Origin of the sequence: Limnohabitans sp. Hippo4, from assembly GCF_003063605.1 — a bacterium.
Classification (GTDB): Bacteria; Pseudomonadota; Gammaproteobacteria; order Burkholderiales; family Burkholderiaceae_C; genus Limnohabitans_A.
On record NZ_NESE01000005.1, the window covers coordinates 115,344 to 169,620 of the forward strand.

A 54,277-nucleotide genomic window follows, 5' to 3' on the forward strand; every position below is an offset into this window, starting at 1 on the left:
AACCATTCAGCAACACATTTGCCTTGGCCTTTTCCAAAGCAGGCCCCGACGAATCAATCGACGTTACATGGACTGCGCCACCCGCCAAAGCCGCCACACTGAACCCACCCGTGTAGCAATAGCAGTTGAGCACACTTTGAAACTTGCGAAACAGCGTGTGTTGATAAAAGCGGTAACGACTGTCGCGTTGGTCCAAATAAAAACCAGTCTTGTGGCCTTCGGCAATGTTCAGCAACAGCTGCCACTGATGCTCTTGCAGCGTGATCTCTGTGGGCCCCTCCCCGCGCAGCCAACCCGTCACCTCAGGCAAACCTTCGAGTGAACGCACATTGGCGTCTGAGCGTTCGTAAAGCTTGGTCAAGCCTGTGGCTTTGAGCAGCGCATCGGCCATCACATCCTTGAAACGCTCCGTGCCGCAAGAGGTAAATTGCGCCACCAAAGTGTCGTCATAGCGGTCAACCACCAAACCAGGCAGTCCATCAGACTCACCATGCACCAATCGCATCCCATTGCTTTGAATGTCAAACAAACTGCGCGCTTGCACCGATTTGTGAATCAGCCCTTCGATGAAGGCTGCATTAATGCGCTGCGCTTCATCAAAACTCCAAACCCTTGCGCGAATTCGCGAGGTGGGGCTGAAAGCCGCCCACGCCAAAAACTCACCTTCATGTGACTCCACGCGCACGGTTTCACCGGCATCGGCACTGCCCTTGGCAATGGCCGATTCAAAAATCCAGGGGTGTTGGCGTTGCAAAGAGCGCTCTTTGCCAGCTTTGAGTCGAATCGTTTTCATACTGCCATTGTCCCACTCTCGGTGGTTCAAAACAGATGCCGGTGCCGCCGATTATTTTTTCTCTGCTTTGCCAGTACCGCGCTTGGCGCGTGGGTGCGCCGCGTCATAAGCCTTGGCCAAATGCTGAAAGTCCAAACGTGTGTAGACCTGCGTGGTGCTGATGTTGGCATGGCCCAGAAGTTCTTGCACCGCGCGCAAATCGCTGCTCGACTGCAGCACATGGCTGGCAAACGAATGACGCAACATGTGGGGGTGCACAGGGGTGGCCAAGCCCGCCAACAAACTGCGGCGCTTGAGGCGCTGCCAAACCGACTGCGCTGTTAGGCGCGTGCCATGCTTGCCCGGAAACAGCGCCAGCGCTGCGTCCGACAAACCGGGCACCGATTGCGTCATCATGCCCATGGCTTGGCTGCGCAAGGGCAACCAGTTTTCTAACGCCTTGATGGCCGCTTGCCCCAAAGGCACCGTTCTGCGCTTGCCGCCCTTGCCCTGCACCATCACTTCGGCACCTTGCAAGTCAATCCAGCCGCGGCCCTTGTTGGAAGCTTCCGTACTAGCCACCACATCCAAACCCGTGAGCTCGGCCACACGCAAGCCACAGCCGTACAACAGTTCCACCATGGCGGCATCCCGCGCTTCTAACCAAGGATCGTCTGCTTCTTCGGTGTGCTCGGCCAACTGCACGGCTTCGTCCACCCCCAAGGCTTTGGGCAAGGGCTTGGCCACTTTGGGCGCGCGCACGCCTTCAACGGGATTGTGCGAAATAAGACTTTCGCGCGCCAGCCAATGGTAGAAGCCACGCCAGCCCGACAAGATGAGGGCAATGCCGCGGCCCGTGCGGCCGCCGCTGTGCATTTGCGCCACCCACCGGCGCACATGCAGGGTTTGAACTTGTGCCAAATCGACGTTGGCGGCCTGCGCCAAATCAGTCAGTTTTTGCAGGTCTAAGGCATACAGCGTCGTGGTTCGCTCGGCCAGGCGTTTTTCAAAACGCACATGGTCGAGGTAACGAGCAACGCGCTCGTCCATGCTTTAAACCTCAGTCTTTCGTGGGCAACAAAGCCGACAGTGCCGCACTGCACAACTCACCCAAGTGCTCCAGGAAGTCTGTGCCCATGCCACTGTGAAAGCGTTGTGCATCGGGCGAAGCCAACACCAACAAACCAAACGGCGCTTGGTCTTTGCTCAAACGCAAGGGCAACAAAGCCACCGATGCCGCTTGTGCGGGCTCTTGTAACCACTGCACAGCTTCCACACCTGAACTTGCACCGACAAATGGCGCTGTAAAACTGGCGGCAGCTTGCTTGACTTCATCGCTCACACTTTGGCTGTACGCTGCATTCGCAAAGGCTTCTGACACCCCCCACAAACGCACGCCGACTTGCGGCACTTGAAATCGTGCTTCAATGTTTTTCAAAGCAGACGGCACACGCTCAGCCGCAGGCGTCTGCAACAACTCACAAGCCCACTTTTGCAGCTTCTCGGTGATGATCATGTTTTCGTTGCCATGGCGAATCATTTCCATGATGCGCATTTCCAGTGCACGAATTTTGTCGCGCAGCATTTGCGCTTGGCGCTCTTGCAAGCTCACCGAACGGTGGTTGTCGGGGCTGAGCAATTGCACGGAGGCGAGCAACTGCGCATGACGCTCAAAAAAATCAGGCGTGTTGGCCAAAAAATCAGCGATGTCATCTTCGGTGATGGGGTTCATCGGATTGATAGAGGTGGGGGTCATGCCGGTCTTTCAAATCAAGGTAAGTTGGGAACGTCAATCTCGCCTTCAAACACCGATGTGGCAGGGCCTGTCATGAAGACGGCTTGCGACAGATCGTTTTTGGCAAGGCCTTGCCATTCAATGGTGAGGGTGCCGCCATGGGTTTGCACGTCCACTTTGGGGTTGAGCAGGCCCATGCGAATACCGGCCACCACGGCGGCGCAAGCGCCTGTGCCGCAGGCCAAAGTTTCGCCGGCGCCACGTTCGTAAACGCGCAAGCGCACGACATCGCGGCTCACAATTTGCATGAAGCCTGCATTGACGCGATTGGGAAAGGAAGGGTGGTGTTCAATCAAGGGGCCATGGGTGAGAACGGACGCTGTGTCCACGTTGTCGACCACCTGAACGGCATGAGGATTGCCCATCGAGACCACGGCCACATGCGCTTCAGCGTCTGTCTTCGCAGCTTTCAACGGCAATTGCCAAACTTCGCAGCCATTGACCAGCGCGTGCTTCAAACCATCTGCTTTGAACGGCACTTTGAGCAAATCCAGTATGGGCGCACCCATGTTGACGGTGACGCGGCCATCGGCGTTCATTTGCAATTCAATTTCGCCTTGCTGAACTTTCACACGAACGCGGTCTTTGGTGGTGAGGCCTTTGTCGCGCACATAACGCACGAAACAACGCGCGCCATTGCCGCAGTGCTCCACCTCGCCACCATCGGCGTTGTGAATCACATATTCAAAATCCAGCGTGTCGTTGGGCGCGGGGCGCACCGTCAGAATTTGATCGGCGCCCACCCCAAAATGACGGTCGGCCAAGAAACGGTATTGAGCCGTGCTGAGGTTGAAACGCGCACGGGTTTCATCGAGCACCACAAAATCGTTGCCCGCACCCTGCATTTTGGTAAAGCGAATTCGCATGGCCGAATTATCGTCTGTTCGGCGCATTGTTTGAACAATGCCAGCACGCCAATGCGACAAGCCTCGCACTAGGACCGATAATCCATCCATGGTGAGACCTCAACAACTATTGCATCCCCAGCGAGAACCTGCCGCCACAAGGCCGGCTGCCACGGTGCTGTTGCTGCGCGACAGTGCGCAAGGCATCGAAGTGCTCATGACACGGCGCTCGTTGACAGCCAGCTTTGCACCTGGCGCTTATGTCTTTCCAGGTGGCGGCATTGACGCACTGGACGCAGCTTCTCATGCGCAGGCCCTGCGACGACCCACCCAAAGTGACCTGCACCTCACCCAAGCGATTGCCGCCATTCGGGAAAGCTTTGAGGAACTGGGCATTTTGCTGGCTTACCGCGCCGACCACAGCATGGCCACCGCGCAAGACATTGCCTTGCTCGATCGCAGCCAGCCCTTTGCCGCCCAATGCACCGCGCTGGGCTTGCAATTGGCCGCCGATCAGGTCTATGTGTTGGCCCATTGGATCACCGACCGCGATTTGCCCAAACGCTTTGATGTGCCCTTTTTGGTGGCACGCATGCCAGAAGATCAAACGCCCGTGGCCGACGAATCGGAACAATTTGAGCCTGTGTGGGTGAGGCCCTCTGACGCCCTCAAACGCCACGAAGCTGGCGACTTTTTCATCATCTTCCCCACCATTCGCACTTTGCAGCGCCTCACGCCCTTTGCCAATGTGCAAGCCGTGTTGGACGCCTGCGCCGTCAATGACGAACCCTTGTGGACCAGCTGCCCGCGCGCAGGCTGGTTGGCAGGCAAAGAAGAGCGCTACATGGAACACGAATCGCCCTATGGCGAATTGGCCCTCACCAGCCCCGATGGCCAAATCGTGCACCACCTCGATTGGCAGTCCGATCACCCCGTGGCTTTGCTCAAAAATGTGCAACGCCTGACTGCGCCCAACCCCGGCGTGATGACAGGCCCCGGCACCAACACCTATTGGGTGGGCGATCCCCACAGCGGCTACATCGTGATCGATCCAGGCCCAGCCGACCCCGATCACTTGGACAAAATTTGGCGTGCCACCAGCGGCCAAATTCGCATGATTGTGTGCACGCATTCACACCCCGATCACTCACCCGGCGCCAAGCCTCTGCAGGCGCTTTGCCAAGGGGCCTCGCATGGCTTGCCACCTGTGCTGGGCTTGCCTTCTGCCAGCACGGCCAACGCACAAAGCCAATTCACGCCCGATCGTTCATTGGCCCACGGTGAAATTTTGAAAGTGGGCGAGCACAGCCTCAAGGTGCTGCACACCCCCGGCCATGCGGCCAACCACCTTTGTTTGGCCTTGCTCGAAGATGGCCTCTTGTTTTCTGGCGATCACGTGCTCAATGGCAGCACCACGGTGGTCAATCCGCCCGATGGCGGCATGACCGATTACCTCGATTCGCTTGATTTGTTGGCCGCCGAATGCCGCACCCATCAACTCGAATTCATCTTGCCAGCACACGGCTATGTGCTGGGCTTTGCGGAACAAGCCATCGCCCAACTCAAAGCACATCGTTTAAAGCGCGAAGCCAAAGTGATCGCCGCCATGCGCGCCTTGCCACATGGCACACTTGAAGACTGGGTGGCACACGCTTACGACGACGTCCATGAACGTCTGTGGCCCGTGGCTGCACGATCTTTGCAAGCGCATGTGGACCGCATTCAGTCCATGCCACCAGGCAATCCATGACAGACCCTCACGCAACTGCTAGCACCGAAGGCATTCGCCTGTCCAAACGTGTGGCCGATATTTTGAAATGCTCGCGCGCAGAAGCGGAACAAGTGATTGTGGGTGGCTGGGTCAAGGTCAACAACTTGGTGGTGGACGAACCCGCGCACCGCGTCAAAGACGAGCAAATCGACATTCACAGCACTGCGCAACGCGGCAAAGTGCCCTTGCTCACAGTCATCTTGCACAAAACCCCAGGGCAAAGTTGCTTGTCGCAAAGTCACAACAACATCTGGAAATCCCTCACACCCGAAACACGTTCTCACCAAGATCGCTCTGGCATCACCCTGACACCGCGATTGCAAAAATCATTGCAATGTGCGGCCGCTTTAGAAGATGCTGCCACGGGCTTGGTTGTGCTCACCGAAGACCCTGCCATGTTGCGCAAATTACTGGATGAACGCACGCCTTTAGAACATGAAATGCTGGCCGAAGTGCAAGGGCCCGTGAGCCCTGATCAGTTGCACGACATGTGCCCCACAGGGCTCAAAACCAGCATCAGCAGTGCCACCCCCCAAAAAACGGGTTTGCGCATGGCTTTCAAAGGGTACCAACCGGGGTATGCTGCAGGCGTCATTGAAAATACAGGGTTGCGGCTGACAGGTCTCAAACGCGTTCGAATGGGCCGTGTTTTGATGGCCCCCCTTGCCCCCGGTGAGTGGCGAGCCTTGATGCCCTACGAAAGATTTTGAGAAAAAACCCTGTTTTTGCGCATATTTGCCACATCCGGGCCTTGCAAACCCTTGAAATTCATCAGGGCATCCTCATTTAACTTGTAAGTTTGAGAGAATATTCACACGAATGTTCGTAGCTTGAGCTGAAAGGAAAAACTATATGCGTTTGAGCACCAAAAGTCGTTTTGCCGTCACGGCCATGATCGATGTCGCTTTGCGCGAAGATCGCGGTCCCGTCTCGCTCTCGGCCATTAGCGAGCGTCACCAAATTTCACTCTCCTATTTGGAGCAGCTGTTCAGCAAACTGCGTCAGCACCAATTGGTTGAAAGCACGCGCGGTCCTGGCGGTGGTTATTCATTGGCCCGCAGCGCCGAGAAAATCACCATGGCCGACATCGTGAGCGCTGTCGACTTTTCTGTTGAAGCTGAAGATGCCAGCAACTCTGAAGGCAGCACATGGATGAGCAGCGAATTGTGGGCTAGCCTGAACGAGAAAATGTTGGCGCACTTGCAGTCCATCAGCTTGCGCCAACTGGTCTCTGAGCAGCGCGCCAAAGGCGTGACGGTTGAGCCAGCACCCTCCGTGGTCAAGCGTGGCGTGTTTGCCAAGCCCAAGAGCCAGCCCGTCAAGATGAACGTGCCGAACTCGGTGTTTGCATTGGCGGCTAGCTTGGTGCCGACACGCTAATCGAATCAAATTCGATGCAAAAAACGCGCCCTGGGTGACCAGGGGCGCGTTTTTTTTTGGCTTTGAAACAGCCTTGAATAAAGTGTGAAGCCTACCGATAAGCCGGATTCTGTGCATTGAAGTTGCCCTCAATGTGACCGCCATTACTCTGGGCCGAGGGTTGCCCACTCGGCTCGGTGCTACCTACCCGCACACTCTCCGGAACCAGATCAACGTGTGCCTATTTGGTATTGCTGCGCGTAGAGATTGCCCGTTTCACCCGAACTGAATCGGCTCGTCTCTGTTGCTCTAATCCTCACCTTGGTGCCTTGCGGCCTTTCGGTGGAGAGGTGTTACCTCCTACGCTGTCCTGTGCAGTCCGGACGTTCCTCCAGTGCGGCCTTTCGGCCCATGGCCAAAGAAAATCTTTCGCCATGGCTTTGCAGCTTGCACCAGCGACGGTCTGGCAGGCTTCACGACCCCATTATCGCCTCGCGGCATAACCATATGCAGGAATTGGCAGAACAAGTAGGTCAAAATCCGTCTCAGTCATTCGAATCATTCCCCTTTACACCCAAAGGACCGCGATCATGAAAGCTCACAACATCTTACAGACCATTGGCAACACGCCCCACATTCGCATCAACAAACTGTTTGGCGCCAATGCCAATGTGTGGATCAAATCCGAGCGCAGCAACCCCGGTGGTTCCGTGAAAGATCGCATTGCCTTGGCCATGGTGGAAGATGCCGAGAAAACGGGCGCCCTCAAAGCAGGCGGCACCATCATTGAACCCACCTCGGGCAACACCGGCATTGGCTTGGCCATGGTAGCGGCCGTCAAGGGCTACAAATTGATCTTGGTGATGCCAGACAGCATGTCCATTGAGCGCCGCCGTTTGATGTTGGCCTATGGCGCCACCTTTGATCTGACACCCCGCGAAAAAGGCATGAAAGGCGCCATTGCCCGCGCCGAAGAATTGGTGGCCAGCACCCCCGGCGCTTGGATGCCGCAACAATTCAACAATCCCGCCAACATCGATGTCCACGTGCGCACCACGGCGCAAGAAATCTTGGCGGACTTTCCCGAAGGCATCGACGCCATCATCACAGGTGTGGGCACCGGTGGCCACTTGACGGGCACTGCCAAAGTCTTGAAGGCCAAATTCCCCAATCTCAAAGTGTTTGCCGTCGAACCCACCGCATCGCCTGTGATCTCTGGCGGTGCGCCTGCACCCCACCCCATTCAAGGCATTGGCGCTGGCTTCATTCCAAAAAACCTGGACACCAGCTTGCTAGACGGTGTGATTCAAGTGGAGGCCGAAGACGCACGCGAATTCGCACGCCGCTCCGCACGCGAAGAAGGTTTGTTGGTTGGCATTTCTTCAGGCGCCACCTTGGCCGCCATTGCCCAAAAATTGAAAGAGCTGCCCGCCGGCGCCACCGTGCTGGGCTTCAATTACGACACTGGCGAGCGTTACTTGTCGATTGAAGGTTTCTTGCCAAACTGAATATCAACGCCTGCGGATGCCAAGCAGGGTTTCCTTGCTTGGCATCTCGCGCGATAATTGGCGAGTCTGCTTGATAACCACAAGCCCATTGATCGACTGCCATGATTCGAATCTCAGAACTCAAACTGCCTTTGACTGCATTGCCAGTCGAAGTGCGTCGCGCAGCGGATGCCCCGTCAGAAACTGACGAAGATCGAATTCCGCCCCCCCATCCCGAAGAGGCTTTGCGCCAACTGGCTGCAAAAGCGCTGGCCATTGATGCGGTCGCGATTGACCAATTGCATGTTTTCAAACGCAGTTTTGATGCACGCAAAGCCGATTTGTTGGCGGTGTTCATTGTCGACATCACCTTGAAAGACCCCGCAGCTGAGGACTCGCTGCTCAAGCAGTTTTCTGGCAACCCTCACATTCAAGCCACGCCCAACATGACTTGGCAGGCGCCTTGTCATGCGCCCGCCAACTTTGGCTTGGAAGAAGGTGAACGCCCCGTGGTGGTGGGCTTTGGCCCATGCGGTATTTTTGCAGCCTTGAGCTTGGCGCAAATGGGTTTCAAGCCCATCGTCATTGAACGTGGCAGTCCCGTGCGTCAACGCACCAAAGACACCTGGGGCTTGTGGCGCAAACAAACACTCAATCCTGAAAGCAATGTGCAGTTTGGTGAAGGCGGCGCTGGCACTTTTTCTGACGGCAAGCTCTACAGCCAAATCAAAGACCCGCGTCATTTGGGTCGCAAGGTGATGAACGAGTTTGTGCAAGCGGGTGCGCCTAGCGACATTTTGTTTGCGGCGCATCCCCACATCGGCACGTTCAAGTTGGTCAAGGTGGTGGAAAACTTGCGCGAGCAAATCATTGCCATGGGCGGCGAAGTGCGTTTCGAACAACGCGTGGTCGACATCGACATTGAAACCACCGCGCAGGGCCGACAAGTCACCGGCTTGCACATGGAAGACCGCAACACGGGTAAGCGTTCGCACTTGGCCACCCAGCATGTGGTGCTGGCTTTGGGCCACAGCTCGCGCGACACATTCACTTTGTTGTACGAGCGCGGCGTTTACATGGAGGCCAAGGCCTTCTCGATAGGCGTTCGCATTGAACATCCACAAAGTGTGATTGATGCAGCCCGATGGGGCCGTCATGCCGGCCATCCTTTGCTGGGTGCGGCCGATTACAAGCTGGTGCACCATGCGCAAAACGGTCGTGCGGTTTACAGCTTTTGCATGTGCCCCGGCGGCACGGTGGTGGCCGCCACCAGCGAACCTGGCCGTGTCGTCACCAACGGCATGAGCCAATACTCACGCAACGAACGCAACGCCAACGCCGGCATGGTGGTGGCCATCGATCCTGAAGATTACCCACTGGATGTCGCTGCATGGCAAGCCGCCTTTGGTGAAGCCGATGGTTTGAAATGGGCCCTGCAAGCGCAAGCGATGGCCCAGCAAACGCCCAAGGCTTATCACCCGCTGTCGGGCATTGTGTTTCAACGTCTGTTGGAATCTAAAGCCTTTGTGGCAGGCGGCGAAAACTACACCGCACCCGGTCAACTGGTGGGCGACTTTTTGCATGCGCGGGCATCCAAAGATTTTGGTGCGGTGCAGCCGTCCTACAAACCAGGTGTGAGCTTGGGCGATTTGTCACAAGTGCTGCCCGCATTTGCGGTGCAAGCCATACGTGAAGCGCTACCGGTGTTTGGTCGCAAGATCAAAGGCTACGACATGCAAGATGCCGTGTTAACTGGCGTGGAAACACGCACGTCATCGCCCCTCAAAATGACACGGGGTGAGAACTTTCAAAGTTTGAACACCCTGGGCCTGTATCCGGCTGGTGAGGGCGCCAGTTATGCTGGGGGTATTTTGTCGGCAGGTGTGGATGGCATCAAAGTGGCCGAGGCTTTGGCCCAAGCCATAACTGCAAAGACCTGAAGCAAGGCAGCATCACTAAGATGCGAGGGCTGCCTCGAATTACTGGAATGTGTACTTGGTGCCCAAGCTGAACACAGCTTTGCCGCCTTGTTTGCCCCATGTGCCATCCAGCTGCAAACCTGGCAACACATCTCTGCGCAAACCAACACCCACCAAAGGCTTGGACGCACGCTGCGCCACTGACTCAATGTGAGCGGTCCAATCACCCATGGTTTGTTCCCAGGCCACACCCCAAGACGGCACATCTTTTCCTTCAGCATCTCTGGCGCTGACCAAACTTGAATGAAGGGTACCTGCGCCCATGTCGCAGCTTGTATTGCCCGCCACAAAAGATTTTTGACCTTCACCTTTTTGCCATTGCGTCACGCCCAACACCCACGCATAGTGGCAAGATTTTTCTTTGGGTGCCGTCACTTGCATCTTGGCTAGAAAAGTTTGACTGCGAGGACCGCCTGAAAAAGTTTTTACATCTTGTGCAACCAAATCCAGGCCAGGCAAAGGCGAGTAAGTGGGCGCAATGGTCAAGGTGCGCGAGCCATCGGCTGCACGGGACCAAAATGTTTCAACGTGGGCCACGCCCTGATCGTTCACATTGGCGTCGTCCACATTCAAAGGACGGCCTGCCTGTGCAGATACACCCAACAAAGTCAATGCCACCAGGCTGAGGATTTTTTTCATAAACAAAGTCGTTTCAAACTTAAACAAACAAAACAGGAACCATGGACACCACCAACAACAGGGCCATGCTCCAATTGAAAATACGGCGCCATGTATCTTGTTGCAAATAGCGCTCTAACTTAGCGCCCAGCCACACCCACAAACCTACACTGGGGAAATTGATGGCGCTGAACATCATGCAAGTGAGCACCACAAAAGTGAGCGATGCATCGGTGGGCATATAGTTGCTGAAATAGCCAATGGCCATGATCCACGCTTTGGGATTGACCCACTGAAAAGCGGCAGCACCCAAGAAGCTGATGGGTTGCGTGGCCTCTTCGCCGTTGCGCTCTGGCGCACCACTTCGGGCGACGCCCCATGCCAAATACACCAGGTAAGCAAAGCCTATGACCTTCATCACTTGGTACACAAAGGGATAGGCCTTCAGCAAACTTTCGAGGCCCGCGCCGACCAACAGCAGCATCACAAAGTGACCCAAAGAAACGCCCAGCCAATGCGGCAGTGTGCGCTTCACACCAAAGTTAACGCCCGAGGCCAACAACATCATGTTGTTGGGCCCAGGGGTCACCGAGGTCACAAAGGCAAACATGGCCATGGCCGCCACCAACTCCACGTTGAAGTTCATGACTGACTGGCCTTCGGCCATTGGGTGTGAAACTTACCGGGCTTGTCCAAACGTTGATAAGTGTGTGCACCGAAGTAGTCGCGCTGCGCTTGTAACAAGTTGGCGGGCAAGCGCGCAGTGCGGTAAGCGTCGTAGTAGCTCAACGCACTCATGAAGGCGGGCACTGCCACACCATTCATGGCAGCCATGGCCACCACCTCACGCAAATCTTGTTGGCACTCGGCCATCAGGCGTGCAAAGTGATCGTCCACCAGCAAGTTGGTGAGATTGTGTTGGACGGCAAAGGCACGGCGAATGTCTTCCAGCAAATGCGCACGGATGATGCAACCGGCGCGCCAAACCGACGCCACTTTGTCCATGGGCAACTGCCAATCGTGTTCTTTGTCGCCGGCTTTGATCAAAGCAAAACCTTGGGCATAGGCGCAAATTTTGGCAGCCAGCAAAGCCTTTTGAATTTTGGGCAAGACTTCTTGGAGGTTTTGTACAGCTTGAGGCTGAGGGCCTTTCAGTAATTTGGAAGCCACCACGCGCTCGGGCTGCACGGCACTCATGGTGCGCGCAAACACAGCGTCGGCAATGGTGGGCGCACTGACGCCCATGTCCAATGCAATTTGGCTGGTCCATTTGCCTGTGCCTTTTTGCTCTGCTGTGTCGAGAATCATGTCAACCAAAGCATTGCCGGTTTCTGGATCCTCGTGCGACAAGATGTCGGCGGTGATGTCGATCAAGTAGCTGCTCAACTCACCTTGGCCCCATTCACGGAACACCGCGCTCTTTTGCTGCGCGGTCATGCCCAAGCCCTTCATGAGCGCATAGGCTTCGCAAATCATTTGCATGTCGGCGTATTCAATGCCGTTGTGCACCATCTTCACAAAATGGCCTGCACCACCTGGCCCCATCCATTCACAGCAGGGCTGACCGTCGTCGGCTTTGGCAGCGATGGCTTGCAGAAAGGGCCGCACCAAAGGCCAAGCTTGCGAGCTGCCACCGGGCATCAAAGCGGGGCCTTTTAAAGCACCTTCTTCACCGCCACTGACGCCAGAGCCGACGTACAAGATGCCGGTGCCTTCGAGCGATTCCATTCTGCGTTGGGTGTCGCGGTAGAGGGTGTTGCCACCGTCAATGACGACGTCGCCTGCATTCAACAAAGGCGTGAGTTCTTTGAGGACGGCATCGACTGGGGCACCAGCAGGCACCATGAGCCAGACGCGTCGGGGCAGTTGCAAGTTGGCGACCAAGTCTTTCAAGGTATTGGCTGCGCAGGCGTTCAGGCCTTCTGTGCGTTTGGCAAAGCTGTTGCGTTTGTTGTCGTCGAGGTCAAAGCCTGTGACGCTGAAGCCGTTGCGCTCTAAGTTGAGGGCCAGGTTTTCGCCCATGACGCCAAGGCCGATGAGTCCAATGTGTGATGCTTGCATTTGACTGTGTTTGTTTTTCAGAATTTGTGCACGGATTTTCGCATGGGGTTAGAGGAAATGGCGTCACTTCTGTTCAGCGTTTGGAAGGCACTTCAATATGGGTAGAGGTTTGAGCAGACAGGTAGGGGCGTCTTCCTCATACTGGAGTACCAGAAATCGTTCAGACGCCCCTACCTGTCTACTCAAACCTTTGGGTGGCGTGAAGATGTCTAGCCAAATAAATGGGGGCAGATCAACATTAATTTTGTCAATCGGTGTGGGCAGAGGCCAAGGGCGGGCTGACGATTTCTGGTACCCCAGTATGAGGAAGCCCGCCCTTGGCCTCTGCCCACACTGATTGGAAATTAATGTTGATCTGACCCCATTTATTCCACCGTCACACTCTTCGCCAAATTGCGAGGCTTGTCCACATCAGTGCCCCGCGCACAAGCCGTGTGATAGGCCAACAACTGCAAAGGCACCACGTGAAGAATAGGTGACAGCACGCCATAGTTCTCCGGCATGCGAATCACGTTCACACCCTCACTGCTCTCAATCTTCGTATCGCCATCAGCCAACACATACAGCACACCACCGCGCGCGCGCACCTCTTGCATGTTGCTCTTCAGCTTCTCCAGCAATGCATCGTTTGGTGCAACCGTCACCACCGGCATCTCACTCGTCACCAACGCCAAAGGACCATGCTTCAGCTCACCTGCCGCATAGGCTTCGGCGTGAATGTACGTGATCTCTTTCAACTTCAACGCACCTTCCAAGGCAATGGGGTAATGCGTGCCACGGCCCAAGAACAACGCGTTCTCTTTCGATGCAAACTCTTGTGACCAGCTGATGATTTGGGGCTCGAGTGCCAACACCGCTTGCAAAGCTGCGGGCAAGTGGCGCATGGCTTTGAGGTGCATCGCTTCGTCTGCATCACTCAAACGACCTTTGCTTTGCGCCAAGGCCAGCGTCAACAAGAACAAGCCGGCCAATTGGGTGGTGAAGGCCTTGGTAGAGGCCACACCAATTTCAGCGCCTGCGCGCGTCACATAGGCCAACTTGCACTCACGCACCATGGCCGACGTGGCCACGTTGCAGATGGTGAGCGTGTGCTGCATGCCCAAACTTTGCGCGTGACGCAAAGCGGCCAGTGTGTCGGCCGTTTCGCCCGATTGCGTGATGGTGACCACCAAGGTTTTGGGGTCGGGCACAGAATCTCTGTAGCGGTACTCGCTGGCAATTTCGACTTGGCATGGGATCTGCGCCACCGACTCCAACCAGTACTTGGCCACACAACCGCTGTAGTAACTGGTGCCGCAAGCCAAGATCAAAACCTTGTCGATTTCTTTGAACACCTTGAATGCGCTGGCCAATCGCCCACCACCGCTCACGCCGTCAAACAACTCTGGCACGATGTGTTCCACACCTTCCAAGGTGTCGGCAATGGCGCGGGGCTGCTCAAAAATTTCCTTCTGCATGTAGTGTCTGTAGGGGCCTAACTCGGCAGCGCCGCTGTGGGCATGCACGGTTTTGACGGGGCGCTCTACACGCTGATGGTTGCGGTCCTCAATCCAATACTTGCCCAACTGAATGTCGACCAAGTCACCTTCTTCGAGGTACACAATTTGATCGGTCACACCCGCCAGGGCCATGGCATCGCTGGCCAAAAAGTTTTCGTGGTGTGATGTGCCCACACCCAAAATGAGGGGCGATCCGGCACGTGCACCCACCACACGTTGCGGTTCGTCTTTGTGAAATACAGCGATGGCGTAGGCACCTTTGAGTTCGCTCACGGTGCGTTTGACGGCGTCAAACAAATCACCGTCGTACACGCTGTCCACCCAATGCGCGATCACCTCGGTGTCGGTTTGGCTGGTGAACACATAGCCTTTGGCTTGCAGTTGGGCACGCAATTCATCGTGGTTTTCAATGATGCCGTTGTGCACCAAAGCCACGCGACCTGGCTTGTCTTTCAAGCTCTCCAAACTGCCAGGGCCTGAGCTGAAATGTGGGTGCGCGTTGTGGACTGCAGGCGCGCCGTGAGTAGCCCAGCGTGTGTGGGCAATGCCGGTGCCGCTTTCCAAATGGTCAGTTTGAATCTGGTCCATCAACTCGGCCACACGGGAGGTGCTTCGCGCACGTTTCAAGCCGCCTACGCCGCGCTTGAGACTGGCTTCATGAATGGCCACACCGCAAGAGTCGTAGCCACGGTATTCGAGGCGCTGCAAGCCCTGAACCAAGATGGGAACGATGTTTCGATCGGAAACTGCACCAACAATGCCGCACATAGGATCAACCTTTGATTTGAAAGTGCGTGAATCTTAGGCGGCTTGAATAGAAATTACATTAAATAATTATTCAAATTAATGAAATAATATTTCATTAAAATCTACTCGTGGTTTATTATTCCATTTATTTAATTAAATTGAAATAATTCACATGTCTACTTCCTTTGAAGCCAACACCTCATCCGGCAGCTTGGATGCCATTGACCTTCAATTGCTGGCCATTTTGCAAGCCAATGCCAACATCAGCAACATTGCATTGGCCGACAAATTGCACATCTCTGCACCCACCTGCTTGCGCCGCACCAAGCGTTTGCAGCAAGAGGGTTGGATTGAAAAGCAGGTGGCTATTTTGTCGTCCGACAAAATGGGTCGGTTCATGGGCCACAGCGTCACGGCTTTGATTGAAGTGAGCTTAGACAAACAAGGCGAAGAGTTACTTCAGGCCTTTGAAACGCGCGCCGTTCAAGAAGCAGCAGTTCAACAATGCTGGCGTGTGTCGCCAGGCCCAGATTTCATGTTGGTGGTGCAAGTGCCCGACATGCCGGCCTATTTGGCGTTCACCCAAAGGCTGCTGACGCAAGACGCCAATGTGCGAAATGTGAAGGCATTTTTCAGCGTGAAGCGCGCCAAGTTTGGCACTGAGATTCCATTACCAACCGCCACGTCTTGAGGGCTAAGGAAAAGCGCAAGGTCTGCTGAGTTACTGGCCGGGCTTGGGCGTTTTTTGGGGCCGCTTCCAATTGGCAATGCTCACTTGCTTGCCGCGCGCCACACTCAATGCGCCAGGTTCGGTGCTCTTGGAAATGGTCGAACCGCCACCCACAGTGCCCCCTGCGCCAATCGTGACAGGCGCAATCAACACACAGTTGCTGCCCACATGCACATCGGCTTCAATCACAGTGCGGTGTTTGTTGGCACCGTCGTAATTGGCAGTGATGCTGCCCGCGCCATAGTTGACGCGCTCGCCCACGGTGGCATCGCCCAAGTAGGCTAAGTGATTGGCTTTGGCACCTTTGGCCAAGGTGGAATTTTTCACTTCCACAAAATTGCCAATGTGCACTTCGGCGCCCAGTTGCGCACCAGGGCGCAAGCGGGCAAAAGGACCAATCAAAGCGCCCTCGCCCACGGTCACGCCTAATTTTTCACCATCGATGTGCGTGAAAGCATGAATGACCGCACCTGCGGCAATTCGTGCATTGGCAATGACGCAGTTGGGGCCAATGCGCACGCCTTCACCCAAGTACACTTGGCCTTCAAACACGCAGTTCACATCGATTTCTACATCGGCTTCGCAGGTCAATTCACCGCGCACATCCAAACGCGCAGGATCGGCCAAACGCACACCTTGCACCATCAGCGCGTTGGCCTTTTGCAATTGGAAAGCGCGCTCAAGTTGCGCCAGTTGCTGCGGGCTGTTGACGCCCGTCACTTGTAATTCGTCTTGAATGCGATGGGCCACCACCGTCACGCCGTCGGCGACGGCCCACTTCACCACATCGGTAAGGTAGTACTCGCCTTGGGCGTTGTGGTTGTCGAGTTTGGCCAGCCATGTTTTGAGTTGGCGCGCAGGCACCGCCATGATGCCGCTGTAGACCTCTTGAATTTTCAGTTGCTCTGGGGTGGCGTCTTTTTGCTCAATGATGGCTTGCACGGTATCGCCTTGCGCGGTGCGCACGATGCGGCCGTAGCCTGTGGGGTTGGGCATGTCGAGGGTGAGCAAGGCCAAGCGATCTTCGCCCGCACCGTGAACGCATACCATCAAAGCTTTCAGCGTGTCGGCTTGTGTCAAGGGCACGTCGCCCGACAACACCACCACCAAGCCATCATCTGCCAACACAGGCACGGCTTGCTGCACGGCATGGCCAGTGCCCAACTGAGGTTCTTGCCTGACAAACTTCACCGCCAAGCCAGAAGCTTGCTTGGCCACGGCGGCCTCCACCTCTTCAGCACCATGTCCAGTGATGACAACGGCAGATCGGGCTTGAAGCTGCGCAGCAGTTGACAACACGTGGCCCAGCAAGGGCTTGCCCGCCAATCGTTGCAAGACTTTGGGTAAACGGCTTTTCATCCGAGTACCCTTACCCGCCGCCATGACAACCACGTCCAAGGGCCGTTGAGGTGACAATGCTGATTGGTTTGTTGAGGTGTCCGACATGGCGAAAATTTCCTTCTGGTTACGAATTATCGCGGCTTCTGTGGCAGCTGTGGTGGTCAGTGCCAGCTTAAGTGGCTGCAGCGCCATCAAATTGGGCTACAACCAACTGCCCGAGATCAGTTCGTGGTGGCTCGACAACTACATCAACTTCACCGACACCCAAGCAACCCAAGCCAAGCAAGCCCTGAAAAAATTGCATGCTTGGCACCGCAAAGAAGAGCTGCCTTTGGTGGCCGATTTGCTGGTGCAAGCCCAAAACATGGCGCCGCAAAATATTTCAACCCAACAAGCTTGCGAGGTTTGGGGCAAGTTAGAAAAACGCATCGAGTCTGTCGCTCTAGAAAGCTCACGCTTGGCCACGCCCATTGTGTTGCAACTGACACCGCGGCAACTGCGTCATTTGGAAAAGCAGTGGACGGTAAAAAATGAAGAATGGAAAAAAGATTGGCTGCAGCCCAGCGCCGATGACCGTTTGAAAAAACGCTTGGATGCTACGGTCGATCGATTTTCAGATTTTTATGGCGACTTGAGTAACGAGCAAATCAAGCTGCTGCGTCTACAAATTGAACAGTCGCTGTGGTCACCTGAAGTGGCCATCCAAAACCGCATCAAGCGCCAGCAATCGCAATTGCTGGTTTTGCAGAACCTGACTCAAGACGCATCAAAGCCGGGGTTCAATTTGGCGCAAGCCGAAAATATTGTGTTGCAACTCAGCCTGCAATCCGTCCGCCCCCAAGACCCTGCCTTGCTCAACTTGCAACTTCAGCTTGAGCAACAAGCGTGCTTGAACTTCTCCCAGTTCCACAACACCACCACCCCAGCGCAACGCCAAAAGGCGCAACGCCGTTTGCGCGCATACGAAAAAGACATTCGCGACTTGATTTAATTGGGGTCAGATCAACATTAATTTGGTCAATCAGTGAGGGCTAAACCCAAGGGGGGCTTCCTCATACTGGGGTACCAGAAATCGTTCAGCCCCCTTGGGTTTAGCCCTCACTGATTGGAAATTAATGTTGATCTGACCCCAATTATTCTGCTTCAGTCCTGCAAGGCTTTCCACATTTCCATGTCGCGCTCAGCAGTCCAGATGCGTGGGTTTTTGATACCAGAGGCTTCGTCGTAAGCGCGGGTCACATCGAAGGGCAAGCAGTGTTCGTAAATGAACACATGGCCAAACACAGGGTCCATGCTTTTGCGCGTATGGGCCATGGCAGCTTTCAAATCCATCTTGGCAGCCACTGCCTCTTTGCCGGCATTGAACAAAGTTTCCACCCAGCGCTTGGTGTAATCCAAAGCTTTGTTCACATCCGCTTGACCTTTCATGGCTTCACCTCGGCCGGGCACGATGGCTTCTGCTTTCAATGCACGCAAGGCTTCCAAAGTAGCGGGCCACTCGGCCAATTGCGCATCGCCCGTGTATACGCCCGCTTCGTACTCCACCAAATCGCCAGAGAACAAAACTTTTTCTTCTTCCACCCAAGCAATCGTGTCGCCGCGTGTGTGACCGTATCCAGGGCTCCAGATTTGAACCTTCACGCCACCTAAATCAACCACCAATTTGCCGGGCACTTCACCCTTCGTGGCATCGCCGCCGCCAATCACCATGGTGGGCCATGTGAGGCCAGGCACTTCTTCAGCACCGCGGAACAGACGCGGAAAACGCTCCATCTCGCTCTTCATGTCTTGCGCGCCGCGCTCCACGATCAGCTCGTAAGTGCCTTGGCTGGCAATCACTTCAGTAGCGCCCTCGGCCGCATAAGCACTGGCGCCCAACACACGCACCGCGTGATAGTGCGTCAACAGCACGTACTTGATAGGCTTGTCGCTGATCTTGCGAATTTGTTGAATCAAATCGCGCGCCATGCTGGGCGTGGCCGTGGCATCGCTCACCATGATGAACTTCTCACCAATGATCACCCCCGAATTAGGATCACCTTCAGCGGTATAGGCCCAGCAATGCTTGCTGAGCTGCTCAAACTTAATGACTTTGTCGGCCAAGTCAGCTTGTGAAGCAAATGCTTTGGTTGGTTGGTTCATGTTCTCTCTCCGTTGTACAAACAAATTTAATTGGGGTCAGATCAACATTAATTTTGTCAATCGAAGGGGGTCAAGCCTAAGGGGGCTGAACGATTTCTGGTACCCCAGATGAGGAAGCTCCCTTAGGCTTGACCCCCTTCGGTTGGAAATTAATGTTGATCTGACCCCAATTAAATTAATTCAAACCCTTCTCTAACAGGGCAATGACTTCCTCCGCGAAAGCCACATACGAAATGGGGCCGCCAGGGCGAAGCCACGTAAAAGTCCAGTTGATCATACCGAACAACATCATCGTGATGGCCGTTTGGTTCGACGCATTCAATCGACCAGGATAGGCACGCCGCAAAGCACGCGTGACCGCCGCCACCACATCACGTTGACGGTTCAAAATGAGTTCGCGCGGCGAAATGGCGGGCGTGCCCAGATTGGCATCGGGCACATCGCTTAAAAACTGCGTATCGTTCAGCAAAGCCACATGCCGCGTGGCCGAGCTCTCGTACTCCTGCAGAAACGCACGGATCAATTCATGCAAAGCTGCACGGTCGTCCAAATTGCGACGCTGCGCCGTGGCATCTGTCAAAGCAATCAAGGACAGCAAGCGTTGCGTGTAACGGTCCATGAGGTCAAACAGAATGGCCTCTTTGCTGTCGTAGTAGTGGTAAAGCCGCGCTTTAGAAGTGCCACAGGCCGTGGCGATTTCATTCATGCTGGCCGCCGGATAGCTGCGATCAGCAAAGCACTGCGCCGCGATGTCCAAAATGGCGTCGCGTTTGATGTCGTGCGTGGAGGATTTAGGTCTTGCCATAAATTCTCACATCATCAGCCCACAGGCCACACCACGCCGTTGTCGTTCAAGATGGCATCGAGTGGCATGTCGTGCGGCTCGGGTTCAAAGTCATCGACATAGCCCTGGGTAAATCCAAGCCCTACGGTAAAAGGTTTGGGTTGCAAAGTGGCCAAAGTGCGGTCGTAAAAACCACCGCCATAGCCAAGACGATAGCCCCCTGCGCTGTAACCCACGCAAGGCACAAACAACAGCGTTGGCACAATCACTTCCGTGTCCTTGGGTTTGGGAATGCCGTAAGCGTCTTCTTCCATGGGGCAACCGGGGTACCACGCATGAAAGGTCAGGGTTTTGTGAACCTTGTCCACCACCGGCAGCCCAATGCGGCGCAACTGTGACTCACCCGTCAACTCGCCATCTTCTTTCCAGCGGTGCAACGCAGGCAGGGGATCGAACTCGCCTTTGATGGGCCAATAGGCGCCAATCACGGCATCTGAACGGCCAAACAGCCAAATGCGCATCACCCTTTGCAAGGCGTCACTTCGCGCCAGCCTGTCGGGCATGTTGAGGCGCGCCGCCAACAAGTCTTGGCGAATTTGTTTTTTGGCTTCTGATTTGTCCATAATCAACCCATGCAATTGACACAGATTTTGACATCGCTTGGGGCTTCCGTCCTCATTTTCTCCTTCATGAACACGGCCAATGGCCAAATCGTGACCCAAAACAAGTCCGATGACGTCATTTTGGAGATGAACCAGGCCTTTAAAAAGAACGACAAATCCCAGCTTTCACGCCTTTTGCCCAAAGCCAAAGGCCACGCCTTAGAGCCATGGGCGGCGTATTGGGAGCTGCGCGTTCGCTTGGACCAGGCCAGCACCGCTGAAATTCAAGAATTTCTGACCACGTATGCAGGCACCTATGCAGAGGACCGCCTGCGCAACGATTGGTTGCTGCAATTGGGCCGCCAGCGTGATTGGGCCCTCATTGCCCAAGAATACCCACGCTTTCGAATGAACGACGATCGCGAAGTGCGCTGCTATGCCTTGGGCACAGACGCACAGCTGAGCAAACCCGAAACACCGGCAGAGCTGAAAAAACTTTGGTACGCCTTGCGCGAATCGGACGACGGCTGCACCACCGTGGCCGAAAAACTGCACGATGCCAAGAAGCTAGAGAGCCTGGACATCTGGCGCAAAGCCCGCTTGGCCATGGACAACAACCGGCCGCGCACTGCGCAAAGTGCGCTCAACATTGAATCGGCGGAATTGGGCAAGCAAGCCATTTTGATTCACGCCGATCCACAGAAATATTTGGACAAGCGCATTGTGGCCTTCACACGCAAACGCAAAGAACTTTCTGTCTTGGCCCTCATTCGCATCGCCAACACTGACCCCGACAAAGCCGCCCAGTTGCTTGAGAAAAAATGGGGCTTGATGCTCACCAAGGAGGAGCACAACTGGACCTGGGGTGTCATTGGCAAACAGGCCGCACAAAAGCTACAAGACAACGCGCACCAGTACTTCAGCAAGGTCTCACGCAACCAAGATTTGAACGACGACCTGCTGGCCTGGAAAGCCCGCGCAGCCCTGCGCCAAGGCGACTGGAAAGCTGTAGCGACCACGCTGGACGCGATGGAAGATGCCAAAAATGACGCCACGTGGATCTACTGGAAAGCCAGAGCCCAACTCAGCACTGCCACCACCGACGCACAACGCACAGAAGCCACAGCAGCCCTCAAAAGCATTGCAGGTGTGAAAGGCTTCTACGAACAACTGGCGCTTGAAGAATTGGGCCAAGCCATCTCCGTGCCCGTCAAACCTGCGCCACTGACCGCTCAAGAAAAAGCAGCTGCCCAACAAAATGCAGGTTTGCAACGCGCGCTCTATGCATTGAGCCTGGGCCTGCGGCCAGAGGGCAACCGTGAGTGGAACTACAGCACCAACTTGCACACACCCGGCGGCATGAGCGAGCGTGAACTGTTGGCCGCCGCAGACTTGGCTTGCAGCAAACAAGTGTGGGACCGCTGCATCAACACCAGCGACCGCACCAAAACTCAAATCGATTTTGACCAGCGCTTCCCCATGCCCCTCAAAGACACGGTGCTGCGCAAAGCCAAAGAGGTGCAACTCGATCCTGCCTATGTGTACGGCCTGATCCGACAAGAAAGCCGTTTCATCATGGACGCCAAATCGGTGGTGGGCGCTTCTGGCCTGATGCAGGTGATGCCGGCCACTGCCAAATGGACCGCCAAGAAAATTGGTTTGACGAATTTTCAGGTGAATCAACTGAATGAGCACGAGACCAATGTGGCCATCGGCACGGGCTATTTGAAATTGGTCTTAGACGACTTCGATGGCTCGATGCCATTGGCTGCAGCCGCCTACAACGCGGGTCCCAGCCGCTCACGCGCGTGGCGCAAAGGCCCCGTCTTGGAAGCAGCCATTTGGGCTGAGAACATTCCGTTCACTGAAACACGGGACTATGTGAAGAAAGTGTTGTCTAACACGACCAACTATGCGGCCATCATCACTGGCCAGCCGCAGTCCTTGAAGGCACGGTTGGGTACTGTGGGACCTCGCAACGCTCAAGCGCCAGAAGAAAACGCAGACTTGCCGTGAGAGAGCAGTTGGGAGGAGCAGGTAGGGGGCTTCCTCAAATAATTGGGGTCAGATCAACATTAATTTGGTCAATCAGTGAGGGCTCAACCCAAGGGGGGCTTCCTCATACTGGAGTACCAGAAATCGTTCAGCCCCCCTTGGGTTGAGCCCTCACCGATTGGAAATTAATGTTGATCTGACCCCAATTATTTCACCCCAGCAATTTGTCCAAGTTGCTAGAAATTTTCTCTTCAATCTTGTCCTTAAACGAGGCCATCAAAAAGCCCAACTCCAACTTCATGCTGAGTTGAGTGCCCGTGACGCACAAATAGCCAGAAGCCCCAGCGCGCTCAAAATTCAAGCGATCTTGCACCTCGCCTTTGTCGTTGGTTTCGTTGGCCACATAAGTGCAGTCCATGCCCCAATCTTCTTCGGCTTCTTTTTGCCATTGAGCGGCTACCGCACGGACCTTCTCCATGCCCAACGTGTGATCGCGTTGAATGAAAATTTCAGCCATGACTTTCAAGCCTTCTTCAAAAGTGCCACTTCCACCTGGCAATCGTAAAACACTGGCGCACGGCCCAAATCGGTCAGTAATTGACTGGTCACTTCGTTGACGTTAGTGCCGTTCAGGCCCATCTTGCGCCACCAAATGCCCAAGCCATTCACAACGCCAGGACGTGCACGTGTTGTCACGTCGGCTTTGCAGTGGTATTCGCCGCGGTCGTTGAACACCTTCACCGTATCGCCTGAGGCAATGCCACGCGCAGACGCATCTTCAAAACAAATTTCGACCAAGGGTTCTTTCTCAATGGCACGCAAACTCTCAACATTCACAAAGGAGGAATTCAAGAAGTTGCGCGCAGGGGGTGAGATCATGGCCAAGGGATAGGCACTTCCCGCAACAGGTACTTCGTAATTGGGAATGTGATTGGGCAAGGGGTCCAAACCTTGCGCAGACAAACGATCGCTCACAAATTCGCAACGTCCCGACGGCGTTGCAAAACCACCCTTTGCAAACGGCGCCTCAGGCACTGGCATGGACACAAAGCCCACATCCAACAGCGTTTGAAAATCAACATCGGGGCCAACTGCGGTGCGGCACATGCTCAGGTCGTCTTCGCTGAAGCAAGGCTCGGTGTAGCCCATGGCTTTGGCCAGCAAGCGGAAAATTTCGCTGTTGGATTTGGCTTGGCCCACAGGCGCAATGGCGGGTCGGTTCAACAACACATCGGTGTGGCCATAACTGCCTTGCACATCCCAGTGTTCCAACTGCGTGGTGGCGGGCAGCACGTAATCGGCGTAGTCGGCGGTGTCGGTCTGGAAATGTTCCATCACCACCGTGAACAAGTCTTCGCGCGCAAAGCCCTGCACCACTTTGCCCGATTGCGGCGCAATGGCCACGGGGTTGCTGTTGTAAACCAACAAGGCTTTCACTTGAGGGCCCCACACCGCACTGCCAGGGTGGTTCAAATCGTTGCCGATCGTGGCCATGTTGAGCATGCGGGGACGGCGTGTGCCCAGCAAATCAGGGCGATGCAGATCTTGTTTGTTCACCTTGAAATTGCTGGAGCTGCTGAGCAACAAGCCCCCTGCTCTGTCACGCCAGGCGCCGGTCAAGGCGGGCAAGCAAGCAATGGCGCGCACGGCATTGGCGCCACCTTTCACACGCTGCATACCGTAGTTCAATCGAATGGCAGCTTTGGGTGTGGTGCCCCAGTCTTTGGCCAAAGAACGAATCAATTCAGCCTCGATGCCGCACACTTCAGCAGCGCGCTCTAGTGTCCAGGTCATGGCGCGTTCGCGCAATGCATCCCAGCCTAAGGTGTACTTCTCAATGTAGTCGTGGTCTAGCCAATCGTTCACCACCAATTCGCGCATGATGGCAAAGGCCAAAGCTGCGTCGGCGCCTGGTCGAATGGGCAAATGCACGTGGCATTTTTCAGCAGTTTCACTGTGCCTCGGATCAATGCAAATCAGTTTGGCGCCATGGCGTTTGGCATCTTGTGCGCGACGCCAAAAGTGCACGTTGCTGGTGATCGAGTTGCTGCCCCAAATCACAATCAGTTTGGATTCAGAAAAAAACTCGGTCTTCATGCCGAACTTGCCACCCAGTGTGTAGACCAAACCTTCGCCACCGGCCGAAGCGCAGATGGTGCGATCTAACAGCGATGCGCCCATCTTGTTGAAAAAACGCGACGCCATGGCCTCGCTTTGCACCCAGCCCATGGTGCCCGCATAGCTGTAGGGCAACACGGCTTCTGGGTTCTCTGACGCAATGGCCTTGAGTCGCAAAGCGATGTCTTGAATGGCCTCGTCCCAAGTCACCTGCACAAACTGGCCAGAGCCCTTGGGGCCGCTGCGTTTTAAAGGGTGCATCAAGCGCTCAGGGCTGTAGGTGCGTTCCGTGTAGCGAGACACTTTGGTGCACAACACACCTTGGGTGTGCAGGTGATCGGGGTTGCCCTGCACCTTCACGGCGCGCCCGTTCTCCACGGTGGTGAGCAGCGCGCAGGTGTCGGGGCAGTCGTGCGGGCACAAACCTCGCACCACGGCATTTTGTTCAAGCACTGAATTTGTCATGGCTTCATTCTAAAAGGGTATTTTTGGGGATAACCCTGAAGAGAAATGTCCCCCAAGTGCAAAAGGGTTGTAGCGCAATGGCACGACTCTCGCTAGACTGTGGTTATGAAAATCATCGACTCTATCCTCACCGACGCGGCCAGCATTGCGGCCATTCGCAAAGACATTCACGCCCACCCCGAGTTGTGCTTCCAAGAAGTGCGCACCGCCGATGTGGTGGCCAAGCAACTCACAGACTGGGGCATTCCCATTCACCGCGGCATGGGCACCACCGGTGTCATTGGCATTGTGCACGGCCGTGATGGCGGTGCTTGCGGACGTGGTGTGGGTTTGCGCGCTGACATAGACGCGCTTCCCATGCAAGAGTTCAACACCTTTGCCCACGCCAGCAAACACCAAGGCAAGATGCACGCTTGCGGCCACGATGGCCACACCGCCATGCTGTTGGCAGCCGCCAAGCACTTCTCTAAACACCGCGACTTTGACGGTACCGTTTACTTGATCTTCCAACCCGCCGAAGAAGGCGGTGGCGGTGCCCGCGAAATGATCAAAGACGGCATGTTTGAAAAATTCCCCATGCAAGCCGTATTTGGCATGCACAACTGGCCCGGCGCCCAAGTGGGCAACTTTGCGGTCAGCCCTGGCCCGGTCATGGCGTCCAGCAACGAATTCAAAATCACCATCCGCGGCAAAGGCAGTCACGCCGCCCTGCCGCACAACGGCATCGACCCCGTGCCTGTGGCTTGCCAATTGGTCCAAGCTTTTCAAACCATCATCACGCGCAACAAAAAGCCTGTCGATGCGGGCGTTATTTCGGTCACCATGGTGCATGCGGGTGAAGCCACCAACGTCGTGCCCGACTTCTGCGTCATTCAAGGCACCGTGCGCACCTTCACGTTGGAAGTGCTCGACCTCATCGAAAACCGCATGAAGCAAATCACAGAAAACCTGTGCGCTGCTTTTGATGCCAAGCCCGAATTCCACTTCAACCGCAACTACCCACCCACTGTCAACAGCGCAGCCGAGGCCGAATTTGCGCGCAAAGTGATGGAAGGCATTGTGGGCAAAGAGAACGTGCAAGTTCAAGAACCCACCATGGGCGCCGAAGACTTCTCGTTCATGTTGCAAGCCAAGCCTGGTGCCTATGTGTTCATTGCCAATGGCGACGGTTCACACCGCGAAATGGGCCATGGCGCAGGTCCTTGCATGCTGCACAACCCCAGTTACGACTTCAACGACGACCTCATTCCATTGGGCGGCACGTATTGGGTTGAATTGGCCACACAATGGTTGGCCAACCCCACTCAAAAGTAAAGTCCAGCGGTTCACTGCTTTTCCGGGTCAATTGAGTTGACCTCACTTTTGAAGCCCTTCGGGGCTTCATTCATTTGGAGCTTTCATGACAAACATTCACGACGCATTTTCAAAGAGCTATGCAGAGGCTCGTCAAAAGTTTTTAAGCGCTGCACAACAAGCAGGCCTGCAAGTTGAATCCCACATTCACCCCGAAAAAGGCCGCGATGGCGAAGAGTTGGCCATGGACGTGGTGCGCGAAGGTCCTGCCGATGCCAAACAGGTCTTGCTGGTCAGCAGTGCCTGTCATGGCGTAGAAGGTTACTGCGGCAGTGGTGTGCAAATTGACGCCATGAGCAGTGCTGAATGGCACAAGGCTGTGGCACAAAGCGGTGTGGCGGTGGTGTACGTCCACGCCCTCAACCCCCATGGTTTCTCGCACGTGCGCCGCGTCACACAAGAAAACGTTGACCTGAATCGCAACTTCCACGACTTCAGCAAACCCCTGCCCGACAACACGGCCTACAAAGAAGTCCAGCATCTGTTGTTGCCCGACGTATGGCCACCCAACGAAGCCAACATGCAGGCCACGATGCAATACATCGCAACACACGGTATGCCCAAACTGCAAGCCGCGGTGTCACAAGGCCAGCACCACGATCCAAAGGGTTTGTTCTTTGGCGGCCAAGCACCCACCTGGAGCAACCAAACCATTCGCAAAGTTCTCAAACAACAAGCCGGCAAAGCGCAAAAGTTGGCTTGGATTGATTTGCACACTGGCTTAGGCCCCAGCGGCGTGGGCGAACGTATCTATGCGGGCGCCAACGATGCAGCCGCCATTGCGCGTGCGCGCCAATGGTGGGGCAACATCACTTCCATTTACGATGGCACATCCTCTTCTGCGTTCCTCACAGGCCTCATGTGGATGTCAGTGCAAGACGAATGTCCTCAAGCTGAATACACCGGCATTGCATTGGAATACGGCACCTTGCCCATGAACGACATGTTGATGGCCCTGCGCGCCGACCACTGGCTGCACATTCATCCCGAGGCGTCTGAGGATTTGAAGAAAAGCATCAAAGCGCAAATCTTCAACGCCTTCTACACCGACACCGATGAATGGCGCGCGCAAATCATCACACAAGCGCGCGATGCCATGGGCCAAGCACTCCAAGGTTTGAAATGAACGGCTCTTCCAAGCGCATTCTGATATTGGGTGGCACCGGCTTTGTCGGCCGCCATGTTTGCGAAAAACTCACACGCATGGGCTGCAGCATGACGGTCATCACCCGCCGCGCCAGCCAAGCGGCCGCCATTCAAAATTTACCACGCGTGCGCGTACTGGAGGGCGATGTGTACAACAGCGCTTTTCTGGCGCAATGCATGGCGCAACACGATGTGGTGATCAACCTCATTGCCATCTTGCATGGCACTGAAGCGGCATTTGACAAAGCGCATGTTCAGTTGCCCCAAGTCATTGCAAAGGCCTGCCTTGCCAGTGGCGTCAAACGCCTGATCCACATTAGCGCATTGGGCGCAAGCCTGGACGGACCTTCAGCTTACCAACGCAGCAAAGCCCAAGGCGAAGCCTTGCTCAAGCAAGCGGGTTTGGATTTAACGCTCTTGCAACCCAGCGTCATCTTTGGCGCAGACGACAAGTTCCTCAACCTGTTTGCCCAGTTGCAGCAAATTGCGCCTGTGGTGCCCTTGGCAGGCGCCAGCACGCGTTTTCAGCCGGTGTGGGTGGAAGATGTGGCATCGGCGGTGGCGCATTGCGTCATGGATGCCAAGACGCAAGGTCACACCTATGAAATTTGCGGACCCGAAATTTGGACCTTGAAAGAATTGGTTCAAAAGTCCGGTCAATGGGCAGGCGTCAAAGGTGGCCGAGGTCGCTGGGTGTTTGGCATTCCTCACACCCTCGCTTGGCTACAAGCCTTCCTGATGGAATTGGCCCCCGGCCAACCCCTCATGAGCCGCGACAATCTGCGGTCGATGCAAGTCGACAACGTGTCATCCGGCAAAGCCTTGAGCCTCAAAGATCTGAACATCCAAGCCAGCAGCGTCAGCAGCATTGCCCCGGGCTACTTGGGCTACAAAGGCGCTTGCACTAAACTGGATGTATTCCGCGCCAAAGGACGTCCATGAAACTTTTCATCGCCAACAAAAATTACTCTTCCTGGTCTATGCGGCCATGGGTCATGCTCAAGCAAGCAGGCATTCCCTTTGAAGAAGTGATGGTGCGCTTTGATGGTTTTGATGCGCAGTCCAAGTTCAAGCAAAGCTTGAAAGACATCAACCCCGTAGGCAAAGTGCCAGTGCTGGTCGATGGTGACTTGGCGGTTTGGGACACTTTGGCCATTGCCGAATACGCAGCCGAAAAATTCCCAGAGAAAAAACTTTGGCCTAGCGCAGTGGCCGACCGCGCCCGTGCACGCAGCATTTGCGCCGAAATGCACAGCGGCTTCATGGGCATTCGCAGTGCATGCCCCATGAACATCGACGCCTACTTGCCAGAAATTGGCGCCTTAGCCTTGCGTGACAAAGAAGCTGTGCGCAATGATCTGAAGCGCATCGACACTTTGTTTGCGTCACTTTTGAAACAACACCAAGGCCCCATGTTGTTTGGCGAGTTCAGCATTCCCGATGCTTACTTCTCTCCGGTGGTGATGCGCATCAAAACCTATGCGCTACCCGTCTCAGCAGAAACACAGGCCTACATCGAGCGCTTGTGCGCCATGACCGGCGTGAAAGCTTGGATCGACGATGCCTTGGCCGAAAAAGACTTCATCGATTTTGAAGAGCCGTTTCGGACCAAGCCCTGAGCACAGGATGCGCAACGACGTCAAAGCCTGCCGCGCTTCACTGAATCGACGCAAACCATGACGATGCAAATTTTCAGTGTGGGCGGGGCCATTCGCGATGCCCTTCTGCGTCAGCCTGTCAAAGACAAAGATTGGGTGGTGGTAGGCGCAACGCCTGCTGACATGACGGCACTCGGCTATCAAACTGTGGGCAAAGATTTCCCTGTGTTTTTGCATCCGCAATCGCGCGAGGAATATGCCCTGGCGCGCACCGAGCGCAAAACCGCACCAGGCTACAAAGGCTTTGTGGTGCATGCCTCGCCTGATGTCACCTTAGAAGATGACCTTGCAAGGCGAGATCTCACGATCAATGCCATGGCACTGCCAGAGGCGCATTCAGGCTTGCTGGATCCAGCATCGACGTCCAACTCACACCAAACATTGGAAGACGTCTTTTCAGCACACGGCATTGACCCGTATCACGGTTGGCAAGATCTGAAGAACAAAACCCTCCGACACGTCACCACCGCCTTCCGCGAAGATCCTGTGCGCATCCTGCGACTGGCTCGATTTGCTGCCCGCTTTCCAGAGTTCAAAATTGCCCCTGAAACTCTGCAACTCATGCAAGACATGGTGCAAGCCGGTGAAGTTGAACATTTGGTACCCGAGCGGGTGTGGCAAGAATTGGCCAAAGGCCTGATGACGCAAAAGCCCTCGCGCATGTTTGACGTGCTGAAAGCCTGTGGTGCGCTACAAGTTTTGTTGCCCGAAGTGAATGCTTTGTGGGGCGTGCCGCAGCGCGCTGAGCATCATCCTGAAATCGACACAGGTGTGCACCTCATGATGGTGCTCGACATGAGTGCGCAGTTGAATGCGTCGCTGCCTGTGCGCGTGGCCTGCCTCATGCACGATTTGGGCAAAGGCACCACGCCGCAAAGCGAGTGGCCCAGGCACATTGCCCACGAACAGCGCAGCGCCAAGTTGCTCAAGCAAGTTTGCGAGCGCCTGCGTGTCCCTGTGGAGTGCAAAGAGTTGGCCGATGTGGTGGCTCGTGAACACGGCAACATTCACCGCAGTCACGACTTGAATGCGGCTGCATTGATGCGCTTGCTTGAACGCTGCGATGCCATTCGAAAGCCCGATCGTTGGCCCGAGATCTTGTTGGCCTGCGAATGTGATGCACGAGGTCGACTTGGGTTTGAAGATTCAGCCTACGCACCCAAATCGCGATTGCTCAAAGCGCTAGAGGCTGCGTTGTCTGTGACCACCGCGGACATAGCGGCCGAGGCGCAAAAACAGGGCCTCACGGGCCCTGCAGTTGGCGAAAAAATACATCAAGCCAGAGTAGAGGCCATTGCCCACTTGTGGGTCTAGGCACTCAACTCAGAGCACACCTCGAATTAACGAGAAGGTGTGCGAGGCGTGCGTGGCGCAGCCGGTGGACGGCCTGCCAAATGACGGAAACTGATACGGCCTTTGGTGAGGTCGTAGGGTGACAACTCCAGCGTGACGCGGTCGCCCGCCAAAATGCGAATGTGGTTCTTGCGCATCTTGCCTGCTGAGTAAGCGATCAACTGGTGACCGTTGTCCAAGGTCACACGAAAACGTGTGTCAGGTAAAACCTCGTTCACAACGCCCATCTGTTCGATCAAGTCTTCTTTCGCCATTTTTTCCTTTCAGGTTCTCTGGGGGGTTCAGTGGGCTTGCGTGGTAGCACGCACCCAATCCAAACCTTGTGCCAACGCAAAGTTGGCAGCAGCATCGCGGGTGGCGAAGTCATTGGTAAAACACATCACCCGATCGGTACTGGCACTGCCACGTCCACTGGCCACTGACACTTGGGCCGCAAAGCGACCACAAGGCAAGGCGCGCGGACAAGCGGCGATGCGGTATTTTCCCACGGTGAGGGGGTTATTTTCAAAAGTAATCGTATGAATCATCTAAAAGCTAAAAATTTGGTGTGTACAGAGCAACACATTGGACGCCTGCAGAGGGCTGAAACGCCTTGCAAATGCCTCCAAATGACCCGTTCAATGCCGTCTTAGGGGCGAAGGGAGGTCGTGTTGGCCTGGTGAATGCCCGTTGGGGGCACATAAAAAAGGGGGAAGCGTGAAATCAAACCCACCCGTACTTGGGGGTGCGCCGCTCTTCTGCATGGGTCTTCATACGAGAAATGAAGCAATTTGCAGGGACCGCGCTTGTCGTGAAGGTCTTTGTTTCGATGTCAAAGACCTTCAACGAACGCGAACTGTAACACAAATGTTTTAAAACTTGTCTGCTTATTTATAGAAACTTTGCAATCAGGCTGATCACGAAGCTAAAAAGCAGGGTGCTGGCCAAGGGAATGAACCACTCGCGGCCAAACAATTTGAAATGAAAGTCACCGGGTAATTTGCCCAGACCCATTTTTTCCATCCACGGCCTGACCCAGCTGATCAGCACCAGGGCCAGAAATGTCACGATGAGCCAGCGCAGCATAGGGGCTAGGCTTAAAGCCGATGGCTGCGGTCGCCCGCTGCAAATCCTTGGGCCTGCCAGTGCGCGTGTGTGGCAAAGCCAACCACCTTGAACAGCTCGCCCATTTCATGCTCACTGATCAGCTTCATGGCCTGAGCCCGTTCAAGCAAAGCAGAAGCGGCCATGCGTTCAGCCAAACCTAAATTCAGCAAAAACCTCGCTTGGCTGGTGTAGCCCAGCACATTCAAACCCGCATCTTGTCCGGCCAATGCAATGCCCGTGAAGTTCACGTGGGCCGTGATGTCCTTCAAACCCACCGCCGCCAAAGGATTGGCATCAGCCTTGTGGGCTTGGTGGCACATCACCGTGCCCATGTGGCGCTCGGGGTGAAAAAACTCCGACTCTGGAAAGCCGTAATCCAGAAAGAAAGCCGCACCGCCCTTCTCACTGGCCAACAGGCGCTCTGCCAAGCTGGCCACAAAGGCTTCGCCTTGCGCTTGAATTTCGGTCAGGTAATCGTGCTCACCCACAGGCTCCAAGGGGGGACGCAATGCCGTCGGCCGGTCTTCCCAAGCCAAGCCATCAGGGGTTTCATGGGCCACCACAACCCCGCGCTCGTGCCAAACGCCTTGGATTCTGTGCAGCAATTTGACCGGCATGGCATCGAGCACTTCATTGCCCACCACCACGCCTTGCATCGCTTCTGGCCATTGGCTGAGCCACTGCACCTGACTGCCAAACTCGGCCAACTTGGCCTGCTGTCTGGCCTTCAAGGTGCTGGACAAGTCCATGATGTTGTAGCGTTTAAGCTTGCAGCCCAAACGCTGCAGTTCGCTCAGCAACTGGTACGCCAATGCGCCGCTGCCCGCACCAAACTCCCACACCTCGTCGGTGTCTGTGGCGCTCAAAGCTTCGGCCACCTGTTGGGCCAAGGTGGCGCCAAACAAGGGCGACAACTCGGGGGCCGTGACAAAATCACTGCCCGACTGGGGCATGCGGCCAAACTTGGGGTGCTGGTTGGCGTAATAGCCCAAACCGGGCTCGTACAGGGCCAAGGCCATGAACTGATCAAACGGCAACCAGCCGTCGGCCGCCAAAATGGCCTTGTGCACCCGCGCCAGCATGGCGGTCGTTAAACTATGAGCTTCTGTCATCACCCCCGATTGTCCCCGAATGTCGACATCTTTTTCTTCTGCGCCTCACATGGCACCGCGCACAGCCCTGGTCACAGGCGCTGGCAAGCGCTTGGGCAGAGAAATCGCCTTGGGCCTGGCCCAAGCGGGGTGGCAAGTGGCAGTGCACTACAAAAGCTCTGCAGCTGAAGCTTTGCAAACGGCCAAAGATTGTTTGGCCTTGAACGCAGCCACCGCTTCATTGGACCCGCACCGGTTTATTTTTCAAGCCGACTTGGCTGACGAAACAGCCACCCGCAATCTGTTGCCCCAAGTGGCCGCCCAACTGGGCAAGGTGCACGGTGTGGTCAACAGTGCCGCCTTGTTCGAGCACGATGACATTCACAGCTTCAGTTATGCCAACATGGCGCAGCATTGGGCCACCAACACTGGCGCCGCCATTGTGTTGGCGCAGGCTTTGCATCAGCATTGCCAAGCTCGTCAGGCACCCGCTGCCGAAGCCGTGGTCATCAACATGCTCGATCAAAAGTTGTGGAACCCCAACCCCGACTTTTTAAGTTACACCTTGTCCAAGGCGGCACTGGAAGCGGCCAATACCTTGTTGGCGCAAGCCTTGGCGCCGCAAGTGCGCGTGGTGGGCGTGGCCCCTGGCCTCACACTCACCAGCCACATGCTGGACGATGACAAGTTTCAACAACTGCACAAGCTCAGCCCCTTGGGCCGCTCCTCCTCCGCCCAGGATGTGGTGAGCACCGTGGTGTTTGCCATGCAAAACCGCGCCATCACAGGCACCACCTTGTTGGTCGATGGCGGACAGCACTTGATGAAGTTCGAGCGCGATTTTTCTTTGATGTGAGCACCCCATGACGGCCACCCCCACAGCCACCTCAGGCAACCAAACCCTCACGCTCACAGGCCTCCGCTTTGATGCCAACTTGGGCATCTTGGAACACGAGAAAACAGCACCCCAGCCCATTCAAGTGGACGCCGAACTCAACCTCGGCCCCCAACCCTTGCTGCCGCGCGACGACGACATCAGCAATGTGCTGGACTACCGCAAGGTGCGCAAAATCATCATCGATGAATGCACGGCCGAGCACGTCAACTTGCTCGAAAGCCTCATCGGCAAACTTGCGCACCGCCTCATGCAGTTGCATGGCGTTAAAGGTGTGCGCGTGAAGATTGCCAAACTCGAAATTTTTGAAGATTGCGAAGTTGCCATTCGCATGGAAACAGGACAATGGTGAACCCATGAATGCACCCACCCAAAACAGCTGGCTAGAAGCTGTGGCCGACGATGCCGATGCGCTGGCCGAACAAGCCGAGCAAAAAGCCAAGGCCATCAAGATTGAACGCGAAACGCACAAGCTCGAAAAGCGCTTGTGCCGTCAGGTGGGTCAGGCCATCAGCGAGTTCAACATGATTGAAGAAGGCGACCGCATCATGGTCTGCATGTCGGGCGGCAAAGACAGCTACGGCATGCTCGACATCTTGATGAAGATGAAGCAGCGTGCGCCTGTTAACTTCGAGCTGATCGCTGTCAACCTCGATCAAAAGCAGCCTGGCTTTCCTGCAGAAATTTTGCCCGCTTACCTGGGCAGTTTGGGCATCCCGTTTCACATTGAAACGCAAGACACCTACTCCATCGTGAAGGACAAAATTCCCGAAGGCAAAACCATGTGCAGTTTGTGCAGCCGTTTGCGCCGCGGTATTTTGTACAAGGTGGCCGGTCAACTCAAGTGCAACAAACTGGCCTTGGGCCATCACCGCGATGACATGCTGCAAACCTTTTTCCTCAACATGTTTTTTGGTGGCAAGCTCAAAGGCATGCCGCCCAAATTGCTGAGCGACAACGGTGAGTTCATGGTCATTCGCCCGCTGGCCCATGTGGCAGAAGCCGACCTGACACGCTGGGCCGAACACCGTCAGTTCCCCATCATTCCATGCACGCTTTGCGGCAGCCAAGAAAACCTGCAGCGCAAACAAATTGGCAACATGATTCGCGACTGGCAGAAAAAATACCCAGGCCGCATTGAAAACATGTTTGCCGCATTGCAAAACGTGGTGCCCTCCCACTTGATGGACGCCCAATTGCACGACTTTAAAAATCTGCAAATCACAGGCAAGCCCAATCCCGATGGCGACAAAGCATTTGACGAAGAAAGCTTTGAATCGCCCAATGTGATGGCCAGCTTGCAAGGTGTGCAAGTGGTGCAACTCTGAACCGAGTGAATTTGCCCAACACGCATTTCTTTAGGAGGCAAACATGAAACAGCCTGCCATGTCTCAAAGCACGAAACGCATCTTCTTGCTGGCCGTTACGGCCAGTATGTTGCTGATCAATGCATGCACCAACGTTCGCATCATTGAAAGCCAAGTTCAGTCCACCCCGCAATGGACAGGTTCTGCACCCAGCAAAGCCTTTTACCGCTGGGACCGCTTGCCAGCCGATGTCAACAATCCGCAAGCGGGTTGGGCCGAAGTTCAGCTGGAGTCTGCCTTGGCGCCACTGGGCTGGACGCGCAACGACCTCGAAGCCCAGTACACCATTTGGGTGGGCGTGCGCACCGCTGAGTTCATTGCAGACCCTTGGGGCCGACCTGTTCGCAGTCCTTGGGCCAACCACCTGCAAATCAGCGTGGGCTCTGGCTACCGTGCACACGGCGTTGGTGTGGGCGTTGGCATGAGCACAGGTTTGCCACCCTTTGGCCGCGCTGGTTTTCCACCGCCTTCTGGTTACGCCCAAGAAGTCAGCATCATCATTCGCGATTTGAACACCAGCAATGTGGTGTATCAAACCAAAGCCACGCATGAAGGCCCTTGGGCCGATCACGCCAATATTTTGTCCGCCATGATGGCCGCCGCCTTGCAAGGATTTCCCAACCCCCAAGTCCGAAACCGACGCGTTGACACCACCATTTCACGCTGACATTTGAATCTGATTTTTGCGCATGCAAGCTACCCGAATTCTGGCCATCCGTCATGGCGAAACTGCTTGGAACGTCGACACCCGCATCCAAGGCCAACTCGACATCCCCCTCAATGCCAAAGGCGAGTGGCAGGCCGCGCAATTGGCCAAAGCCTTGGCCGCGCAAGATCCCTTGCATGCGGTGTACACCAGCGATTTAAAACGCGCCCATCAAACCGCCACTGCTGTGGCTGTGCAGCAAGGCTTAGAGGCCATCAGCCATCCCGGTTTGCGCGAGCGCGGCTTTGGCGCCTTTGAAGGCAAAACCTTTGCCGAAATTGAACGCGACCTGCCAGAAGATTCCATGCGGTGGCGCAAACGCGATCCACTATGGGCGCCGCCTCAAGGTGGTGAATCTTTGGTCGTGATGGAACAGCGCGTGCGTCAAACCTTGGACGATTTAGCGGCCCAACACGTGGGGCAACACATTGCTTTGTTTGCACATGGCGGCGTGATGGATTTGTTGTACCGCATTGCCACTGGCCTGGATTTGCAAGCGCCGCGCTCATGGACGCTCACCAACACCGCCATCAACCGCTTGCTGTGGACACCGCAAAGTGTCACCTTGGTCGGTTGGGCCGACACGTCGCATTTAGACGAAACCACGCGCGACGAATTCTGAAGCGGCTGACACCGAGCTTGCGGCTTTTGCTTGGCCGCTTGTTTCAGTCTTGCGTGAAGCTTTTGGGCGGTGTCACACCCAAATGGCGATAGGCCGCCAAGGTGGCCATGCGGCCACGCGGCGTGCGCTGCAAGAAGCCCTGCTGAATCAAGTAGGGCTCAATCACATCCTCAATGGTGTCGCGTTCTTCGCCAATGCTGGCGGCAATGTTGTCCAAGCCCACAGGGCCACCATCGAAACGGTGAATCACGGCTTCCAATAATTTGCGGTCCATCAAATCGAAACCTTCAGGGTCGACATCCAGCATGGACAAAGCACGTTTGGCAATGTCGTGTGTGATGTGGCCCACGCCTTTGACATCGGCGTAATCGCGAACTCTTCGCAGCAAGCGATTGGCGATGCGCGGCGTACCGCGGGAACGCTTGGCAATTTCTTGACCACCGGCTGCATCCATGGGTGCTTTGAGCAGGCTGGCACTGCGCGTCACAATGCGCGCCAACTCTTCAGGGGTGTAAAACTCCAGGCGCGACACAATGCCAAAGCGATCGCGCAAAGGGTTGGTCAGCATGCCTGCGCGGGTGGTGGCACCCACCAAGGTGAAAGGCTGCAAATCGAGCTTGATGCTGCGTGCTGCGGGGCCTTCACCAATCATGATGTCGATTTGATAGTCCTCTAAGGCGGGGTACAAAATTTCTTCCACCACGGGCGACAAACGATGAATCTCGTCAATGAAGAGCACATCGTTCTTTTCTAAATTGGTGAGCAATGCCGCCAGGTCTTTGGGCTTTTCAAGCACGGGGCCACTGGTTTGACGCAAGTTCACACCCAGCTCGGCGGCAATGATGTGGCTCAAGGTGGTCTTTCCCAAACCGGGCGGGCCAAACAAGAGCACATGGTCTAGCGGCTCGCCGCGCATTTTGGCCGCGCCAATGAAAATCTCCAGTTGCTCGCGCACCTTGGCTTGGCCCACATAGTCGTCCAGCAACTTGGGGCGCAAGGCGCGCTCAATGGCTTCTTCTTGAGGCGTTTCGGGTGTGGCGTCCACCATGCGCGCGGGCGGCGGCGGTGTTCCAAAGTCGTCGGTTTGAATGCTCATGGTGTCCGTTTATTTGGCCAAGGCCTTGAGTGCCATTTTGATGCCATCGCTCACACCCACATCAGCGGGCAAAGATTTCAAGGCCAAAGCAGCTTCCTTGTCACTGTAGCCCAAAGCCACCAGGGCTTGCAAAATATCGCTGACGTGGTCGTGTGATGTGCTGCCTGTGGTGAGCAAGTCGGCGCCCAATTTGCCTTTGAGTTCTAGCAACAAACGCTCGGCGGTTTTCTTGCCAATGCCGGGCACTTTGACCAAGCGGCCCGCTTCTTGTTGGGTAATGGCTTGCGCCAAATCGGCCACGCCCATTCCCGACAACACACTCAATGCGGTGCGGGGGCCGACGCCTGAAATTTTGATCAACTGCCTGAAGGCTGCGCGTTCTTCAGCTGTGGCAAAGCCGTACAGCAACTGCGCATCCTCGCGAACCACAAAATGCGTGAGCAACTTCACTTTTTCGCCCAAGGCCGGCAGGTTGTAGAAGGTGCTCATGGGCACACTCACCTCGTAGCCCACACCATGGCAATCCACCATCACTTCGGGTGGGTTTTTGTCGATCAAAGTGCCTGTTAACTGACCAATCATGGCGTGCCGTTCTTCTTCATCAGATAAGTGCCTATCATTAGGGGGTCAGACATCGATGCCCCTGGCTTGGATGTCTATTTTCCACTGAGGATTATCAGCTTGATTGTCAGACACAATTTCACGCCGCACAACAATACCCGCATGACGCATCTTTGCGGCCCCATGGACGCGCATTTGCGCACCATCGAGGCTGGCCTGCAGGTCAAAATTGCCCATCGGCATGAGCAGTTCAAGATCGACGGCCCCAAGGCGCGGGCGCAACAAGCGCTGGAGTTGCTGCAGGCACTCTATGAAATGGCCGATCGGCCCCTCAAAGAAGATTCGCTGCAACTGATGATGGCCGGCGACCCCGAGGTGGCCAACAACCCCGACGTGCCCACGCTGCAAACCCGCCGCGCCGACCTCAAAGCCCGCACGCCCGTGCAAGCTTTGTACATGGACAACATTGCCACGCACGACATCACCTTTGGCATTGGCCCTGCGGGTACAGGCAAAACCTATTTGGCCGTGGCCAGCGCTGTCGACGCCCTTGAGCGCGCCAGTGTGCAGCGCATTGTGCTCACCCGCCCTGCTGTTGAAGCCGGCGAACGTTTAGGTTTCTTGCCTGGCGATTTGTCGCAAAAGGTCGATCCCTATTTACGCCCTTTGTACGACGCCCTGTACGACCTAATGGGCTATGACAAAGTGCAAAAAGCCTTTGAGCGGAACGCCATTGAAATTGCACCTTTGGCGTTCATGCGCGGACGCACCTTGAACAATGCCTTTGTGATTTTGGACGAAGCACAAAACACCACGCCAGAGCAAATGAAAATGTTCCTCACCCGCATTGGCTTTGGCGCCAAGGCGGTGGTGACGGGCGATGTAAGTCAAATTGATTTGCCCAAAGGGCAACTCAGTGGCTTGATTGATGCGGAGCGAGTTTTAAGGCGCGTGAAGGGCATCGCCATGACGCGGTTTTCTAGTGCAGATGTGGTGCGTCACCCCTTGGTGGCGCGCATTGTGGATGCTTATGATGCACAAAGAACCACGGTGCGCAGTCGATCGATTGATGCTTAAAACTTATGGCACTTTCCACTCTTAACTTGTCTTTGCAATTTGGCGACATCCCTTACGCTGCGCGTCATCGTGCCGCCTTGCCGCGTCACAAAGTTGTTCGCTGGATTCGACACAGCTTGGCTGCTGATGGCGAAATCACGGTGCGCATTGTCGATGCCGAAGAAGGTCAGCGTTTGAACCGTGAGTTTCGAAAGAAAGATTACGCCACCAATGTGCTGACATTTGATTACATGCAGTCACCTGTGGTGATGGCAGACCTAGTGTTGTGCGCGCCGGTAGTGGCCAAGGAAGCCCGTGAGCAAGGCAAGACATTGCAGGCGCACTATGCGCATTTGTTAGTGCATGGCACGCTGCATGCACAAGGTTGGGATCATGAAACCAGTGAGGCCGATGCAGAGGCCATGGAGGCGCATGAAATTAAGATCATGCACAGGCTAGGGTTTAAGAACCCATATTGATTTTAAAGCGCCTGATTTACTTCGATGGAAGATCGGAAGCTTTCGGCATCACATCACCAAATCTGTAGAATTTTTTGATTTTTGCAAAATCTTCATCAGTCCAAGGCTGATTGTCTGGATCGCTCATCGCAGCCAATGTGATGGCTCTGTCTTCTTCATCCGTTGGCATGATGATTTTCATGGCTTTGGTATTTTTACTGATTTTTTTCATAGCGCTTAACCTCTCGTTTGTTTGCTGTTCGCAAACTGATGATTCGGGTAGATTCAGCACGCAACACATACACCACTGCGTAAAGTTTGCCTTCCAAAGGTACCAAGCCGCTCATGCGGACCTCGTTGTAGTTGTAGCGAACATCCTGCCAAACTACTTCCTTCGTCCAATCAAGATATTGAGCGAATTCAAGCACTATGCCATGTTTGGAATAATTTGCACGGCTTTTGTTGGGGTCGCATGTAAAGTGCATCCAGCCATGATGCTGCTAGCCCTTCATTCATGGTCATGCATTGAGTGTCAGTGGAACACTCAGCCGTGATTTTCTTTATTCACTTTCAATGCCAGAAGCATCCTCCAGCAAACGTACTTTCACTGACTTGCCCTTCACTTTGCCGCGCGACAATTTCGCAACAGCTTCTCGCGCAATGTCACGTGCTACCGCAACGTAGGTAGAGTATTCATTCACATTGATCTTGCCCACTTGTTCGCGCGTGTAACCCGCTTCGCCTGTCAGTGCGCCAAGCACATCTCCTGCGCGAATTTTTTCTTTGCGACCGCCCACAATTTGCAAGGTGGCCATGGCGGGTACCAGCATGTCTTTGCCAGCAGGCGTGAATGTACTCAACTCTTGCCAGCTAGATTCACGGCCTTGCAGCACTTCAATCTTGCCCACATAACCCATCTCATCCATGCTGGCCAAGCTCACGGCCAAGCCTTCAGCATCGGCGCGACCTGTGCGCCCAATGCGGTGAATGTGCACTTCGGCGTCGGGCGTGACATCAACGTTGATCACCGCTTCGAGTTGTGCCACGTCTAGGCCGCGCGCTGCCACGTCGGTGGCCACCAACACGGAGCAACTTCTGTTGGCAAATTGAATCAACACTTGGTCGCGTTCACGCTGTTCTAATTCGCCAAACAGTGCCAGCGCACTGAAACCTTGCGCTTGCAACACCGCCACCAAATCGCGACACTGCGCTTTGGTATTGCAAAAGGCCAGCGTGGAGGTAGGACGGAAATGGTTCAACACCATCGACACGGCATGCAGGCGTTCAGACTCTTTCACCTGCACAAATATTTGTTTGATCTTGTTGGCGCTGTGCTGCGTTTCCACTTTCACCGTTTGCGGCTCTTTCATGAACTGCGTGGCCAACTTGGCAATGCCTTCAGGATAGGTTGCAGAGAACAAAAGCGTTTGACGATTCTGCGGACACTGTCTGGCTACAGTGGCGATGTCTTCAAAGAAACCCATGTCGAGCATGCGGTCGGCTTCATCTAGCACCAAGGTTTTGAGGCCTTTGAGTTTCAAAGAGCCGCGCTCCAAATGGTCCATGATGCGGCCGGGGGTGCCCACCACCACGTGCGCGCCGTGCTCCAAACTCAGCACTTGGCCCCGCAACGCAACGCCGCCACACAAGGTGACCACTTTCACATTGCCCACCGCACGCGCCAAGCGTCGAATTTCTTGACTCACTTGGTCAGCCAACTCACGGGTCGGACACAAGATCATGGCCTGCACGGCAAAGTCTGCGGGCAAAATTTTTTCAACCAAGGGAATGCCAAACGCAGCCGTTTTGCCACTGCCCGTACTGGCCTGCGCAATCAAATCTTTGCCCGCCAAAGTCACAGGCAAACTGGCCGCCTGAATGGCCGTCATTTGCAAATAGCCCAACTGCTCTAAATTGCCCAGCATCGAAGCCGACAAACTCAGCTTCGCAAAATCATTTTTGTTTTCGTTCATGCGTCGATTATGCGTGTGAGTGAGTTGGGGTGAAAAACAATTGGGGTCAGATCAACATTAATTTTGTCAATCCAAGGGGCAAAAGCCTGAGGGGGGCTTCCTCATACTGGAGTACCAGAAATCGTTCAGCCCCCCTCAGGCTTTTGCCCCTTGAATTGGGAATTAATGTTGATCTGACCCCAATTGTTTTGCTCTCGCCGGAGAGGAAGAAACTTGTCCCAATTACATCTGAAGAGGAATGGTCACAGGGCCATCATTGACCAAATGCACTTTCATGTCTGCCGCAAACTGACCGGTTTGCACAATGGGATGTGCCTCTCGGGCTTGCGCAACGAAGTAGTCGTACAAGCGTTGACCATCTGCCGGTGACGCAGCACGCGTAAAGCTGGGGCGATTGCCGCCGCTCACATCGGCGGCCAGCGTAAATTGGCTCACCACCAACAAACCGCCTTGCAAGCCATTGCCATCCAAATCCTGCAAAGAGCGATTCATCTTGCCCGCCTCATCGCTGAAAATCCGCAACTTCAAAAGTTTGCTCAGCATCTTGTCAGCATTCACCGTGGTGTCGCCTTGCTCGGCGCACAACAGCAACAACAAACCCTTTTGAATTTGGCCGATCACCTGCCCATCCACCACCACCCGTGCTTCCAGCACGCGTTGCGCCACACCAATCACAGCAAATCTCTTTCTGCATCAAAGTGCGCTTCCACATCGGAAGGCAGCAACTGAATAGAAGCGCGCAAGCCAGGCACTGCACTCATCAACGCTTGTTCCACACTGGTTCGCAAAGCAGCCGCACGACCCAAGGTCCAGGACGCAGGCATGTGCATGTGCATGTCGACAAATCGGCGCTGCCCCGCTTTGCGCGTGGTGATGTGATCAAAGCGAATGATCGAAACATCATCTCGCTGATGCGCAAAGCCCGCCAAAGTCTCTTGAATTTGCGCAATCACTTCGGGCTCTACCGCTTCATCCATTAAGCCTTGTGACGAACGCCAAATGAGGTGAAAGCCTTCTTTCAAAATGTTCAGGGCCACACCAATGGCCACCAGCGCATCGAGCCACAACCAACCGGTCACGCTGACCAAGCCAATGCCAATGACCACGCCCACCGAAGTCCACACGTCGGTCACCAAATGCTTGGCATCAGCTTCCAGGGCAATAGAGCGGTGCGTCTTGGCGGCACCAAACATGACCCACGCCAGCAAACCATTCAAGGCCGAGCTGCCCACCGACAATGCCAAACCCCAACCCACCTGCTCAATGGGTTGCGGATCAAAAATACGGTGACTGGCAGCCCAAATGATGCCCATGGCCGCCACGATGATCAAAATGCCTTCAAAGCCCGAAGAAAAATACTCCGCCTTGTGATGGCCATAAGGATGTTCTTCGTCGGCCGGTTGCGCTGCCACAGTCACCATGAGCAAACCAAAAATAGCGCTGGCCAAATTGACCAAAGACTCCATGGCATCGGACAACAAGCCCACAGAATCGGTAATCCACCATGCCCAAGTTTTGAGCGTGATGGTGATGATGGCCACCACCACAGAGGCCCACAACAAAGTGCGGGGTGACCAAGGCGGTAGTTTTGAAATCATGGTGTCAGGTTAACGCACATCGATGACAAAAACCAAGCCTTAGATCAAGAACAAGCATCAAGCGCTCAAGTGCACGCGCGCAAACTTGCGCTTGCCCACCTGAACCACATACGTGCCGGCCTCCAACTTCAAGCCTTTGTCGCTGACAACGGACGAATCCACGCGCACACCGCCGCCATCGATCAAGCGATTGGCTTCTGAGCCTGAAGGCGCCAAGCCTGCCATCTTGAGCAAATTGCCAATGCCCAAAGGTGCACCGCTGAGATTCACCTCAGGAATTTCATCGGGCACACCGCCCTTGCTGCGGTTGATAAAGTCTTGCTCGGCCGCATCGGCCGCTGCGGCACCGTGGAAACGCGAGGTAATTTCTTTGGCCAAAGCCACCTTGGCTTCTTTGGGGTTCAAGCCATCGGCCACTTGCTTCTTCAAAGCTTCAATGTCGGCCATGGATTTGAAAGACAACAAGGTGTACCAGCGCCACATGAGCACATCAGAAATGGACAGCACCTTGGCAAACATGGTGTTGGGCTCTTCGCTGATGCCGATGTAGTTGTTCTTGGACTTGGACATTTTGTCCACGCCGTCCAAACCTTCCAGCAAAGGCATCGTCAAAATACACTGAGGCTCTTGGCCGTATTCGGTCTGCAAATGACGACCCATCAGCAAGTTGAACTTCTGATCGGTGCCGCCCAATTCCAAATCGGACTTCAATGCCACGGAGTCATAACCCTGCATCAGCGGGTACAAAAACTCGTGCACGCTGATGGGCGTACCGGCTTTAAACCGATCGTGAAAATCGTTGCGCTCCATCATGCGCGCCACGGTGTACTTGGCCGCCAACTGAATCATGCCCATGGCACCCAGCGGCAAACTCCACTCACTGTTGTATCGAATTTCGGTTTTGGTGGGGTCCAGTACCAAACTGGCCTGGCGGTAATAAGTCTCTGCATTCAACTTGATTTGCTCGGGCGTCAACGGTGGACGCGTGGAGTTGCGACCAGAGGGGTCGCCAATCAGGCTGGTGAAGTCGCCAATCAAAAAGATCACTTGGTGACCCAAGTTCTGCAATTGGCGCATTTTGTTCAGCACCACGGTATGGCCCACATGGATGTCGGGGGCTGTGGGGTCCAGGCCCAACTTGATGCGCAAGGGCACGCCGGTGGCCTCGGATTTGGCCAATTTTTTGACCCAGTCTTCCTGGGGAATGAGCTCTTCACAGCCTCGCAAGGTGACCGCCAAGGCCTCTTTGACAGCGTCTGTCACGGGATAGGAGGTCGAAACAGGTGAATTCATAGGGTTTTCCAGTATGCGCCTTGGAGGTTTGAAGGTAGAATTGGTGGAATTGTTTGCCCTATTTTAAGGGCTGACCTTGCTATTCCCTATTGAATGAAATTTTTCAACACATTGATGACGACTGCCAAGCCGTTCAGCCTCGCGCTGTTGGCATCGGCCAAATCCCACAGCGAAACGCTGCGGGACTTTGTTGCGCGTCATCCCAAACACGTCACAGCCGTGCTTGCCGCAGTTTTGCTCGGCGGCGGCGGTGGCGCGTTTGCGGTGGCCAACTTGGGGCCAGATGCCGCCAATTTGCCCGTTCGCACCCTGGTTGAAACACTCAGCACACCCAATTTAGATGCACAAGTTGAAGCGCTTGAGCAGCAAACCCTCAAGCTCTACCGCAACGACATCACCCGCGGCAGCGACACGGCCGAGAGTTTGTTGCGCCGCCTTGGATTGGTTGACGCAGCCGCCGCTGCCTACATCCGCAAAACGCCAGAAGTTCGTCAAGCCCTGCTCAACCGCTCCGGCCGCAATGTGTCTGTGGAGGCCAATGAGCAGCAGCAACTGTTGACGCTCACTACACGCTGGCTCAAAAACGACAATGACAGCCAATTCCAGCGCATGGTCATCACGCGTGATGCAGACAACAAGTTCAGCGTTCGCACCGACACGGCACCCTTGACAGCCAGCGTTCGCATGTCTGGCGGCACAGTCAATTCTTCTTTGTACGAAGCCTCCGACGAAGCCCGTTTGCCCGAAACGGTCACACGCCAATTAGCCGATGTCTTCTCGGGTCAAATTGACTTCCACCGTGCATTGCGCAAAGGCGCTGTGTTTTCGGTGGTCTACGAAACCTTGGAAGCTGAAGGCGAACCCCTGCGCGCCGGCCGTTTGCTCAGCGCCGAAATTACCAACGACCAAAAAACCTACAACGCTGTTTGGTTCCAAGAGCCTGGCCAAAAGGGTGCTTACTACACCCTCAAAGGCGACAGCCTTCGCCGAGCTTTCTTGGCATCACCTGTTCCCTACTCACGCCGCACCAGCGGATTTGGCATGCGCGAGCATCCCATTCTCCATACCCAGCGCGCGCACTTAGGGGTTGACTACGCAGCGCCAACTGGCACACCCGTCATGTCCGTTGCCGACGGTGTGGTTGTTGAAAGTGGCTTCCAAGGCGCATTCGGCAACATGGTGGTGGTGCAACACAATGCACGTCAAAGCACGGTTTACGCTCACCTCAGCCGCATGAACGTCAAGCGCGGTCAAACCATCAAGCAAGGCGATATTGTGGGCGCAGTGGGTACCACGGGCCTGTCCACAGGTCCTCACCTGCACTTTGAATTCCGCATCAATGGTCGTCACGTTGATCCCCTCACGTTGGCACAACAAGGTTCATCCGAACCTATCTCGGCTGCTCAGCGTAACCAGTTCAACCAACGTGCCGAATTTGCGCGCGCACAGTTGATGGCTGCGGCGCAAATGCGCCAAAACAACGTTCAATAATTCTCAGCGTTGGCAGGGGCCGGGTTGACTTCCTCCCCCTCTTCTCCCCTTTCCCCATCGCCCACAACGGTGACTCAACCTAGCTTTCAATACTTCATTGGCCTCATGTCGGGCACGTCGCTCGATGGCGTGGACGGTGTGCTTTTGCAATGGCAAAGCAAACCGGAACAAGAAAGTGGCAAAAGTGGAAATGGCAGCGTGGGTCAAGATCAGTCTCCTGCGTTGTTGTTCAACACGCCCAGCCTCAAAGTTTTGCAGCATGTCTTTCAGCCATTTGATGCTGAATTTCGGGCCGAGTTGCTTAGCCTGAATACACCGGGCAACAACGAGTTGCATCGCGCCGCATTGGCTGGCAATCGCTTGGCAAGAAGTTACGCGCAGGTGGTGCATGCGCTGCTCAATGCAAGTGGTTTGCAAGCACATGCCATTGCAGCCATTGGCGCCCATGGCCAAACGGTGCGACATCGTCCACTTGAATTTGATGCTGACCCTAACACCGGTCAAGGGGCAGTGGGATACACCTTGCAACTCAACAACCCCGCTTTGCTGGCCGAACTGACGGGCATTGATGTGGTGGCCGAATTTCGCACACGCGATTTGGCGGCCGGCGGTCAAGGTGCGCCTCTGGTGCCAGCCTTTCATGCAGAGATTTTTGGCAACCCCAAGCACAGCGTGGCTGTGGTCAACATTGGCGGCATCTCCAACATCAGCATCTTGCGCAACACCGCACAGCACAGCATCACCGGCTTTGACTGCGGCCCTGGCAACGCCTTGATGGACCACTGGGTGCATGTGCACCAAGGCACTGACTACGATGCCAACGGCGCTTGGGCAGCGCAAGGTCAAGTCATTCCTTCATTGCTGCAAAGCTTGTTGGCTGAAGCGTTTTTGCATCAGACACCTCCCAAAAGCACAGGCCGCGATTTGTTCAACCCCACTTGGTTGCAGCAACATTTGCGAGCAGACTTCAAAGCCGTTGATGTGCAAGCCACGCTGTGCGAGTTCACGGCCTTGGCCATTGTGCAAGACCTCAAGCGCCAAGCGCCTGAAGCCCAGCAGTTGTGGGTGTGTGGCGGTGGTGCACTCAATGCACACTTAATGTCGCGTTTGCAATTGCATGCACCCGGCGTACAAGTGGCTTCTACGGAACTGCATGGCTTGCCGCCCTTGCAAGTGGAAGCGGCCGCCTTTGCGTGGCTGGCTGCCAAAGCGATGAAGCGAGAAACGGGAAGTCTAGAAAGCGTAACGGGCGCTCGAGGCGCCCGTGTGTTGGGGGCCATCTATCCCAGATGACCCTTCGGTTTATTTAGTTTTCGCTGAATTAAACCGAGAATGAAGAACCGCAACCGCACGTGGTGGTGGCATTGGGGTTCTTGATCACAAACTGCGCGCCTTGCAGGTCTTCTTTGTAATCAATTTCTGCGCCCAACAAATACTGGTAGCTCATGGCATCGATCAGCAAAGACACGCCATGTTTGGTCATGGTGGTGTCGTCTTCGTTGACGATTTCGTCAAACGTAAAACCATACTGGAAGCCTGAGCAACCGCCACCCTGCACAAACACACGCAGTTTCAAATCGGGGTTGCCTTCTTCGGCAATGAGGTCGGCCACTTTGGCAGCAGCACTGTCTGTGAAGACAATGGCTTCGGGCATTTCTGTGGGGATTGTTTCAGCTAAGGCGCTCATGTTTTTTCTCCGGCTACTTGGTGAGTAGTATAGTGGATTGGTCAACAATTATCTTGTAATAACTGCCTTGTTAGGAGGGGTTTCCGCCGGTCCGTACTGGAAGAGGTGGCGCTGGTATTCGGACTTGCTCATCTTCGCTTTACTCAGAACTTCGCGCGTCCGAACACCAGCACCACCTCTTCCAGTACTGCTTACTTGGAGTTAACTTCCCCGCATGCCACTACCCTTTTTTCTGGGTGGTGGTGGGGTATGGGTTGTAAGCGAAGTTCTGAGTCAAGCGAAGATGAGCGTCAACCCATACCCCACCGCCGCCCAGAAAAAAAGCACTTACGAAAAAAAACCGCTCTGCAAGCAGAACGGTTTTCTTGAAACAGGCTGTAAACGAATTAACGCTTAGAGAACTGCTTACGGCGACGAGCAGAGTGCAAGCCGACCTTTTTACGTTCAACTTCGCGGGCGTCACGTGTGACAAAACCAGCTTGGCTGAGCACGGGCTTCAAAGAAGCGTCATAGTCAATCAGGGCACGTGTGATGCCGTGACGGGCTGCACCAGCTTGACCGGATTCGCCGCCACCGTGAACGTTGATTTGAATGTCGAAAGATTCGGCATTGTTTGTCAACATCAAAGGTTGCTTAGCGATCATGATCGAAGTCTCGCGGCCGAAGTAGGCTTGGATGTCCTTGCCATTGACCGTGATCTTGCCAGAGCCTTTTTTCAAAAACACGCGGGCGACGCTAGATTTGCGACGGCCGGTGCCATTGTTCCATTCACCAATCATTCTCAAGGCTCCTTAAATGTCCAGCACTTTAGGCTGTTGGGCGGTGTGGGGATGCTCTGCACCACCGTACACCTTGAGTTTTTTGATCATGGCGTAGCCCAGAGGACCTTTGGGCAACATGCCCTTAACGGCCTTCTCGAGCGCGCGTCCAGGGTGCTTGGACTGCATGTCGCGGAAGTTAGTGGCTGTGATGCCGCCTGGGTAACCTGAGTGGCGGTAGTACACCTTGTCCAAAGACTTGGTGCCAGTCACTTTGAGTTGTGCTGCGTTAACGACGACGATGAAGTCGCCAGTATCGACGTGAGGCGTGTAAATGGCCTTGTGTTTGCCGCGCAAACGGAGAGCAACTTCGCTGGCTACTCGTCCGAGGACCTTGTCGGTCGCGTCAATCACAAACCACTCGTGCGTCACGTCAGCGGGTTTTGCGCTGAACGTTTTGGTCATGAGTTTTCTCTTTAAAAGAAGGTTTGTTGGATCCTTTTCCACGGTCGGTGTTCCTCTTCTGGGAACCTCTTAGGTGGGGTTGGCCTTTACGTCTTTACCTGAGGTAAAAATCAAGGCCCTTCGCCGCGGGATCACTAATTCGCTGCGAAGCCCTCGATTCTAAACGACAAAATTGTTGTTTTGCAAGGGTTTTTTGGCATTTGAGGGGGTGTAAGCGTTACCATCAGGGCATGTTCAGTTACAGACACGCCTTTCACGCCGGTAACCATGCCGATGTCATCAAGCACCTTACCGTGATTGCCACTTTGCAGCACCTGCAACAAAAAGAAGGCGGCATCACCATTGTGGACACCCATGCGGGTGCTGGCCTGTACCGGCTTGACGGTGATTATTCCGAAACCGGCGGAGAAGCAAAGGACGGCATCTTCAAACTGCTCAGCCAGCTTGACGCTGCCAGCGCCAAGAAAGATGCCAAGCCCATTCCCGAAGCGCTCCAAGCCTATCTGGACATGATTGCCAGCTTCAACCCCAATGGCCAAGCCAAGTTCTACCCCGGCTCGCCCTTCATTCTTCACGCCATGCTGCGCAAAGATGCGCGCGACAAGTTGCGTCTGTTTGAATTGCACCCCACCGACAGCAAAGCTTTGGCTTCTAACGTGGCCCAACTGGACGCCGGCCGCAGCATCATGATTGCCCGCGAAGACGGATTTGAATCGCTCAAAAAATTGTTACCACCGCCGCCGTCGGCCACCGGCTCCAAACGCGCCATGGTGCTGATGGACCCCAGCTACGAAATCAAAAGCGATTACGGCAAAGTGGCCGCCAACATACAAGATTGCCTCAAGCGCTTTGCGACAGGTACTTATTTGGTTTGGTACCCCATCATTGCGCGGCCTGAGGCGCACGATTTGCCCAAGCGTTTGCGCACTTTGAGCAACCAGTCACAAAAACCATGGCTCAACCTCACCTTGTCGATTGGCCGCAACACCGACGGCAGCTCGGCAGGTTTGTCGGCCAGTGGCATGTTTGTGGTCAATGCGCCTTTTACGCTCAAAGACAAACTGCGCGAGGCCATGGAAGTGGTGGGGCCAGCGTTGGCGCGAGGTTCAGGACATAGCTGGGCGGTTGAGCATAGTTAAGACTTCTATAAGTACCCCCAGCTTCAAAATGTAACCCTCTGAAAGTTAGATATTGATTAGGATGAATAAAGTCCTGTCAATATTTATGGGGGTACAATAATTCGTGAACCTTGAGTTCAATAAAGTCAAACGAGACAAAACGCTGCATGAACGAGGCTTGGACTTTGCTCGTGCAAATGAAATCTTTGCTGGTTTTCATTTCACTGGGCAAGACAACCGAGAAAGCTACGAAGAACATCGCTTCATTACAGTAGGCTACTTGGATGACCGTTTGATTGTGTTGGTTTGGACACCTCGCGGCGAGGCTCGCCGCATCATCAGCATGAGGAAAGCCAATGACCGCGAAAAAGCTATCTACGCCAGCCACTTGGGTTGAGCCTGAAGACGCGCCCGAGTTAACTGAAGCATTTTTTCAGGAAGCCACGCTTTACAAGGGCAACAAAATACAAGCCCGAGGCAGGCCCAAGTCATCCACTCCCAAAGAACCAGTCAAATTGCGATTGGATGCGGATGTATTGGCTGCCCTTAGGGCCACAGGCGACGGCTGGCAAACACGCATCAACGAAACCCTGCGTGCTTCTCTTCGATTGGCTGGGCGGGTTTAGGAAAACCCCTACAACTCTTGCATTCAATTAACCGACCGATCGGTCGGTTAATTGATATACTTCGTTTCAAACACGCTAACCCAGCGAGGAGAAGCCCATGTACACGCAATCCTTCAACGTGCCCGACGCACCGGACACAAGCAACTCATCCAACGCAGTGGCACTCAAATCAGTGCCCAAACCTCTGACCGAAACCGAATTGGCATTGCAAGCCCAGTTCGATGCACGCATCGATGCCGACGGCAAAGTCGAGCCGCGCGATTGGATGCCTGATGCGTATCGCAAAACTTTGGTACGTCAAATTAGCCAACACGCGCACAGTGAAATTGTGGGCATGTTGCCCGAAGGCAATTGGATCAGCCGCGCACCGAGCTTGAAGCGCAAAGCCATTTTGATTGCCAAGGTGCAAGACGAAGGCGGTCATGGTTTGTATTTGTACAGTGCGGCCGAAACCCTCGGCACCAGTCGCGATCAAATGCTCGACGCATTGCACAGCGGCAAAGCCAAGTACAGCTCTATCTTCAACTACCCCACGCTCAATTGGGCAGACGTGGGCGTGATTGGTTGGTTGGTGGATGGCGCGGCCATCATGAATCAAATTCCTTTGTGCCGCTGCTCTTACGGCCCTTATGCCCGCGCCATGATTCGCGTTTGCAAAGAAGAAAGTTTTCACCAACGCCAAGGCTACGAAGCCTTGTTGGTGATGATGCAAGGCACCGCCGAACAAAAGGCCATGGTGCAAGACGCTGTCAATCGTTGGTGGTGGAAATGCTTGGCGATGTTTGGACCGCCCGATGCCGACAGCCCCAACAGCGTGCAAGGCATGCGCTGGGGTATCAAACGCATCAGCAACGATGACCTGCGCCAAAAATTTGTCGATGCCACTGTGCCACAAGCCAAAGTGCTAGGCGTGACCTTGCCCGATCCCGATTTGAAGTGGAACGAAGAACGTCAACACCACGACTACGGTCAGATTGATTGGGATGAATTCTGGGCCACCGTCAATGGCAATGGCCCTTGCAACAAAGAACGTTTGGGTGCGCGCGTGAAGGCCTGGAACGATGGCCAATGGGTGCGCGATGCCGCAGTGGCACACGCCAACAAACAAGCGCACAGACAAGCCCAAAAGAATTTGAAGGAGGCTGCATGAGCGCCGATCAAACCAACTCAGCTTCGCAAGCAGGTACGACATCTTCATCCTCAACAGCAGCCCTCAAAGAGTGGCCCCTTTGGGAAGTTTTTGTGCGCAGCAAGCAAGGCTTGGAGCACAAGCACTGCGGCAGTTTGCATGCGTCCGATTCACAACACGCTTTGCAAATGGCGCGCGATGTTTACACGCGCCGTCAAGAAGGTGTGAGCATTTGGGTGGTGCAGTCTTCGTCGATTGCGGCCAGCGAGCCCAATGATAAATCAGAATTCTTCGAGCCCGCCAGCGACAAGGTGTACCGTCACCCCACCTTCTACGAAATTCCATCTGAAGTGGGGCACATGTAATGTCTGCGGCGCAAGCAACACGTAACAGCACATTGCCCGTTGACTATCTGCTGCACTTGGCCGACAACGCTTTGGTGTTGGGTCAACGCAATGCGGAGTGGTGTGGCCACGGCCCTATTCTGGAAGAAGACATTGCCTTGTCCAACAACAGCTTGGACTTGGTGGGCCAGGCACGTTTGTTGTACCAAGAAGCCGCAGCGCAAATGGGCAATGGCGCGACAGAAGACACACTGGCCTACTTTCGCGATGTGCCAGATTTCAAAAACTACACCTTGCTAGAGTTGCCACATCACGCGCCACTGGCCGGCACATCTGCCAGCGAGCGCGACTTTGCCACCACCTTGGCTCGCAACTTTTTGTACAGCGCACTGATGGTGTTGGTGTGGGACAAATTGCAACATGCATCCCACGAACAATTAGCCGCCATTGCCGCCAAGTCACTCAAAGAAGTGCGCTACCACTTGCGACATTCACGCGATTGGTTGCTGCGCATGGGCGATGGCACCGCTGAATCACATGGCCGTGCACAAGCGGCCATCAATCACTTGATGCCCTACACGCAAGAGTTCTGGACAAGCAGCGACTACGAAACAGAAGCTGCCAAACTCACAGGCTTGGACATGGCCAGTTTGCAAAACGATTGGAACCAAATTGTGGACCAAGCTTTAGCTGAGGCCACACTCAAGCGCCCTGCTTCTGGCGGCTTTGTGCCCACTGGCAAACACAGCGTTCACTCAGAGCATTTGGGCTTCATGTTGGCCGAGATGCAAAGCTTGGCGCGTGCGCATCCCAACGCCACTTGGTAATTCAAAGCTCTTAAGCTCATCATGACGATGGCCTCCACCGCTGCAGGCACTGCGCTTCCACAAAGCGCAGTTGAAAAAGCATGGGCGTTGCTAGAGTCTTTGACCGACCCAGAAATTCCGGTGGTCACTTTGCGCGAGCTAGGTATCTTGCGCGATGTGCGCACAACTGTTGCACAAGATGGCACAGAACAATTGGAAGTGGTCATCACGCCGACCTACAGCGGCTGCCCTGCCATGGGTCAAATTGAAGACGACGTTTCCAACTTGCTGCAAGCGCATGGCTTGAAGGGCCAAGTTAAAACGCAATTGGCACCCGCTTGGACCACCGACTGGATCACACCAGAGGCCAAAGAAAAATTGCGCGCTTATGGCATTGCACCGCCTCACAGCGGCGCTGATCATGATTGCCAAACTCCGAGTGGCAACCTAAATGGCACTAGTACCTCCAGCATCATCCAATTTGCAGCTCGAAGCGCCAGCAATCCAGGTCGTCACGAACAGTTGGCGGTGCCCTGCCCGCAATGCAATTCGCACAACACCACTGAAACATCTCACTTTGGTTCCACCGCTTGCAAAGCGCTTTACCGCTGCCTTGATTGCATGGAGCCGTTTGATTATTTCAAACCTTATTGATTTGAAAATTACCGCACCATGACCGCTTTCAAATTTCACGACCTGCCAGTTTCCAACATCACGCCCGAAGCAGCAGGTGCAGTGGCCATCACTTTACAAGTGCCTGAAGCATTGCGCAGTGGCTTCAATTTCAAAGCGGGTCAATTCTTAACTTTGCGCGCCACCATCGATGGCAATGATGTGCGCCGCAGCTATTCCATCAGCTCTTCGCAAAAGTCATTTGAACAAAACGGCACCTTAGAAGTGGGCATCCGTCCAGTACAGGGTGGCGTGTTTTCTAATTGGGCTGCCACGCAACTGAAGGTGGGTGATGTGCTTCGTGTCATGCCCGCGGATGGCCGTTTCATCGTACAGCGCCCGCGCGCCATTCACCGCGTCGGCTTTGCAGCAGGCTCGGGCATCACGCCCATCTTGTCTATTTTGGCCAGCACCTTGGAAGAACAAGCAGAGTCCAAATTCACCTTGGTCTATGGTAATCGCCGCATGGACAGCGTGATGTTCAATGAAGCGCTGCAAGACCTCAAAGACCGCTACCCCAACCGACTCACGCTCATTCACGTGTTGTCTCGTCAGGCGCAAGAAGTGCCTTTGCTAGAAGGACGAATTGACGAGGCCAAGGTTAAAGAAATTGTGGCTAGCCTCTTGCCTGCTGCCAGCATGGACGAGGTTTTCATCTGCGGCCCTGAAGCCATGATTGAAGCCACAGAAAAAGCTTTGTTAGAAGTGGGCGTGCCCGCACGCAACATTCGCACAGAACGATTCACATCACCCACACTG

The 54,277-nt window shown here is 54.9% G+C and carries 59 protein-coding genes and 1 other RNA gene (2 of these 60 only partly in view); 30 read left to right on the forward strand and 30 right to left on the reverse strand.

What is annotated here, in order from left to right; genetic code table 11:
* The 4 genes in view from B9Z46_RS12880 to dapF are tightly spaced (at most 51 nt apart) and all read right to left on the reverse strand, a layout consistent with a single transcriptional unit that may run on beyond the window.
* A protein-coding gene (locus B9Z46_RS12880) for a class I SAM-dependent rRNA methyltransferase (RefSeq protein ID WP_108257049.1) crosses the window boundary here: on the reverse strand, window positions 1–793 show its 5' portion. Its footprint begins 392 nt before the window's first position; the window shows 793 of its 1,185 coding nt (coding positions 1–793); the start codon lies at window positions 791–793; its stop codon lies off the left edge, out of view.
* 51 nt (window positions 794–844) lie between these two features.
* Entirely contained in the window at window positions 845–1,822 is a 978-nt protein-coding gene (locus B9Z46_RS12885; RefSeq protein ID WP_108257050.1) for a tyrosine recombinase XerC, read from the reverse strand.
* Between the two features lie 10 nt (window positions 1,823–1,832).
* The gene (locus tag B9Z46_RS12890; protein WP_055361659.1) at window positions 1,833–2,528 is read right to left on the reverse strand and encodes a DUF484 family protein; all 696 of its coding nucleotides are present in this window, start codon (window positions 2,526–2,528) and stop codon (window positions 1,833–1,835) included.
* Window positions 2,529–2,542: 14 nt separating this feature from the next.
* Window positions 2,543–3,433, reverse strand: coding sequence for a diaminopimelate epimerase (gene dapF / locus B9Z46_RS12895; protein ID WP_108257120.1), 891 nt, complete (start codon window positions 3,431–3,433; stop codon window positions 2,543–2,545).
* Between the two features lie 88 nt (window positions 3,434–3,521).
* On the opposite strand from dapF, the gene B9Z46_RS12900 reads away from it, so the two are divergent.
* The 3 genes from B9Z46_RS12900 to B9Z46_RS12910 all read left to right on the forward strand — a co-directional run bounded on the left by B9Z46_RS12900 (window position 3,522) and on the right by B9Z46_RS12910 (window position 6,563).
* The gene (locus B9Z46_RS12900; RefSeq protein ID WP_108257051.1) at window positions 3,522–5,162 is read left to right on the forward strand and encodes an MBL fold metallo-hydrolase; all 1,641 of its coding nucleotides are present in this window, start codon (window positions 3,522–3,524) and stop codon (window positions 5,160–5,162) included.
* Window positions 5,159–5,893 (forward strand): RNA pseudouridine synthase, encoded by a 735-nt coding sequence (locus tag B9Z46_RS12905; RefSeq protein WP_108257052.1) that lies wholly within the window; start codon window positions 5,159–5,161, stop codon window positions 5,891–5,893. The genes B9Z46_RS12900 and B9Z46_RS12905 overlap by 4 nt, the downstream gene beginning before the upstream one ends.
* Before the next feature lie 142 nt (window positions 5,894–6,035).
* The gene (locus tag B9Z46_RS12910) at window positions 6,036–6,563 is read left to right on the forward strand and encodes an Rrf2 family transcriptional regulator (RefSeq protein WP_108257053.1); all 528 of its coding nucleotides are present in this window, start codon (window positions 6,036–6,038) and stop codon (window positions 6,561–6,563) included.
* Window positions 6,564–6,645: 82 nt separating this feature from the next.
* On the opposite strand, the gene rnpB is transcribed toward B9Z46_RS12910, so the two are convergent.
* Window positions 6,646–7,017: RNase P RNA component class A (gene rnpB, locus B9Z46_RS12915), an RNA gene on the reverse strand.
* 115 nt (window positions 7,018–7,132) lie between these two features.
* Between rnpB and cysK the strand changes: the two genes are divergently transcribed.
* Both cysK and B9Z46_RS12925 read left to right on the forward strand, forming a co-directional pair.
* Window positions 7,133–8,050 (forward strand): cysteine synthase A, encoded by a 918-nt coding sequence (cysK, locus tag B9Z46_RS12920; protein WP_108257054.1) that lies wholly within the window; start codon window positions 7,133–7,135, stop codon window positions 8,048–8,050.
* Window positions 8,051–8,151: 101 nt separating this feature from the next.
* Entirely contained in the window at window positions 8,152–9,969 is a 1,818-nt protein-coding gene (locus tag B9Z46_RS12925; protein WP_108257055.1) for an NAD(P)/FAD-dependent oxidoreductase, read from the forward strand.
* Window positions 9,970–10,008: 39 nt separating this feature from the next.
* Here B9Z46_RS12925 and B9Z46_RS12930 read toward each other — a convergent pair whose 3' ends face one another.
* From B9Z46_RS12930 to glmS, 4 genes are all read right to left on the reverse strand, one after another.
* Window positions 10,009–10,647: a hypothetical protein gene (locus B9Z46_RS12930; RefSeq protein WP_108257056.1), complete on the reverse strand. Its 639-nt coding sequence runs from the start codon at window positions 10,645–10,647 to the stop codon at window positions 10,009–10,011.
* A 19-nt stretch (window positions 10,648–10,666) separates the two neighbouring features.
* On the reverse strand, window positions 10,667–11,272 hold the full coding sequence (locus B9Z46_RS12935) for a LysE family translocator (protein ID WP_108257121.1): 606 nt from the start codon (window positions 11,270–11,272) through the stop codon (window positions 10,667–10,669).
* Window positions 11,269–12,687 carry an NADP-dependent phosphogluconate dehydrogenase gene (gene gndA / locus B9Z46_RS12940; protein WP_108257057.1) on the reverse strand — a complete coding sequence of 473 codons (1,419 nt, stop codon included), beginning with the start codon at window positions 12,685–12,687 and terminating at the stop codon, window positions 11,269–11,271. Before gndA ends, B9Z46_RS12935 begins: the two co-directional genes overlap by 4 nt.
* A gap of 365 nt (window positions 12,688–13,052) precedes the next feature.
* Window positions 13,053–14,954, reverse strand: a complete 1,902-nt coding sequence (glmS, locus tag B9Z46_RS12945; RefSeq protein ID WP_108257058.1) for a glutamine--fructose-6-phosphate transaminase (isomerizing) — start codon at window positions 14,952–14,954, stop codon at window positions 13,053–13,055.
* Window positions 14,955–15,105: 151 nt separating this feature from the next.
* Between glmS and B9Z46_RS12950 the strand changes: the two genes are divergently transcribed.
* Window positions 15,106–15,624, forward strand: coding sequence for an Lrp/AsnC family transcriptional regulator (locus B9Z46_RS12950; RefSeq protein ID WP_108257059.1), 519 nt, complete (start codon window positions 15,106–15,108; stop codon window positions 15,622–15,624).
* Window positions 15,625–15,654: 30 nt separating this feature from the next.
* Here the strand turns inward: B9Z46_RS12950 and glmU are convergent, their stop codons facing one another.
* A complete protein-coding gene (gene glmU, locus B9Z46_RS12955; protein WP_108257060.1) occupies window positions 15,655–17,109 on the reverse strand; it encodes a bifunctional UDP-N-acetylglucosamine diphosphorylase/glucosamine-1-phosphate N-acetyltransferase GlmU in 1,455 nt (484 codons plus the stop codon).
* On the opposite strand from glmU, the gene B9Z46_RS12960 reads away from it, so the two are divergent.
* Window positions 17,108–17,995, forward strand: a complete 888-nt coding sequence (locus tag B9Z46_RS12960) for a DUF6279 family lipoprotein (protein ID WP_108257061.1) — start codon at window positions 17,108–17,110, stop codon at window positions 17,993–17,995. The genes glmU and B9Z46_RS12960 overlap by 2 nt on opposite strands.
* A 152-nt stretch (window positions 17,996–18,147) precedes the next feature.
* Here B9Z46_RS12960 and B9Z46_RS12965 read toward each other — a convergent pair whose 3' ends face one another.
* The 3 genes from B9Z46_RS12965 to B9Z46_RS12975 all read right to left on the reverse strand — a co-directional run bounded on the left by B9Z46_RS12965 (window position 18,148) and on the right by B9Z46_RS12975 (window position 20,553).
* Window positions 18,148–19,146, reverse strand: coding sequence for an MBL fold metallo-hydrolase (locus B9Z46_RS12965; RefSeq protein WP_055361671.1), 999 nt, complete (start codon window positions 19,144–19,146; stop codon window positions 18,148–18,150).
* Between the two features lie 175 nt (window positions 19,147–19,321).
* Window positions 19,322–19,951 carry a TetR/AcrR family transcriptional regulator gene (locus tag B9Z46_RS12970; protein WP_108257062.1) on the reverse strand — a complete coding sequence of 210 codons (630 nt, stop codon included), beginning with the start codon at window positions 19,949–19,951 and terminating at the stop codon, window positions 19,322–19,324.
* Window positions 19,952–19,965: 14 nt separating this feature from the next.
* Window positions 19,966–20,553, reverse strand: a complete 588-nt coding sequence (locus B9Z46_RS12975; protein WP_108257063.1) for a 5-formyltetrahydrofolate cyclo-ligase — start codon at window positions 20,551–20,553, stop codon at window positions 19,966–19,968.
* A gap of 9 nt (window positions 20,554–20,562) precedes the next feature.
* Here B9Z46_RS12975 and B9Z46_RS12980 point away from each other — a divergent pair, with 9 nt between their 5' ends.
* Window positions 20,563–22,548, forward strand: coding sequence for a lytic transglycosylase domain-containing protein (locus B9Z46_RS12980; RefSeq protein WP_108257064.1), 1,986 nt, complete (start codon window positions 20,563–20,565; stop codon window positions 22,546–22,548).
* Between the two features lie 190 nt (window positions 22,549–22,738).
* On the opposite strand, the gene B9Z46_RS12985 is transcribed toward B9Z46_RS12980, so the two are convergent.
* Together B9Z46_RS12985 and B9Z46_RS12990 are read right to left on the reverse strand one after the other, a co-directional pair.
* Entirely contained in the window at window positions 22,739–23,044 is a 306-nt protein-coding gene (locus tag B9Z46_RS12985; RefSeq protein ID WP_108257122.1) for a polyhydroxyalkanoic acid system family protein, read from the reverse strand.
* Between the two features lie 5 nt (window positions 23,045–23,049).
* Complete coding sequence (locus tag B9Z46_RS12990; RefSeq protein ID WP_108257065.1) at window positions 23,050–25,110, reverse strand: molybdopterin-dependent oxidoreductase; 2,061 nt, start codon at window positions 25,108–25,110, stop codon at window positions 23,050–23,052.
* Between the two features lie 105 nt (window positions 25,111–25,215).
* Between B9Z46_RS12990 and B9Z46_RS12995 the strand changes: the two genes are divergently transcribed.
* The 5 genes from B9Z46_RS12995 (at window position 25,216) to B9Z46_RS13015 (ending at window position 30,581) form a co-directional block, all read left to right on the forward strand.
* Entirely contained in the window at window positions 25,216–26,424 is a 1,209-nt protein-coding gene (locus B9Z46_RS12995) for a M20 aminoacylase family protein (RefSeq protein WP_055361677.1), read from the forward strand.
* 85 nt (window positions 26,425–26,509) lie between these two features.
* Window positions 26,510–27,589: a M14 family metallopeptidase gene (locus B9Z46_RS13000; protein WP_108257066.1), complete on the forward strand. Its 1,080-nt coding sequence runs from the start codon at window positions 26,510–26,512 to the stop codon at window positions 27,587–27,589.
* Complete coding sequence (locus tag B9Z46_RS13005) at window positions 27,586–28,551, forward strand: complex I NDUFA9 subunit family protein (RefSeq protein WP_108257067.1); 966 nt, start codon at window positions 27,586–27,588, stop codon at window positions 28,549–28,551. Before B9Z46_RS13000 ends, B9Z46_RS13005 begins: the two co-directional genes overlap by 4 nt.
* Window positions 28,548–29,228, forward strand: coding sequence for a glutathione S-transferase family protein (locus B9Z46_RS13010; RefSeq protein ID WP_108257068.1), 681 nt, complete (start codon window positions 28,548–28,550; stop codon window positions 29,226–29,228). Before B9Z46_RS13005 ends, B9Z46_RS13010 begins: the two co-directional genes overlap by 4 nt.
* A gap of 63 nt (window positions 29,229–29,291) precedes the next feature.
* Complete coding sequence (locus tag B9Z46_RS13015; protein ID WP_108257069.1) at window positions 29,292–30,581, forward strand: multifunctional CCA addition/repair protein; 1,290 nt, start codon at window positions 29,292–29,294, stop codon at window positions 30,579–30,581.
* Window positions 30,582–30,607: 26 nt separating this feature from the next.
* Here the strand turns inward: B9Z46_RS13015 and infA are convergent, their stop codons facing one another.
* The 4 genes from infA to B9Z46_RS13035 all read right to left on the reverse strand — a co-directional run bounded on the left by infA (window position 30,608) and on the right by B9Z46_RS13035 (window position 32,818).
* A complete protein-coding gene (gene infA, locus B9Z46_RS13020; RefSeq protein WP_055361682.1) occupies window positions 30,608–30,874 on the reverse strand; it encodes a translation initiation factor IF-1 in 267 nt (88 codons plus the stop codon).
* Window positions 30,875–30,901: 27 nt separating this feature from the next.
* Window positions 30,902–31,147 (reverse strand): hypothetical protein, encoded by a 246-nt coding sequence (locus B9Z46_RS13025; RefSeq protein WP_055361683.1) that lies wholly within the window; start codon window positions 31,145–31,147, stop codon window positions 30,902–30,904.
* A 343-nt stretch (window positions 31,148–31,490) separates the two neighbouring features.
* Window positions 31,491–31,685: a DUF2905 domain-containing protein gene (locus B9Z46_RS13030; RefSeq protein WP_055361684.1), complete on the reverse strand. Its 195-nt coding sequence runs from the start codon at window positions 31,683–31,685 to the stop codon at window positions 31,491–31,493.
* 11 nt (window positions 31,686–31,696) lie between these two features.
* Window positions 31,697–32,818, reverse strand: a complete 1,122-nt coding sequence (locus B9Z46_RS13035; protein ID WP_108257070.1) for a class I SAM-dependent methyltransferase — start codon at window positions 32,816–32,818, stop codon at window positions 31,697–31,699.
* Between the two features lie 19 nt (window positions 32,819–32,837).
* Between B9Z46_RS13035 and B9Z46_RS13040 the strand changes: the two genes are divergently transcribed.
* From B9Z46_RS13040 to B9Z46_RS13060, 5 genes are read left to right on the forward strand one after another with little or no spacing between them, the layout of a single operon-like run.
* Entirely contained in the window at window positions 32,838–33,653 is an 816-nt protein-coding gene (locus B9Z46_RS13040; RefSeq protein WP_108257071.1) for an SDR family oxidoreductase, read from the forward strand.
* Between the two features lie 7 nt (window positions 33,654–33,660).
* Window positions 33,661–34,044: a dihydroneopterin aldolase gene (locus B9Z46_RS13045; protein WP_055361687.1), complete on the forward strand. Its 384-nt coding sequence runs from the start codon at window positions 33,661–33,663 to the stop codon at window positions 34,042–34,044.
* Window positions 34,045–34,048: 4 nt separating this feature from the next.
* On the forward strand, window positions 34,049–35,020 hold the full coding sequence (gene ttcA, locus B9Z46_RS13050) for a tRNA 2-thiocytidine(32) synthetase TtcA (RefSeq protein WP_108257123.1): 972 nt from the start codon (window positions 34,049–34,051) through the stop codon (window positions 35,018–35,020).
* Window positions 35,021–35,063: 43 nt separating this feature from the next.
* Window positions 35,064–35,726, forward strand: a complete 663-nt coding sequence (locus tag B9Z46_RS13055) for a hypothetical protein (RefSeq protein WP_108257072.1) — start codon at window positions 35,064–35,066, stop codon at window positions 35,724–35,726.
* A 22-nt stretch (window positions 35,727–35,748) separates the two neighbouring features.
* Window positions 35,749–36,387, forward strand: a complete 639-nt coding sequence (locus tag B9Z46_RS13060) for a histidine phosphatase family protein (RefSeq protein ID WP_055361690.1) — start codon at window positions 35,749–35,751, stop codon at window positions 36,385–36,387.
* Between the two features lie 43 nt (window positions 36,388–36,430).
* Here the strand turns inward: B9Z46_RS13060 and ruvB are convergent, their stop codons facing one another.
* Entirely contained in the window at window positions 36,431–37,483 is a 1,053-nt protein-coding gene (ruvB, locus tag B9Z46_RS13065) for a Holliday junction branch migration DNA helicase RuvB (protein ID WP_055361691.1), read from the reverse strand.
* A gap of 9 nt (window positions 37,484–37,492) precedes the next feature.
* Window positions 37,493–38,065, reverse strand: coding sequence for a Holliday junction branch migration protein RuvA (ruvA, locus tag B9Z46_RS13070; protein ID WP_108257073.1), 573 nt, complete (start codon window positions 38,063–38,065; stop codon window positions 37,493–37,495).
* A gap of 99 nt (window positions 38,066–38,164) precedes the next feature.
* Here ruvA and B9Z46_RS13075 point away from each other — a divergent pair, with 99 nt between their 5' ends.
* Window positions 38,165–39,121 (forward strand): PhoH family protein, encoded by a 957-nt coding sequence (locus B9Z46_RS13075; RefSeq protein WP_108257074.1) that lies wholly within the window; start codon window positions 38,165–38,167, stop codon window positions 39,119–39,121.
* A 5-nt stretch (window positions 39,122–39,126) separates the two neighbouring features.
* Window positions 39,127–39,579, forward strand: coding sequence for an rRNA maturation RNase YbeY (gene ybeY / locus B9Z46_RS13080; protein WP_108257075.1), 453 nt, complete (start codon window positions 39,127–39,129; stop codon window positions 39,577–39,579).
* 16 nt (window positions 39,580–39,595) lie between these two features.
* Here ybeY and B9Z46_RS13085 read toward each other — a convergent pair whose 3' ends face one another.
* The 6 genes from B9Z46_RS13085 to tyrS all read right to left on the reverse strand — a co-directional run bounded on the left by B9Z46_RS13085 (window position 39,596) and on the right by tyrS (window position 44,422).
* Entirely contained in the window at window positions 39,596–39,790 is a 195-nt protein-coding gene (locus B9Z46_RS13085; RefSeq protein ID WP_055361695.1) for a hypothetical protein, read from the reverse strand.
* Window positions 39,774–40,043 carry a BrnT family toxin gene (locus B9Z46_RS13090; protein ID WP_108257076.1) on the reverse strand — a complete coding sequence of 90 codons (270 nt, stop codon included), beginning with the start codon at window positions 40,041–40,043 and terminating at the stop codon, window positions 39,774–39,776. Before B9Z46_RS13090 ends, B9Z46_RS13085 begins: the two co-directional genes overlap by 17 nt.
* A gap of 75 nt (window positions 40,044–40,118) precedes the next feature.
* A complete protein-coding gene (dbpA, locus tag B9Z46_RS13095) occupies window positions 40,119–41,531 on the reverse strand; it encodes an ATP-dependent RNA helicase DbpA (protein ID WP_108257077.1) in 1,413 nt (470 codons plus the stop codon).
* Window positions 41,532–41,753: 222 nt separating this feature from the next.
* Entirely contained in the window at window positions 41,754–42,206 is a 453-nt protein-coding gene (gene dtd / locus B9Z46_RS13100; RefSeq protein WP_108257078.1) for a D-aminoacyl-tRNA deacylase, read from the reverse strand.
* Window positions 42,203–43,129, reverse strand: a complete 927-nt coding sequence (locus B9Z46_RS13105; protein WP_108257079.1) for a cation diffusion facilitator family transporter — start codon at window positions 43,127–43,129, stop codon at window positions 42,203–42,205. The genes dtd and B9Z46_RS13105 overlap by 4 nt, the downstream gene beginning before the upstream one ends.
* 57 nt (window positions 43,130–43,186) lie before the next feature.
* The gene (tyrS, locus tag B9Z46_RS13110; RefSeq protein WP_108257080.1) at window positions 43,187–44,422 is read right to left on the reverse strand and encodes a tyrosine--tRNA ligase; all 1,236 of its coding nucleotides are present in this window, start codon (window positions 44,420–44,422) and stop codon (window positions 43,187–43,189) included.
* 93 nt (window positions 44,423–44,515) lie between these two features.
* On the opposite strand from tyrS, the gene B9Z46_RS13115 reads away from it, so the two are divergent.
* Together B9Z46_RS13115 and B9Z46_RS13120 are read left to right on the forward strand one after the other, a co-directional pair.
* Complete coding sequence (locus B9Z46_RS13115) at window positions 44,516–45,913, forward strand: M23 family metallopeptidase (protein ID WP_233246015.1); 1,398 nt, start codon at window positions 44,516–44,518, stop codon at window positions 45,911–45,913.
* 69 nt (window positions 45,914–45,982) lie between these two features.
* Window positions 45,983–47,206 carry an anhydro-N-acetylmuramic acid kinase gene (locus B9Z46_RS13120; protein ID WP_255416937.1) on the forward strand — a complete coding sequence of 408 codons (1,224 nt, stop codon included), beginning with the start codon at window positions 45,983–45,985 and terminating at the stop codon, window positions 47,204–47,206.
* A 28-nt stretch (window positions 47,207–47,234) separates the two neighbouring features.
* Here B9Z46_RS13120 and erpA read toward each other — a convergent pair whose 3' ends face one another.
* The 3 genes from erpA to rplM all read right to left on the reverse strand — a co-directional run bounded on the left by erpA (window position 47,235) and on the right by rplM (window position 48,823).
* The gene (gene erpA / locus B9Z46_RS13125; protein ID WP_055361702.1) at window positions 47,235–47,600 is read right to left on the reverse strand and encodes an iron-sulfur cluster insertion protein ErpA; all 366 of its coding nucleotides are present in this window, start codon (window positions 47,598–47,600) and stop codon (window positions 47,235–47,237) included.
* 386 nt (window positions 47,601–47,986) lie between these two features.
* The gene (rpsI, locus tag B9Z46_RS13135; protein ID WP_055361703.1) at window positions 47,987–48,379 is read right to left on the reverse strand and encodes a 30S ribosomal protein S9; all 393 of its coding nucleotides are present in this window, start codon (window positions 48,377–48,379) and stop codon (window positions 47,987–47,989) included.
* Window positions 48,380–48,391: 12 nt separating this feature from the next.
* Window positions 48,392–48,823, reverse strand: coding sequence for a 50S ribosomal protein L13 (rplM, locus tag B9Z46_RS13140; protein ID WP_055361704.1), 432 nt, complete (start codon window positions 48,821–48,823; stop codon window positions 48,392–48,394).
* A 230-nt stretch (window positions 48,824–49,053) separates the two neighbouring features.
* Between rplM and B9Z46_RS13145 the strand changes: the two genes are divergently transcribed.
* From B9Z46_RS13145 to B9Z46_RS13180, 8 genes are all read left to right on the forward strand, one after another.
* The gene (locus B9Z46_RS13145; protein WP_108257083.1) at window positions 49,054–49,962 is read left to right on the forward strand and encodes a 23S rRNA (adenine(2030)-N(6))-methyltransferase RlmJ; all 909 of its coding nucleotides are present in this window, start codon (window positions 49,054–49,056) and stop codon (window positions 49,960–49,962) included.
* Window positions 49,963–50,065: 103 nt separating this feature from the next.
* Entirely contained in the window at window positions 50,066–50,338 is a 273-nt protein-coding gene (locus tag B9Z46_RS13150; RefSeq protein WP_108257084.1) for a BrnT family toxin, read from the forward strand.
* Entirely contained in the window at window positions 50,298–50,567 is a 270-nt protein-coding gene (locus B9Z46_RS13155) for a BrnA antitoxin family protein (RefSeq protein ID WP_108257085.1), read from the forward strand. The genes B9Z46_RS13150 and B9Z46_RS13155 overlap by 41 nt, the downstream gene beginning before the upstream one ends.
* A gap of 97 nt (window positions 50,568–50,664) precedes the next feature.
* Window positions 50,665–51,717, forward strand: coding sequence for a 1,2-phenylacetyl-CoA epoxidase subunit PaaA (gene paaA, locus B9Z46_RS13160; RefSeq protein WP_108257086.1), 1,053 nt, complete (start codon window positions 50,665–50,667; stop codon window positions 51,715–51,717).
* Window positions 51,714–52,061 carry a 1,2-phenylacetyl-CoA epoxidase subunit PaaB gene (gene paaB / locus B9Z46_RS13165; protein WP_108257087.1) on the forward strand — a complete coding sequence of 116 codons (348 nt, stop codon included), beginning with the start codon at window positions 51,714–51,716 and terminating at the stop codon, window positions 52,059–52,061. Before paaA ends, paaB begins: the two co-directional genes overlap by 4 nt.
* Window positions 52,061–52,867, forward strand: a complete 807-nt coding sequence (gene paaC, locus B9Z46_RS13170) for a 1,2-phenylacetyl-CoA epoxidase subunit PaaC (RefSeq protein ID WP_108257088.1) — start codon at window positions 52,061–52,063, stop codon at window positions 52,865–52,867. Before paaB ends, paaC begins: the two co-directional genes overlap by 1 nt.
* A gap of 21 nt (window positions 52,868–52,888) precedes the next feature.
* A complete protein-coding gene (gene paaD, locus B9Z46_RS13175) occupies window positions 52,889–53,500 on the forward strand; it encodes a 1,2-phenylacetyl-CoA epoxidase subunit PaaD (protein ID WP_304597980.1) in 612 nt (203 codons plus the stop codon).
* Window positions 53,501–53,518: 18 nt separating this feature from the next.
* Window positions 53,519–54,277 carry the 5' portion of a 2Fe-2S iron-sulfur cluster-binding protein gene (locus B9Z46_RS13180; protein ID WP_108257090.1) on the forward strand. Its footprint extends 342 nt past the window's final position, so 759 of the gene's 1,101 nt are visible here — the first part of the coding sequence; its start codon is at window positions 53,519–53,521; its stop codon lies beyond the right edge, outside the window.

What these genes read in the sequence shown, in the direction of transcription:
- B9Z46_RS12885 (WP_108257050.1), bottom strand. Translation starts at nt 1,822, where the DNA reads ATGGACGAGCGCGTTGCTCGTTACCTCGACCATGTGCGTTTTGAAAAA.
- B9Z46_RS12890 (WP_055361659.1), bottom strand. Translation starts at nt 2,528, where the DNA reads ATGACCCCCACCTCTATCAATCCGATGAACCCCATCACCGAAGATGAC.
- dapF (WP_108257120.1), bottom strand. Translation starts at nt 3,433, where the DNA reads ATGCGAATTCGCTTTACCAAAATGCAGGGTGCGGGCAACGATTTTGTG.
- B9Z46_RS12900 (WP_108257051.1), top strand. Translation starts at nt 3,522, where the DNA reads ATGGTGAGACCTCAACAACTATTGCATCCCCAGCGAGAACCTGCCGCC.
- B9Z46_RS12905 (WP_108257052.1), top strand. Translation starts at nt 5,159, where the DNA reads ATGACAGACCCTCACGCAACTGCTAGCACCGAAGGCATTCGCCTGTCC.
- B9Z46_RS12910 (WP_108257053.1), top strand. Translation starts at nt 6,036, where the DNA reads ATGCGTTTGAGCACCAAAAGTCGTTTTGCCGTCACGGCCATGATCGAT.
- cysK (WP_108257054.1), top strand. Translation starts at nt 7,133, where the DNA reads ATGAAAGCTCACAACATCTTACAGACCATTGGCAACACGCCCCACATT.
- B9Z46_RS12925 (WP_108257055.1), top strand. Translation starts at nt 8,152, where the DNA reads ATGATTCGAATCTCAGAACTCAAACTGCCTTTGACTGCATTGCCAGTC.
- B9Z46_RS12930 (WP_108257056.1), bottom strand. Translation starts at nt 10,647, where the DNA reads ATGAAAAAAATCCTCAGCCTGGTGGCATTGACTTTGTTGGGTGTATCT.
- B9Z46_RS12935 (WP_108257121.1), bottom strand. Translation starts at nt 11,272, where the DNA reads ATGAACTTCAACGTGGAGTTGGTGGCGGCCATGGCCATGTTTGCCTTT.
- gndA (WP_108257057.1), bottom strand. Translation starts at nt 12,687, where the DNA reads ATGCAAGCATCACACATTGGACTCATCGGCCTTGGCGTCATGGGCGAA.
- glmS (WP_108257058.1), bottom strand. Translation starts at nt 14,954, where the DNA reads ATGTGCGGCATTGTTGGTGCAGTTTCCGATCGAAACATCGTTCCCATC.
- B9Z46_RS12950 (WP_108257059.1), top strand. Translation starts at nt 15,106, where the DNA reads ATGTCTACTTCCTTTGAAGCCAACACCTCATCCGGCAGCTTGGATGCC.
- B9Z46_RS12960 (WP_108257061.1), top strand. Translation starts at nt 17,108, where the DNA reads ATGGCGAAAATTTCCTTCTGGTTACGAATTATCGCGGCTTCTGTGGCA.
- glmU (WP_108257060.1), bottom strand. Translation starts at nt 17,109, where the DNA reads ATGTCGGACACCTCAACAAACCAATCAGCATTGTCACCTCAACGGCCC.
- B9Z46_RS12965 (WP_055361671.1), bottom strand. Translation starts at nt 19,146, where the DNA reads ATGAACCAACCAACCAAAGCATTTGCTTCACAAGCTGACTTGGCCGAC.
- B9Z46_RS12970 (WP_108257062.1), bottom strand. Translation starts at nt 19,951, where the DNA reads ATGGCAAGACCTAAATCCTCCACGCACGACATCAAACGCGACGCCATT.
- B9Z46_RS12975 (WP_108257063.1), bottom strand. Translation starts at nt 20,553, where the DNA reads ATGGACAAATCAGAAGCCAAAAAACAAATTCGCCAAGACTTGTTGGCG.
- B9Z46_RS12980 (WP_108257064.1), top strand. Translation starts at nt 20,563, where the DNA reads ATGCAATTGACACAGATTTTGACATCGCTTGGGGCTTCCGTCCTCATT.
- B9Z46_RS12985 (WP_108257122.1), bottom strand. Translation starts at nt 23,044, where the DNA reads ATGGCTGAAATTTTCATTCAACGCGATCACACGTTGGGCATGGAGAAG.
- B9Z46_RS12990 (WP_108257065.1), bottom strand. Translation starts at nt 25,110, where the DNA reads ATGACAAATTCAGTGCTTGAACAAAATGCCGTGGTGCGAGGTTTGTGC.
- B9Z46_RS12995 (WP_055361677.1), top strand. Translation starts at nt 25,216, where the DNA reads ATGAAAATCATCGACTCTATCCTCACCGACGCGGCCAGCATTGCGGCC.
- B9Z46_RS13000 (WP_108257066.1), top strand. Translation starts at nt 26,510, where the DNA reads ATGACAAACATTCACGACGCATTTTCAAAGAGCTATGCAGAGGCTCGT.
- B9Z46_RS13005 (WP_108257067.1), top strand. Translation starts at nt 27,586, where the DNA reads ATGAACGGCTCTTCCAAGCGCATTCTGATATTGGGTGGCACCGGCTTT.
- B9Z46_RS13010 (WP_108257068.1), top strand. Translation starts at nt 28,548, where the DNA reads ATGAAACTTTTCATCGCCAACAAAAATTACTCTTCCTGGTCTATGCGG.
- B9Z46_RS13015 (WP_108257069.1), top strand. Translation starts at nt 29,292, where the DNA reads ATGCAAATTTTCAGTGTGGGCGGGGCCATTCGCGATGCCCTTCTGCGT.
- infA (WP_055361682.1), bottom strand. Translation starts at nt 30,874, where the DNA reads ATGGCGAAAGAAGACTTGATCGAACAGATGGGCGTTGTGAACGAGGTT.
- B9Z46_RS13025 (WP_055361683.1), bottom strand. Translation starts at nt 31,147, where the DNA reads ATGATTCATACGATTACTTTTGAAAATAACCCCCTCACCGTGGGAAAA.
- B9Z46_RS13030 (WP_055361684.1), bottom strand. Translation starts at nt 31,685, where the DNA reads ATGCTGCGCTGGCTCATCGTGACATTTCTGGCCCTGGTGCTGATCAGC.
- B9Z46_RS13035 (WP_108257070.1), bottom strand. Translation starts at nt 32,818, where the DNA reads ATGACAGAAGCTCATAGTTTAACGACCGCCATGCTGGCGCGGGTGCAC.
- B9Z46_RS13040 (WP_108257071.1), top strand. Translation starts at nt 32,838, where the DNA reads ATGTCGACATCTTTTTCTTCTGCGCCTCACATGGCACCGCGCACAGCC.
- B9Z46_RS13045 (WP_055361687.1), top strand. Translation starts at nt 33,661, where the DNA reads ATGACGGCCACCCCCACAGCCACCTCAGGCAACCAAACCCTCACGCTC.
- ttcA (WP_108257123.1), top strand. Translation starts at nt 34,049, where the DNA reads ATGAATGCACCCACCCAAAACAGCTGGCTAGAAGCTGTGGCCGACGAT.
- B9Z46_RS13055 (WP_108257072.1), top strand. Translation starts at nt 35,064, where the DNA reads ATGAAACAGCCTGCCATGTCTCAAAGCACGAAACGCATCTTCTTGCTG.
- B9Z46_RS13060 (WP_055361690.1), top strand. Translation starts at nt 35,749, where the DNA reads ATGCAAGCTACCCGAATTCTGGCCATCCGTCATGGCGAAACTGCTTGG.
- ruvB (WP_055361691.1), bottom strand. Translation starts at nt 37,483, where the DNA reads ATGAGCATTCAAACCGACGACTTTGGAACACCGCCGCCGCCCGCGCGC.
- ruvA (WP_108257073.1), bottom strand. Translation starts at nt 38,065, where the DNA reads ATGATTGGTCAGTTAACAGGCACTTTGATCGACAAAAACCCACCCGAA.
- ybeY (WP_108257075.1), top strand. Translation starts at nt 39,127, where the DNA reads ATGGCACTTTCCACTCTTAACTTGTCTTTGCAATTTGGCGACATCCCT.
- B9Z46_RS13085 (WP_055361695.1), bottom strand. Translation starts at nt 39,790, where the DNA reads ATGAAAAAAATCAGTAAAAATACCAAAGCCATGAAAATCATCATGCCA.
- B9Z46_RS13090 (WP_108257076.1), bottom strand. Translation starts at nt 40,043, where the DNA reads ATGCACTTTACATGCGACCCCAACAAAAGCCGTGCAAATTATTCCAAA.
- dbpA (WP_108257077.1), bottom strand. Translation starts at nt 41,531, where the DNA reads ATGAACGAAAACAAAAATGATTTTGCGAAGCTGAGTTTGTCGGCTTCG.
- B9Z46_RS13105 (WP_108257079.1), bottom strand. Translation starts at nt 43,129, where the DNA reads ATGATTTCAAAACTACCGCCTTGGTCACCCCGCACTTTGTTGTGGGCC.
- tyrS (WP_108257080.1), bottom strand. Translation starts at nt 44,422, where the DNA reads ATGAATTCACCTGTTTCGACCTCCTATCCCGTGACAGACGCTGTCAAA.
- B9Z46_RS13115 (WP_233246015.1), top strand. Translation starts at nt 44,516, where the DNA reads ATGAAATTTTTCAACACATTGATGACGACTGCCAAGCCGTTCAGCCTC.
- erpA (WP_055361702.1), bottom strand. Translation starts at nt 47,600, where the DNA reads ATGAGCGCCTTAGCTGAAACAATCCCCACAGAAATGCCCGAAGCCATT.
- rpsI (WP_055361703.1), bottom strand. Translation starts at nt 48,379, where the DNA reads ATGATTGGTGAATGGAACAATGGCACCGGCCGTCGCAAATCTAGCGTC.
- rplM (WP_055361704.1), bottom strand. Translation starts at nt 48,823, where the DNA reads ATGACCAAAACGTTCAGCGCAAAACCCGCTGACGTGACGCACGAGTGG.
- B9Z46_RS13145 (WP_108257083.1), top strand. Translation starts at nt 49,054, where the DNA reads ATGTTCAGTTACAGACACGCCTTTCACGCCGGTAACCATGCCGATGTC.
- B9Z46_RS13155 (WP_108257085.1), top strand. Translation starts at nt 50,298, where the DNA reads ATGACCGCGAAAAAGCTATCTACGCCAGCCACTTGGGTTGAGCCTGAA.
- paaA (WP_108257086.1), top strand. Translation starts at nt 50,665, where the DNA reads ATGTACACGCAATCCTTCAACGTGCCCGACGCACCGGACACAAGCAAC.
- paaB (WP_108257087.1), top strand. Translation starts at nt 51,714, where the DNA reads ATGAGCGCCGATCAAACCAACTCAGCTTCGCAAGCAGGTACGACATCT.
- paaC (WP_108257088.1), top strand. Translation starts at nt 52,061, where the DNA reads ATGTCTGCGGCGCAAGCAACACGTAACAGCACATTGCCCGTTGACTAT.
- paaD (WP_304597980.1), top strand. Translation starts at nt 52,889, where the DNA reads ATGACGATGGCCTCCACCGCTGCAGGCACTGCGCTTCCACAAAGCGCA.